This is a genomic window from Aquimarina sp. I32.4 (genome assembly GCF_002924285.1).
In the GTDB taxonomy this organism is placed as follows: Bacteria; Bacteroidota; Bacteroidia; order Flavobacteriales; family Flavobacteriaceae; genus Aquimarina.
The window spans coordinates 1-50,465 of the sequence record NZ_PGUB01000026.1 but is presented as its reverse complement, the minus strand read 5'-3'; the positions used below and the strand labels follow the sequence as shown (position 1 = coordinate 50,465).

At 34.0% G+C, this 50,465-nt stretch carries 40 protein-coding genes; 17 read left to right on the top strand and 23 right to left on the bottom strand.

Annotated elements, in window-relative coordinates:
* Positions 1 to 143 precede the first annotated feature (143 nt).
* Positions 144 to 578 carry a transposase gene (locus CVD18_RS08045; protein ID WP_103864929.1) on the top strand — a complete coding sequence of 145 codons (435 nt, stop codon included), beginning with the start codon at positions 144 to 146 and terminating at the stop codon, positions 576 to 578.
* Positions 579 to 586: 8 nt separating this feature from the next.
* Here the strand turns inward: CVD18_RS08045 and CVD18_RS08040 are convergent, their stop codons facing one another.
* From CVD18_RS08040 to CVD18_RS08020, 5 genes are all read right to left on the bottom strand, one after another.
* Entirely contained in the window at positions 587 to 1,240 is a 654-nt protein-coding gene (locus CVD18_RS08040; RefSeq protein WP_103864928.1) for an HAD family hydrolase, read from the bottom strand.
* Positions 1,241 to 1,264: 24 nt separating this feature from the next.
* On the bottom strand, positions 1,265 to 3,670 hold the full coding sequence (locus CVD18_RS08035; protein ID WP_103864927.1) for a TonB-dependent siderophore receptor: 2,406 nt from the start codon (positions 3,668 to 3,670) through the stop codon (positions 1,265 to 1,267).
* A gap of 4 nt (positions 3,671 to 3,674) precedes the next feature.
* Entirely contained in the window at positions 3,675 to 4,394 is a 720-nt protein-coding gene (gene recO, locus CVD18_RS08030; RefSeq protein WP_103864926.1) for a DNA repair protein RecO, read from the bottom strand.
* A 198-nt stretch (positions 4,395 to 4,592) separates the two neighbouring features.
* A complete protein-coding gene (gene gdhA / locus CVD18_RS08025; RefSeq protein ID WP_103864925.1) occupies positions 4,593 to 5,936 on the bottom strand; it encodes an NADP-specific glutamate dehydrogenase in 1,344 nt (447 codons plus the stop codon).
* Positions 5,937 to 6,038: 102 nt separating this feature from the next.
* Positions 6,039 to 7,178, bottom strand: coding sequence for a cystathionine gamma-synthase (locus tag CVD18_RS08020; protein ID WP_103864924.1), 1,140 nt, complete (start codon positions 7,176 to 7,178; stop codon positions 6,039 to 6,041).
* A 159-nt stretch (positions 7,179 to 7,337) separates the two neighbouring features.
* On the opposite strand from CVD18_RS08020, the gene CVD18_RS08015 reads away from it, so the two are divergent.
* Complete coding sequence (locus CVD18_RS08015) at positions 7,338 to 8,072, top strand: DUF3298 and DUF4163 domain-containing protein (protein ID WP_233194506.1); 735 nt, start codon at positions 7,338 to 7,340, stop codon at positions 8,070 to 8,072.
* Here the strand turns inward: CVD18_RS08015 and CVD18_RS08010 are convergent.
* Positions 8,067 to 8,522, bottom strand: coding sequence for a DinB family protein (locus CVD18_RS08010; protein WP_103864922.1), 456 nt, complete (start codon positions 8,520 to 8,522; stop codon positions 8,067 to 8,069). The two genes, CVD18_RS08015 and CVD18_RS08010, sit on opposite strands and share 6 nt — an antisense overlap.
* Positions 8,523 to 8,703: 181 nt before the next feature.
* Here CVD18_RS08010 and CVD18_RS08005 point away from each other — a divergent pair, with 181 nt between their 5' ends.
* Together CVD18_RS08005 and CVD18_RS08000 are read left to right on the top strand one after the other, a co-directional pair.
* On the top strand, positions 8,704 to 9,051 hold the full coding sequence (locus CVD18_RS08005; RefSeq protein WP_103864921.1) for an arsenate reductase family protein: 348 nt from the start codon (positions 8,704 to 8,706) through the stop codon (positions 9,049 to 9,051).
* Between the two features lie 3 nt (positions 9,052 to 9,054).
* On the top strand, positions 9,055 to 9,948 hold the full coding sequence (locus tag CVD18_RS08000) for a DMT family transporter (RefSeq protein ID WP_103864920.1): 894 nt from the start codon (positions 9,055 to 9,057) through the stop codon (positions 9,946 to 9,948).
* Positions 9,949 to 9,986: 38 nt separating this feature from the next.
* Here CVD18_RS08000 and CVD18_RS07995 read toward each other — a convergent pair whose 3' ends face one another.
* On the bottom strand, positions 9,987 to 10,463 hold the full coding sequence (locus tag CVD18_RS07995; RefSeq protein ID WP_103864919.1) for a thioesterase family protein: 477 nt from the start codon (positions 10,461 to 10,463) through the stop codon (positions 9,987 to 9,989).
* 228 nt (positions 10,464 to 10,691) lie between these two features.
* On the opposite strand from CVD18_RS07995, the gene CVD18_RS07990 reads away from it, so the two are divergent.
* From CVD18_RS07990 to CVD18_RS07980, 3 genes are all read left to right on the top strand, one after another.
* Positions 10,692 to 11,660: a YheT family hydrolase gene (locus CVD18_RS07990; RefSeq protein ID WP_103864918.1), complete on the top strand. Its 969-nt coding sequence runs from the start codon at positions 10,692 to 10,694 to the stop codon at positions 11,658 to 11,660.
* Between the two features lie 640 nt (positions 11,661 to 12,300).
* The gene (locus CVD18_RS07985; protein ID WP_233194505.1) at positions 12,301 to 15,594 is read left to right on the top strand and encodes a GEVED domain-containing protein; all 3,294 of its coding nucleotides are present in this window, start codon (positions 12,301 to 12,303) and stop codon (positions 15,592 to 15,594) included.
* A gap of 265 nt (positions 15,595 to 15,859) precedes the next feature.
* Complete coding sequence (locus CVD18_RS07980; protein WP_103864916.1) at positions 15,860 to 19,072, top strand: M14 family zinc carboxypeptidase; 3,213 nt, start codon at positions 15,860 to 15,862, stop codon at positions 19,070 to 19,072.
* 253 nt (positions 19,073 to 19,325) lie between these two features.
* Here the strand turns inward: CVD18_RS07980 and CVD18_RS07975 are convergent, their stop codons facing one another.
* Both CVD18_RS07975 and CVD18_RS07970 read right to left on the bottom strand, forming a co-directional pair.
* Positions 19,326 to 20,039 carry a 3'-5' exonuclease gene (locus CVD18_RS07975; RefSeq protein ID WP_103864915.1) on the bottom strand — a complete coding sequence of 238 codons (714 nt, stop codon included), beginning with the start codon at positions 20,037 to 20,039 and terminating at the stop codon, positions 19,326 to 19,328.
* Positions 20,029 to 21,195: a serine hydrolase gene (locus tag CVD18_RS07970; protein ID WP_103864914.1), complete on the bottom strand. Its 1,167-nt coding sequence runs from the start codon at positions 21,193 to 21,195 to the stop codon at positions 20,029 to 20,031. Before CVD18_RS07970 ends, CVD18_RS07975 begins: the two co-directional genes overlap by 11 nt.
* 238 nt (positions 21,196 to 21,433) lie before the next feature.
* Between CVD18_RS07970 and CVD18_RS07965 the strand changes: the two genes are divergently transcribed.
* Positions 21,434 to 21,649 carry a VF530 family DNA-binding protein gene (locus CVD18_RS07965; protein WP_103864913.1) on the top strand — a complete coding sequence of 72 codons (216 nt, stop codon included), beginning with the start codon at positions 21,434 to 21,436 and terminating at the stop codon, positions 21,647 to 21,649.
* Positions 21,650 to 21,782: 133 nt separating this feature from the next.
* Here CVD18_RS07965 and CVD18_RS07960 read toward each other — a convergent pair whose 3' ends face one another.
* The 3 genes from CVD18_RS07960 to CVD18_RS07950 all read right to left on the bottom strand — a co-directional run bounded on the left by CVD18_RS07960 (position 21,783) and on the right by CVD18_RS07950 (position 27,162).
* Positions 21,783 to 25,244 (bottom strand): DUF5689 domain-containing protein, encoded by a 3,462-nt coding sequence (locus tag CVD18_RS07960; protein ID WP_103864912.1) that lies wholly within the window; start codon positions 25,242 to 25,244, stop codon positions 21,783 to 21,785.
* Between the two features lie 307 nt (positions 25,245 to 25,551).
* Complete coding sequence (locus CVD18_RS07955) at positions 25,552 to 26,031, bottom strand: hypothetical protein (protein ID WP_103864911.1); 480 nt, start codon at positions 26,029 to 26,031, stop codon at positions 25,552 to 25,554.
* Positions 26,032 to 26,187: 156 nt separating this feature from the next.
* Positions 26,188 to 27,162, bottom strand: coding sequence for an endonuclease (locus CVD18_RS07950; protein ID WP_103864910.1), 975 nt, complete (start codon positions 27,160 to 27,162; stop codon positions 26,188 to 26,190).
* 124 nt (positions 27,163 to 27,286) lie between these two features.
* On the opposite strand from CVD18_RS07950, the gene hflX reads away from it, so the two are divergent.
* Positions 27,287 to 28,495 carry a GTPase HflX gene (gene hflX / locus CVD18_RS07945; protein ID WP_103864909.1) on the top strand — a complete coding sequence of 403 codons (1,209 nt, stop codon included), beginning with the start codon at positions 27,287 to 27,289 and terminating at the stop codon, positions 28,493 to 28,495.
* A gap of 9 nt (positions 28,496 to 28,504) precedes the next feature.
* Here the strand turns inward: hflX and CVD18_RS07940 are convergent, their stop codons facing one another.
* Complete coding sequence (locus CVD18_RS07940) at positions 28,505 to 29,533, bottom strand: DUF3078 domain-containing protein (RefSeq protein ID WP_233194504.1); 1,029 nt, start codon at positions 29,531 to 29,533, stop codon at positions 28,505 to 28,507.
* A gap of 285 nt (positions 29,534 to 29,818) precedes the next feature.
* On the opposite strand from CVD18_RS07940, the gene CVD18_RS07935 reads away from it, so the two are divergent.
* The 5 genes from CVD18_RS07935 to CVD18_RS07915 all read left to right on the top strand — a co-directional run bounded on the left by CVD18_RS07935 (position 29,819) and on the right by CVD18_RS07915 (position 38,250).
* The gene (locus tag CVD18_RS07935) at positions 29,819 to 30,403 is read left to right on the top strand and encodes a hypothetical protein (protein WP_146052732.1); all 585 of its coding nucleotides are present in this window, start codon (positions 29,819 to 29,821) and stop codon (positions 30,401 to 30,403) included.
* Between the two features lie 92 nt (positions 30,404 to 30,495).
* Entirely contained in the window at positions 30,496 to 30,825 is a 330-nt protein-coding gene (locus CVD18_RS07930) for a dienelactone hydrolase family protein (protein WP_103864907.1), read from the top strand.
* Positions 30,826 to 30,939: 114 nt separating this feature from the next.
* Positions 30,940 to 34,206 carry a S41 family peptidase gene (locus tag CVD18_RS07925; protein ID WP_103864906.1) on the top strand — a complete coding sequence of 1,089 codons (3,267 nt, stop codon included), beginning with the start codon at positions 30,940 to 30,942 and terminating at the stop codon, positions 34,204 to 34,206.
* Positions 34,207 to 34,354: 148 nt separating this feature from the next.
* Positions 34,355 to 36,946 (top strand): AAA family ATPase, encoded by a 2,592-nt coding sequence (locus CVD18_RS07920; protein ID WP_103864931.1) that lies wholly within the window; start codon positions 34,355 to 34,357, stop codon positions 36,944 to 36,946.
* 173 nt (positions 36,947 to 37,119) lie between these two features.
* Positions 37,120 to 38,250 (top strand): hypothetical protein, encoded by a 1,131-nt coding sequence (locus CVD18_RS07915; protein WP_103864905.1) that lies wholly within the window; start codon positions 37,120 to 37,122, stop codon positions 38,248 to 38,250.
* A 296-nt stretch (positions 38,251 to 38,546) separates the two neighbouring features.
* Here the strand turns inward: CVD18_RS07915 and tnpA are convergent, their stop codons facing one another.
* The 7 genes from tnpA to hemB form a co-directional block, all read right to left on the bottom strand.
* Complete coding sequence (gene tnpA, locus CVD18_RS23115; RefSeq protein ID WP_255409426.1) at positions 38,547 to 38,816, bottom strand: IS200/IS605 family transposase; 270 nt, start codon at positions 38,814 to 38,816, stop codon at positions 38,547 to 38,549.
* Positions 38,817 to 38,894: 78 nt separating this feature from the next.
* Positions 38,895 to 39,374: a methylated-DNA--[protein]-cysteine S-methyltransferase gene (locus CVD18_RS07905; RefSeq protein WP_103864904.1), complete on the bottom strand. Its 480-nt coding sequence runs from the start codon at positions 39,372 to 39,374 to the stop codon at positions 38,895 to 38,897.
* Complete coding sequence (locus CVD18_RS07900; RefSeq protein WP_103864930.1) at positions 39,371 to 40,456, bottom strand: CNNM domain-containing protein; 1,086 nt, start codon at positions 40,454 to 40,456, stop codon at positions 39,371 to 39,373. The genes CVD18_RS07905 and CVD18_RS07900 overlap by 4 nt, the downstream gene beginning before the upstream one ends.
* Positions 40,457 to 40,535: 79 nt before the next feature.
* Positions 40,536 to 41,054 carry a DinB family protein gene (locus CVD18_RS07895; protein ID WP_103864903.1) on the bottom strand — a complete coding sequence of 173 codons (519 nt, stop codon included), beginning with the start codon at positions 41,052 to 41,054 and terminating at the stop codon, positions 40,536 to 40,538.
* Entirely contained in the window at positions 41,051 to 41,461 is a 411-nt protein-coding gene (locus CVD18_RS07890) for a c-type cytochrome (protein WP_103864902.1), read from the bottom strand. The genes CVD18_RS07895 and CVD18_RS07890 overlap by 4 nt, the downstream gene beginning before the upstream one ends.
* Before the next feature lie 6 nt (positions 41,462 to 41,467).
* Positions 41,468 to 41,854, bottom strand: a complete 387-nt coding sequence (locus CVD18_RS07885) for a permease (protein ID WP_103864901.1) — start codon at positions 41,852 to 41,854, stop codon at positions 41,468 to 41,470.
* A 121-nt stretch (positions 41,855 to 41,975) separates the two neighbouring features.
* On the bottom strand, positions 41,976 to 42,950 hold the full coding sequence (gene hemB / locus CVD18_RS07880) for a porphobilinogen synthase (protein ID WP_103864900.1): 975 nt from the start codon (positions 42,948 to 42,950) through the stop codon (positions 41,976 to 41,978).
* Between the two features lie 280 nt (positions 42,951 to 43,230).
* On the opposite strand from hemB, the gene CVD18_RS07875 reads away from it, so the two are divergent.
* Genes CVD18_RS07875 through CVD18_RS07865 form a run of 3 tightly spaced genes read left to right on the top strand, consistent with a single transcriptional unit; the run spans position 43,231 to position 48,358 of the window.
* Positions 43,231 to 44,112: an ABC transporter ATP-binding protein gene (locus CVD18_RS07875; protein ID WP_103864899.1), complete on the top strand. Its 882-nt coding sequence runs from the start codon at positions 43,231 to 43,233 to the stop codon at positions 44,110 to 44,112.
* Positions 44,109 to 47,711 (top strand): M1 family aminopeptidase, encoded by a 3,603-nt coding sequence (locus tag CVD18_RS07870; protein ID WP_103864898.1) that lies wholly within the window; start codon positions 44,109 to 44,111, stop codon positions 47,709 to 47,711. Before CVD18_RS07875 ends, CVD18_RS07870 begins: the two co-directional genes overlap by 4 nt.
* A gap of 23 nt (positions 47,712 to 47,734) precedes the next feature.
* The gene (locus tag CVD18_RS07865) at positions 47,735 to 48,358 is read left to right on the top strand and encodes a hypothetical protein (protein WP_103864897.1); all 624 of its coding nucleotides are present in this window, start codon (positions 47,735 to 47,737) and stop codon (positions 48,356 to 48,358) included.
* A gap of 274 nt (positions 48,359 to 48,632) precedes the next feature.
* On the opposite strand, the gene CVD18_RS07860 is transcribed toward CVD18_RS07865, so the two are convergent.
* The 3 genes from CVD18_RS07860 to CVD18_RS07850 all read right to left on the bottom strand — a co-directional run bounded on the left by CVD18_RS07860 (position 48,633) and on the right by CVD18_RS07850 (position 50,396).
* Complete coding sequence (locus CVD18_RS07860; protein ID WP_103864896.1) at positions 48,633 to 48,845, bottom strand: hypothetical protein; 213 nt, start codon at positions 48,843 to 48,845, stop codon at positions 48,633 to 48,635.
* A gap of 143 nt (positions 48,846 to 48,988) precedes the next feature.
* Positions 48,989 to 49,711: a hypothetical protein gene (locus CVD18_RS07855; protein WP_103864895.1), complete on the bottom strand. Its 723-nt coding sequence runs from the start codon at positions 49,709 to 49,711 to the stop codon at positions 48,989 to 48,991.
* Between the two features lie 499 nt (positions 49,712 to 50,210).
* The gene (locus tag CVD18_RS07850; RefSeq protein ID WP_255409425.1) at positions 50,211 to 50,396 is read right to left on the bottom strand and encodes an IS3 family transposase; all 186 of its coding nucleotides are present in this window, start codon (positions 50,394 to 50,396) and stop codon (positions 50,211 to 50,213) included.
* Between the last annotated feature and the right edge of the window lie 69 nt (positions 50,397 to 50,465).

Below are 50,465 nucleotides of genomic sequence, written 5' to 3'. Positions count from 1 at the left end.
ATCTGCAAGCTGCGGGCAATAGTTTTGACCCCTTTTCCTTGACTGTGCATTCTTAATAGTTGTTTTACTAAACTCATTGGAAAAATAATAAAAAAGTGGCTTGAGAAAATAGTCCCAAATTTATTAGGTAGTCCATTGTGAGTTTGGAATCCAAAGAGGCTGGGGATGACTATGACCCAAAAAAACATGGCAACAAGAAAAAGGTAGGATATTTAAAAATGAAGGTTGTTGAATCTTTAAAGAAGCAATGCATAACCGATACGGTAGAGAAAAACACAAAAATAGTATCTGACAAATCTACAAGTTATGTGGATTTAGAAAAGAACTTTGAAGTTGAGTCCAGAGTTATTCCAAAGAAAGATATTGTAAAAGTGTTGCCTTGGGTACATACCGCTATAAGCAATGCAAAACGATTATTCTTGGATCTGCACCATAGAATAGATGATGATTTTCTTCAGAACTATCTTAATGAATTCTGTTATAAATTCAACAGACGTTACGTTAATGAACTCTTTGAGTGGCTGATGATAGCAGCGGTGTCATATAGATGGAATTATCTTGGGAAACCTTACGGATAAGCGTAAAACTAAACTAACGAATCTTTAAATTCTATAAGATTAGAAAAACATTTCTCTGCACCGTTCTGTATAAGTTTTTCTCTATTCTTATCACCAATACCAACAAAATCAATAGATAAATTTTGAGCTGTTTTTAAATCCCAAACACCATCACCCACTGATATGACTCGATTAAAATTCTCTTTATTATAAAAAACTTTTGCTTTTTTTATTGCCTCTACCACAAAACCCTCTCTTGATTCATGTGTTTTTGAAGTTGCTAACAATTCTTCATCATACCATATCCCACATTGATCGAGTTTAATCATAGCAGGTTTTGGCAATGCTCCTGTGGCAAAACAAAAAGGAATATTATTAATTTTCAAAAACTGAATTAATGATTTTGCCCCTTCAATTTCTTTAATAGGGTCAAACGTCTTCATTTGATTTACCAAATCCAATTCAAAATCATCTAATAAATCATCTGGGAACGTTTTCTTGAAATTACGCTCATAGTTATACCTCAATGCATAACTATCTGTGTGATGCTTATAGTTATCGTAATCTGTATCTATATCAGAAATCCCCAAAGCAAAGAGTGATTGTGTCACAGAAAACAAATACATAGGCACACTGTCTGTAAGCGTACCATCTATATCAAATATGAATAATGTATTTTTCAATATTTTATCTTTTTCAGGATTATATTACAATGTATATTTAAGTGATAGAATAAAATTTCTTCCTGGCGCAGCAATACCTGAGGAGTATGAACGATACCTTTGATCTGTAATATTTTCTAATGTTACTATCCCTTTTAAGTTTTTGGTTACCTGATATTGGGTTCTCAAATTAAGGGTGTACCAAGAAGGTGAATATGGATTTCCGTTTTGATCAGCTGCATACAAAAAATCCTTGCTTTGCTCTGATGGAGAAAGGTCATCAAAATCTAATTTTCCATTATAAATCGCAAACGCATCTATAGTTAACTTAGGCAATGTATATGTAATATGAGTATTCCCAAATTGTGGTGACACATGTCTTGCTGGAGAGGAAACCCCATCATCTGATTCTTCTTTTCCTCCTACAAAGGTATATTTTGAAATTAGCTTCAGGTTATTAGAGAAATCATACTTTACCCCTGCCTCAAAACCATATATTCTAGCATTTGCTGCATTTTGAATAGCTTGCACATTACTTAATTCACCTCCAAATTCAATTTCAGTCACTCCATTTAAATTAAAATCTCGTCGAATCAATGCATCATCAAGATAGGTGTAATATGTTGCCATATCCAAAGATAAACTCTCACATAGATTTAATTTTACTCCAATTTCTCCATTGTAGGCATATTCTGATTTTATATCTGGATTAGGTACTACTACCGATCCAGGCTCTGAATCAAAAATTTTACCTACATCATCAATATTAGGAGCTCTAAAAGCTGTAGAGAAATTTAATTTCCACTGTATTCTATCATTAGGAAACCAACTTAAACCTGCAGTACCTGTCAATGCCTCTGTATCTATATTTGCTTCTGCAAACGGAAAATCAAAGAACTGATCATCAAATTCTGAGTATAAAATGATACGATTATATCTTAGTCCTCCTTGAAATCTAAGCTTTTCACTTATCTTATGTTTTAAACTGGTATACGCAGCTATAGATTGCCAAGTAGACCCATCTGGATACCTAGAAGGAGCGTCTTGGACATCACCAGTTTCTATATCTCTCTCTGATCCATCAGAATACACTTGATTCAACACATATTCTAATCCGTAATACACTGTTGTTTTCTCTCCAAATTTCTTTTCAAAGTCCCAATTAAACGAATACGCATCAACCTGTTCTTGTGTTCTTTCTAAAACAGTACTTTGAAAATTTCGATCATTTCTACTTTCTTCAAAATATTGATATGCTCCAGTAATTTTCATCTTATCATACAGCATACTTTTAGATTTTTGAGATACTTGCAAATTCCCCATAAACCATCGCTGTGGTCCATAAAACCATTCTGCAGATCTTAAATTTCCATTTCTTCGTCTTATCAAACGATCATAACGAGGGTAATCTGATGTTTCTGTATAAATAAGACTTGCTTTTATATCCCATTTTTCATTAGGCATAAAACGAGCCTTTTGCAATAAATTAATTTGATCATACCCCGTAAAAAGTTGTTTTTCAGGATCATTATTTTGTAGTACAAAATCTTCTCCATTTATAGTCTCAACATATTCATTTCTCAAATAATCATCGGGCCCATGACTTCCCATTTTTAAATCATCAAAATCTGTATAACTTACACTTGTCAAAAAAGCCCACTTCTCTAACCCAATATTAAAATCTATATGCCCTGTTTTTTCATCACTAGCACTTGCATATCGTACTAACGCGTTACCGCTTATTTTACTCTTGCCTTTAATAGCAAACTTAGGTTGAGAAGTATAAAAGTTCATCACACCACCTACTGCATCACTACCATACACCACAGATCCAGGCCCTAATATCACTTCTGTTCTATCTATTGTAAAAGGGTCTACAGATATCACATTTTGCACATTACCTCCTCTAAATATCGCCGTATTCATGCGCACTCCATCTACAGTTAGTAATAATCTATTTGTAGAAAATCCTCTTATAATAGGACTTCCTCCTCCTAATTGACTTTTTTGAACAAATACTTGCCCACTACTTTGTAAAAGATCTGCTGATGTTTGTGGCGCAGACAACTCTATTTCATTAGCAGTAATACTTACAATTTTTTGAGTAATATCTTTTTGTTCCTGCTCCCATTTTGACACAGAAATAACGACCTCAGAAAGTTGATTTTCATCAGCCTGTAAATACACTGCATTTGTTTTTAATATTTTGGATTTGAGGACATCTTTACCAATATGAGAAACATGAGTAAAGTAAAGAATTTCTATCTCAGAAAAGGCAGAAACATCAGCAACTCCTTCAAAATTAGTAATAACACTTTTGGATTTAATTTTATTGTAAATAGCGACATTAGGTATAGGCTTATTATTTGCCTCACTATACACTGTTATACTCTGAGCTTGACCCGACAGCATATAAAACATTCCAAATAAAGTAAAAATAAATAGCCTCATTATCTTAATTAAAAATTTCTTGTAAAACAGAAAGTGACTTCGGTTTCTTAAAACCGTGCAAATGTAACTCAAAATATACTAATAGCATAGCAAGAATATTAGCCCGTACGCCTTTGGACAACCCAATACCCATACTATCCTCAAAAGTTGTACCCAAAAACAATTTAAATTGCGTTACTTGATCCCCATTAACACAATACACATTACTACTAGTTGCCTGAAAAACTCCTTCTTGCATATTAAAATATGGTAATTCTAGCTGTGATACATCTGGGTAAAATCCTAAATACTGAGTAAGCTTGGTTAAAAATGTAATATGAAAATTGCCAATAGTATCATTAGTATCCAACCATAGTAAAGCCGTTTCTAAATACTCAAACAAACTTGTATTTGCTTCTTCTTCATGAATTGAATTCTTTAGCACTTCTGAAATAAAAAACACCAATGCACTTTTTATATAATCTGTATGCAAAGTAGTGTATACATTTTTTATTCTAGCCTCTTTAATTCTTTCTAAAGACCCTTTATCTTTATGAGCAGCCTGTACCTCTAATAAAGTAAGGGGCTGAAATAATGACGCTCTGATTTTTCCTCTTTTCGATTTTAAAACCCCTTTCAACAAATAAGATCGTAATCCACTGGTTTTTGTGAACAAGGAGACAATTAAGTCTGCTTCACTATAACGTATTGAGTGTATTACTATGGCTGAAGAATTGATAATCATTATCGAGTAAAAATAACCAAAAAAGCCGTTTTAGCTTATTTTCAAGAAGCTTTTAGGTTTTAAATAAGACATTTTTAACTATTACTTTTCTTCAAACACAAAAAAAGCACCTATATACTAAGTAATACCTAGATATAGTAAACACAAAACCTGTTTATGTATCCACACAAACAGGTTTTATACTTATATGTATTTTATTTATATCACACCTTGTGCTAACATAGCATCTGCTACTTTCACAAAACCTGCGATATTTGCTCCTTTTACATAGTCAACATATCCATTACCATCATTACCATACTCAAGACAAGAAGCATGGATTTCTTCCATGATTTGCTTTAGTTTTTCATCTACCTCTTTACGGGTCCAGTTATAACGCAATGAGTTTTGCGTCATTTCTAATCCTGAAGTGGCAACTCCTCCAGCATTTGATGCTTTACCAGGAGCAAAGAATATTTTTGCTTTATGAAAAGCTTCAATTGCTTCTGGGGTACTTGGCATATTAGCTCCTTCGCTTACACACACACATCCATTAGCTATCAACTTTTGAGCATCATCACCATGTAATTCATTCTGTGTAGCACATGGTAATGCTATATCACATTTTACTTCCCAAGGAGTTTCTCCTTTATGGAACTCTGCAGATGAATACTTATTTGCATATTCACTAATACGACCTCTTTTTACATTCTTAAGCTCCATCACAAAGGCAAGTTTATCTTCATCTATTCCATCTTTGTCATAAATGTATCCTGATGAATCTGATAAGGTCACTACTTTTCCTCCTAATTGTGTTGCTTTCTCAGCTGCAAATTGTGCAACATTTCCTGAACCAGAAATAGTAACAGTTTTTCCTTCAAAGGAATCTCCTTTGGTTTCTAGCATATTTTTTGCAAAATATACTGTACCATATCCTGTAGCTTCTGGACGGATTAATGATCCTCCCCAAGTAAGTCCTTTTCCAGTAAGTACTCCAGTAAACTCATTACGCAGTTTACGATACATACCAAATAGGAATCCTATTTCGCGTCCTCCTACTCCTATATCTCCAGCAGGAACGTCTGTATCTGGACCAATATGTCTAAAAAGCTCACTCATAAAACTATGGCAAAAACGCATAATTTCATCATCAGATTTTCCTTTCGGGTCAAAATCAGATCCACCTTTACCACCTCCCATAGGGAGTGTAGTTAAACTGTTTTTGAACACTTGTTCAAAAGCCAAAAACTTTAATATACTTATATTTACAGAAGGGTGAAAACGCAGCCCTCCTTTATAAGGTCCTATTGCAGAGTTCATCTGAATTCGGTATCCTCTATTCACATGAATTTCTCCTTTATCATCTACCCATGGCACACGAAACATAATAGCTCTCTCTGGCTCAACCATTCTTAAAAGAATGTTCTTACCGTTATAAATTTCATTTGAAGCTATGTACGGGATTACGGTTTCTGCTACTTCTTGTACTGCTTGTAAGAACTCAGGCTCATGAGCGTTACGAGCCTTTACTTCTTCCATAAATGCATCTATCTTTGCTTGCATATGTTAATTGAATTAATAAATTCTTATCTATAAGTTGAAATATTAGGTCAAATATATGATATTCCCAAAAAAACAAGTTTATTTTTTGAATATAATAACATTTTACCCTATTGCTTGTTCAAGATCTGCAATTAAATCGTCTACATCTTCAATCCCTACACTCAGTCTGATCAATGAATCAACTACTCCTGTTTTTTCTCTTTCTTCTTTTGGTATTGAAGCGTGTGTCATACTAGCAGGATGCCCTGCAAGACTTTCTACTCCTCCTAAAGATTCTGCCAACGTAAAGACTTTTAATTTCTCTACAATTTTAATTGCTTTATCATAATCACTTCCTTTGGTTACAAAAGAAATCATCCCTCCAAAGTCATCCATCTGTGCTGCAGCGACCTTATGATTAGGGTGATCTTCAAATCCAGGCCAGTATACTTTTTCAATTTTAGGATGATTCTTTAAGTATTTAGCAATTGCTTCACCATTTTCACAATGACGTTGCATTCGCACATGTAATGTCTTGATTCCTCTAAGCACTAAAAAACTATCTTGTGGGCCACAAACAGCACCACTTGCATTTTGAATAAAGTATAGTTTCTCTGCCAGTTTCTCATCTTTTACAACTAGTGCTCCCATAACGACATCACTATGTCCTCCCATATACTTAGTAGCACTATGCATTACTATATCGGCTCCCAAATCCAAAGGTCTCTGTAAATATGGTGTAGCAAATGTATTATCTACTGCTAACAATAAGTTATTTTTTTTAGAAATCTCTGCTACCGCCTTAATATCAATAATATTCATCATTGGGTTAGTTGGTGTTTCAACCCAAATTAATTTGGTCTTTTCTGTTACATATTGCTCCAAATTATCAGCATTCTCCATACCTATAAAATGGAATTTAATTCCAAAATCTTCAAAAATCTTGGTAAATAAACGATATGTACCTCCATATAAATCATTGGTAGAAATCACTTCATCGCCAGGTTTCAATAATTTAATTACAGCATCAATAGCAGCTAATCCAGACCCAAAAGCTAATCCAAATTTCCCGTTCTCTATACTGGCAAAAGAATCTTCTAATGCTTTTCTGGTTGGGTTATGTGTTCTACTATATTCAAATCCTTTATGCCCTCCTGGAGTAGTTTGTGCATAAGTAGATGTTTGATATATCGGAGGCATGACTGCACCATAAGCCGGATCATGTTTCTGTCCTCCGTGAATTGTTTTTGTGTTAAATTTCATCTAAATATTAGTTTTTGGCAAGAATAAATTAACTTGCTTTTTTTAATGTAAAAAACATAAACAAATGTATGATTAAATTCGTTCTAATCATATTTCAATGAATATCTTTAGTAGATGATTAACACAAAAACTAACAGCAAATCGAGAATCATTTTTTTATTGATAATTTCAATAGGATTATATGCTTGTAACAACAGAGAACCTTTTTCTATTGAAAAACAAAGTTTTACCACTGATATGATCATAGATTGCGAATCTGTAGATTGCGCTTCTATTGAAATTAATTTGCTGAATATTATTGGAGATGGTCCTGTAGCCAAAATGATCAATAAAGAAATTCAAAGTACCATTTATACGGGTCTGGGTATTGATAAAATCCCCACTAGTCTTTCTATAAAAGATATTGTACATCAATTCAACACCTCATATCAAAATATACGTAACGAATTTCCTGATGATAATATCCCGTACGAAGCCACTATAGATTGTGAACTAAATTACCAGAGCGATAATCTTATTTCTATACTTATTGACTCTTATGTATTTACTGGTGGCGCACATGGCAACGGCACTGTTTCTTACTTAAACGTCGATACTGAAAATGGTAAAAAACTATCAAATAGTGATTTATTAAAAGACCATAATCATTTCAAGCAATATGTTGAAAAAGTTTTCAGAGAACAACATAAAATCCCTGAAAACGAATCAATCAACAGTACTGGCTTCTTTTTTAAAGACGATACTTTCAGTTTACCAGAAACTATAGGATTTACCAATAACGAAGTAGTCCTTTACTACAATCAATATGAGATCAATTCGTATGCTGAAGGACCTATTGAATTAAGGTTGGATAAAAAAGAAGTTTCTTCTTTTTTTACCTACACTATTTTATAATAGTTTTCTTAAAGCCATTGCATATCCCAAATGGAGACCTTCATGATAATTATTAAAAGTCAATGCATTTTGAGCAGATGTTAACACAAAACCTGCACTAGTAGTATATTCATTATAAGTTTTGAAAATATCATCACTCAAATCTTTTTCTGTTTTATCCAGAGTGGTAAATAAAAGCTCCTTTATCTCTGCCACTTCTTCTACCGTAACATTTCGCTCTGGCTTGGTTCCTTTTTTGTATAAATCTACCATTTGATCGCTAACCATCATAGGTAATCCACTTAATTTATATACAAGAAGTTGTTGAGTTACTATAACATGTGCTATATTCCAAATCAAGTTATTTTTAAAACCTTCAGGAATCTTATTCAACTGTTCTAGTGAATAGTGATCCAACATTTTTTCTAATGCTTTTCTATTTACTCGGGCTATTATCAATGGGTCTTGCATAGTATATATCTGTTTATTTTATTGATTTTCAAAAGTCAGATAGAATTTGCTAATAATTACATGATTTACAATCAACATACATCACTGCAATTCATTTCATAATTTTTAGCCAAAAATATAAGATTTAATTGTAAAATGGATTTCCTTTGCGGTGATTTTGATACTTAAAATATAATTAGCTGTGAAAAAGATATACCATTTATCGACTTGTGATACTTGCAAACGTATTAGAACTGAATTAGAACTTTCTTCGGATTTTATTTTTCAAGACATCAAAACAGAGGCTATTACCGTGTCACAAATTGAAGAAATGCAAGATTTAGCTGGTAGTTACGAGGCTCTATTTAGTAAAAGAGCACGATTGTACAAAGAACGGGATCTTAAAAACAAATCCTTATCAGAGGACGATTACAAAAAATTAATTCTTGAACATTACACTTTTTTAAAACGCCCTGTTATCATAATTGAAGATCAAATTTTTATTGGTAATGCAAAAAAAACGGTAGAAGCTGCCAAACTAGCTAAATAATCAATGAGTAAAAGAACATTAGCTCTTATTGCTGCAAGTTTTGTAGCTGTTTTTTATGGAGCAAATTACACCATTGCCAAAGATGTAATGCCTCATTATGTGCAGCCTTTTGGTTTTATTGTAATACGAGTATTGGGCGCAGCACTATTATTTTGGGCTATTGGATTATTAGGGCCAAAGGAAAAAATAGCTCATAAAGATTTTGCAAGAATCGCTGTAGCAGCCTTATTTGGCGTAGGGATCAATATGCTTGCTTTTTTTGAAGGCCTAAACCTTACCACTCCTATTAGTGCCTCTGTACTTATGGTGACTACCCCTATTATTGTACTCATACTAGCTGTGATATTCCTGAAAGAAAAAATACGAATATTAAAAATAATAGGAGTATTGGTTGGACTTTCTGGAACATTACTTATCATTCTTTACGGTTCGGGAAGCTCGGGGACATCAGCAAATCCAATGCTAGGGAATTTTCTGGTTTTCATTAATGCTGCTTCTTATGCCTGTTATATCATTGTTGTAAAAAAGATTACTCAAAAATATCATCCCTTTACTTTTATGAAGTGGATGTACACCATTGGATTTATATTTGTTTTACCTTTTGGCTTTTCGCAACTGCTAGAGATACAAGTTGATTCAATCCCTCTTGATGGTTATCTAAAAATTGGCTATGTTATTCTTTTTGCTACATTCGGAACTTATGTTCTAAATATTTTTGCAATAAAAGAGCTCAAACCTACTACTGTTGCCGTCTTTATTTACCTACAACCTCTTTTGGCATCAACATTTGCCATTGCACTAGGCAAAGATGAGTTAGATATCATCAAAATAGGAGCAACCTTCTTGATTTTTGTTGGAGTATACCTAGTCACCAAAAAACCGAAAGCATTGTCCTAAACCAGAGACATATAATCAACTAATTATTACACTAAAAACTAGCTTAAATCTACTGGGGTTTTAGCAAATTTTCTAGTATCATCTTTGGTTAAGACCCTAAAATCATCAGGGTGTTCTATTTTTCTTAACAACTCATTCATTTCTTCAGGAAGTGCAATTAATTTTCGACTGTCTAAGTCTATCCATGCTCCCATCATTTCGCATCTCGCAAAATTCCTTCCTTTTTGATCGTAATAATTATGTCTGAATTCAAAAAATTTTCCATCTTCACTAAGTCCAGAAATTTCTAATGAGACCTGTATAGGCTTTCCATAAAACACTTCTTTAAAATAATAGATATGTTCATAAAACACAATAGGTCCAATATTAAATTTGGCTAACGACCTTTGGTCAAACCCGTTTTCTATCAAAAATGCCATTCTGGTATGTGCTGCAAATTCTATGTATGCTTTATTAGCAAGGTGGCGGTTTGCATCTATATCATTCCATCGAATTTCAAATTCTTTTACATGCATACTATATATTTTTTATAAGATTGCAAATTACAAAATAATTTATCTCATCAATATCCGTTATTTATATTTATATCCTACCTAGAAAATAGATTTTCAAGCCAAAAAGAAATTGATATAGGATTAACAAATCCTTTTATCCTGTTTTGATAAACTCTTAGGTCTTCTTATTTTTAACACAAAAGAGGCTTTTTGATAAGGAACATAACTAAATAAAAACACTTCACACTAATGCCAATAATAGAATCTAAGTATTCCCCTCCATTTTTATTTAGAAACGGGTATATCTCTACTATATATCCTAATATGATAAGAACAGTAAAAAATGTTTTTCAAAAAAGAGAACAAATATCTCTTGATGATGGAGATTTTATCGATCTGGATTGGAGTTCTAGCACTACTCCAAACTCAAAAAATGTAGCTGTAATTATCCATGGTCTTGAAGGTAACGGGCAACGACAATATGTATTGGGCCTAACAAAACACCTTAATAACAACGGGTGGGATTCTGTAGCCATGAATCTAAGAAATTGTAGTGGTGAAGTAAACCGCCTTTATAGATCGTATCATGCAGGTGTAAGTGAAGATTTGGATTATACCATTCAACATATTCTCAAAACATATTCTTATTCAAACATATCATTATGTGGGTTTAGTTTAGGAGGTAATATTATGCTAAAATACTTAGGAGAAAATCACGAGTCGGTAAAAGAAATAAAAAATGCAGTAGCTGTATCAGTACCATGTGATCTTTATAATTCATTATTAGAAATCAACAAACCATCTAATTATATTTATCAGCGACGGTTTATCAATCTTCTCAAAGCTAAACTGTATCAACGTCAAATTTTGTTTCCTAAAAAGTTAAGTATATCAGATATCAATAACTGTAAGTCTCTCATCGATATCGATAATTTATATACCAGTAAAGCACATGGCTATCAAAACGCTATGGATTATTATTCCAAATGCAGTAGCAAACAATTTATAAAACATATACAGACGCCCACACTTATTCTCAATACCAAAAATGATTCTTTTTTAGGAGATCGTTGTTACCCAATTGAAGAATCTAATTCTAATAAAAAAGTGTTTTTAGAAATTCCAGATTATGGAGGTCATGTAGGGTTTTATCTACCGAATAATATTTATTATAATGAGCTACGCACTTTGGAGTTTTTTAAAAATATAACTCTCTAATAGTTTACAGGTTTAGAATAAGAAAAAAGTAAAAATATTATGCATACACTGTAATTTTTTGAATTTATTATAAAAAATACAACTTTTTATTAAGATTAATCTATATATTGCTCATAATAATATCTTCACACACTATATTGTTCATCATTTTTTATGTAGTACTCTGTAATTATTAGAACATCAATTATATCAAATTAAATATATAAGCACTTCAGTTTTGTGTGCCTTATCGGTAATTATATTTAGGGAAAATAATTGGATTGATTTATCAATTCGAATGTGTTGGGGGACACAATAGCCTTATAATTACTGAACTCCCTTTCTAATCGATGAAAGGGAGTTTTTTATTTTTCAAAAAGTCCTTTTTTACGCCTCAAACACTACCTGTAGCGAGATTCAAAAGATTCACAAATAACACATATTCAAAATATTACGCCTTTAAAATAAGTAAGTTACGGCAAAACATTATATCAGTTTTTTCTTACAAAACTACTCTTAATGCTTTGTTAATGTTTTATAAGGCGAATTCTTTTCCTTTTATCGAAAAAACTTTTTTTACTAACAATAATTCAAGAATTTTAACCTTTTACTTGTAATTTTTTAAGAAAAAAACTCAAATACAAACACAAAACTAACAAAAATGAAAAAACGTTACCAAAAACCCATTCTTATGGATTTTAAAAATCGACTACACTCAAAACTCAACATTTTTGCAATTGCTACAGCATTATTTTTTTCGGGAGGACTTTTTGCACAAACACCCCAGCAAAAGCAATTAATTGCACAAAAAAGTAACTTATCAAAATTGAATGAGTTACGAATAGAGTCTGCTCAAAAAGCAACGTTACAAAAACAAGAAGCACTACAAGCAGCAATACTAAATGGATGGCAAGTCAAAATTTCAAATACTAATGGAAGTTTTTCTGAGCTTCAAAAATTAGCAGAAGATGGAAGCCCTATTTATTATACGACCTTTAATGTAGCTGCGGCAAAATCAACCAGAGCTGACCACCTTCATTCTGGTGGATCTTTAGGTCTTAACCTTGATGGTCAAAATATGACTGCTTATGTTTGGGATGGTGGAGCTACAAGAACCACACATCAAGAGTTTGATGGTGCTGGCGGTAGTAATAGAGTAATCATTAATGATGGTGTAACCACTCTAAACGGAAATAGTTTTCATGCACAACACGTGACAGGAACTATTGTTGCCTCTGGAGTACAAGCCAATGCAAAAGGAATGGCTCCTCAAGCAAAAGCAAGAACAAATGACTGGACCAATGATGCTTCTGAAGCAACAACGGCTGCATCAAATGGTATGTTACTTTCAAACCATTCTTATGGTTTTAGAGGAGATCTAGTACCTGACCAGTATTTTGGTGCGTATATTGATGAATCTAGAACTTGGGACCAAATTATGCATAACGCCCCATATTATCTTATGGTTGTTGCCGCTGGTAATGATGGTAACAAAGATAATTATAACGGACAACCTCTTGATGGAAATTCTCAATACGATAAACTAACAGGGCATTCTACATCAAAAAATAATCTTGTTGTTGCCAATGCAAACGATGCCAATGTCAATGCTAATGGAGATTTAATCTCTGTAAGCATTAATAGCAGTAGTAGTGAAGGTCCTACTGATGATTATAGAATTAAGCCTGATATTACGGGTAATGGTACTCAAGTATACTCTACTTATGACAATAGTGATACTGCATATAACAGTATTACTGGTACATCAATGGCATCACCTAATGTAACAGGTAGTCTTTTATTGCTACAACAACATTACAACAACATTAAAGGGAACTTCATGAAAGCTGCTACCCTAAAAGGATTAGCTTTACATACAGCTAGTGATATTGGTCCTTCAGGTCCAGATGCTGTACATGGCTGGGGGCTTCTGAATGCAAAAAAAGCTGCAGAAGCAATTTCTAATGCTGGAAATTCTTCTAAGATTGAAGAGCTAACTTTGACTAGTGGTCAGAGCTATACTATAACTGTAGATTCGGACGGAACTAATCCTTTGGTTGCTTCTATTTCTTGGACAGATGTACCAGGAACAGCTGTAACTGCGACAAATTCTAATACTCCTGTTCTAGTAAATGATCTTGACATAAGAGTATCTAAAGGAGCTACAACACATAGCCCATATAAATTAACAAGTATTACTACAAATGCAACAGGTGACAACACTGTTGACCCTTATGAAAGAGTTGATGTAAATAATGCTTCAGGAACATATACAATAACTGTAACCAACAAAGGTACTCTAAACGGAGGAAGCCAAAACTTCTCTCTTATAGTTACTGGAGCATCAGGAACTCCTGTAGTATGCTCAGCGACCGTACCTACAGGAGTATCTTCTTCTGCTGTTGGTTCTGATACTGCTACCATTGGATGGACTACTGTACCTGCAGCTTCTTATGACCTGAGATATAGACAAACTGGAACGACAACATGGACTACCGTAGCTGCAACAACTTCTTCTCATGTAATTAACGGATTGTCTCCTACAACATCTTATGAAGCACAGGTAAGAAGTAAATGTAGTGATGGCACAACTTCTAACTATAGTGCTTCAACTAACTTTACTACAACCGATGTACAGCTAAACTACTGTAACTCGAATGGACAAAACACTTCTGACGAATACATCAGTAATGTAAAATTAGGAACTATAAATAAAACATCTGGTGCTGGAACTGGAGGGTATAGTGATTTTACCGCAGAATCTACAACACTTGCAAGTTCTAATACGATTACCATTACTCCTACTTGGAGTGGAACAACCTACAATGAAGGGTATAGTGTATGGATTGATTATAACCAAGATGGAGATTTTGCTGACCCAGGTGAGCAAGTATGGTCTAAAGCTCCCTCTAAAACAACTCCTGTAAGCGGAACTTTTACCGTGCCTGCAACTGCAAAAACAGGAAATACCAGAATGAGAGTAGCTATGAAATATAATGCAGTACCTAATCCTTGTGAAGCTTTTCAATATGGAGAAGTAGAAGATTATACCGTAATCATTGGTGGATCTGGAGGAGATACTCAAGCTCCTTCTGCTCCAACAGCATTGGCTGCTGCTAATATTACTGATTCTTCTCTTTCTCTATCATGGAATGCCGCTACCGATAATGTAGGGGTTACTGGATATGATGTATATCAAGGTAACACTATTGCTACATCAGTAACTACAACATCAGCTAACATAACAGGTTTAACAGCGAATACAACGTATCAGTTTAGTGTTAAAGCAAAAGATGCCGCAGGAAACCAATCTGCAGCTAGCAATACTATTAGCGCAACTACAACTGGGGTGCCTTCTACATATGAGGTAAAACTCAGAATTACTTTTGATAATTACCCACAAGAAACAAGCTGGGAAATTAAAAATGCTAGTAATCAAGTAGTACATTCTGGCGGAACTTATGGATCGCAGCCTGATGGATCAACTTTGAACATTACTAAAACACTCGATGCTGGATGTTATACCCTAGTATTCAAAGATTCTTTTGGTGATGGGATTTGCTGCTCTTATGGAAATGGATCTTATGAACTGACCAATGTAGCTTCTGGAACCGTATTAGCTTCTGGAGGAAACTTTACCTCTCAAGATATTTCTAACTTCTGTGTAGGTAGTACTCCTGCTAATAATGCACTTTACAATAATCTTAGCTCAACAAAAGTTATTAGCAAATCAGATTTTGCTATTTACCCTAATCCTGCAAAAGATTTTATAACTATTCTAGTTAATAATACTGATATCTCTACTTATACTATTGTCAACCATATCGGACAAACTGTAAGAAAAGGTAATACATCAGAAAGCAGAATAGAATTAAATGATCTACCTGCTGGAATGTATTTTGTATCAGTTACATCAAAAGATAAAACTGTTACCAAAAAAATCATCAAGCAATAAAATTCAATAATTAAAAGGCTACCTCTTTAGGTAGCCTTTTTCTTAATTTACTATTCGTTTGGCTTTTCTATTTTCGATAAACATCAAAAAAAAGTACTCTTCATTTATTCGTTCTTTGATATATCAATAATACATTTCTTCAGAATTATTATAACTCCATAATTCTGATATCATAACCAACCTTTCCTTAATTCGTAAGAACCAACTATATTTTTCTATCCCAGATATATAACACCCAAAAATCTAACTCTAAAACTCAACACTAATGAAAACACACATTTATCTACAAAAATCTTTTATTCAATGGACATCTATTCTTTTTTTTCTATGTAGTACATCCATTATCCAAGCACAAGAAAAATATTATCGGGTTATCTTTGACACAGATAAAGAACAACTAGAATCTCTACATACAAAAGGGATTGAAATTGACCATTTTCATTATGAAAACGGAAAAGCTACTGCAGAGATTTCTCATAGCGACCTTAAGCTACTCAGAAAAAACAACGTTAAATTTAAAATCAAGATTCGTAACCTCTCCAAGAGAATTCCTAAAATAAATAGACGAATAGATAACAAAAATGCTCGCAAAGCGAGTAAATCACATATACAACAAGTACAAGTCCCAACTCCTCAAAATTTTAATTTAGGAAGTATGGGGGGCTTTCATACCAATACTGAAGCAATTGCAGCGCTAGACAAAATGAGGCAACTACATCCTCAACTTATCACAGCTAAATCATCTATAGGGACTACCATAGAAGGCAGAGCTATTTACATGGTCAAAATAAGTGATAACGCAGATACCGATGAAAATGAAGATGAAATGCTATACACTTCTATTCATCATGCTAGAGAACCAATAGGTCTTTCTCAAAACCTATTTTATATGTGGTATTTATTAGAAAATTATGCTACTGATCCTGAAATCAAAATACTGGTCGACAATACCGAATTATATTTCATACCTATCATTAATCCTGATGGATACATCCACAATCAACAAACAAATCCTAATGGTGGAGGATATTGGAGAAAAAACAGACGAAACAACGGAGGTACCTATGGTATTGATTTAAACCGAAACTACGGCTATCAATGGGCTGCCCCTGGGGGATCTTCTTCTAATCCTGGTAGCGATACATATCACGGGCCTTCAAAATTCTCAGAGCCTGAAACACAAGCTATGAGAGATTTTACAAATCAGCATAATTTTGTTGCCGCGCTCAACTACCATTCTTTTAGCAATCTTTTGATTCATCCATGGGGGTATAAAGCAAATACTTTTACTCCCGATCAAGATACTTTTGTCAAGATGTGTGTGTATATGACAGAAGAAAACTCATATACCTACGGAACACCAAATCAAACCGTACAATATACTGCTGGAGGAAGCTCAGATGACTGGATGTATGGTGAACAAGGTACCAAACCTAAGATATTTGCGATGACTCCAGAAGTTGGATCGTCTAACGATGGATTCTGGCCTGCTTCTAGCAGAATTATCCCCCTATGTAATGAAGTATACCCTTTTAACATCAAAATAATGAGAATGGCAACTACCTACGCAAAGGTAACACCTACCTCAACCAATCAAACTATTACCAATTTATCAGGAAATATCCAGTATTCTATAAAACGTTTTAGTCTAGAGCAAGCCAACTGGAGTGTAAATTTATCTTCAAACTCATCTCATATCGCTTCTTTTGGAGCACCTAAACAGTACAACAACTTACTCCTTCTAGGAACTGACACTGGAGCTATAAATTTTGAACTAAAGCCCACTACTCCTTCTGGAACTCAAATTCCTATAACAATCACAGTAAATAACGGCTCATGGCAATATACGACTGATGTTACGATAACTTATAATGGTAGCTCTACATGCACAGCAACCATACCTACAGGAGTATCCTCTTCTGCTGTTGGTTCTGATACTGCTACCATTGGATGGACTACTGTACCTGCAGCTTCTTATGACCTGAGATATAGACAAACTGGAACGACAACATGGACTACCGTAGCTGCAACAACTTCTTCTCATGTAATTAACGGATTGTCTCCTACAACATCTTATGAAGCACAGGTAAGAAGTAAATGTAGTGATGGCACAACTTCTAACTATAGTGCTTCAACTAACTTTACTACAACCGATGTACAGCTAAACTACTGTAACTCGAATGGACAAAACACTTCTGACGAATACATCAGTAATGTAAAATTAGGAACTATAAATAAAACATCTGGTGCTGGAACTGGAGGGTATAGTGATTTTACCGCAGAATCTACAACACTTGCAAGTTCTAATACGATTACCATTACTCCTACTTGGAGTGGAACAACCTACAATGAAGGGTATAGTGTATGGATTGATTATAACCAAGATGGAGATTTTGCTGACCCAGGTGAGCAAGTATGGTCTAAAGCTCCCTCTAAAACAACTCCTGTAAGCGGAACTTTTACCGTGCCTGCAACTGCAAAAACAGGAAATACCAGAATGAGAGTAGCTATGAAATATAATGCAGTACCTAATCCTTGTGAAGCTTTTCAATATGGAGAAGTAGAAGATTATACCGTAATCATTGGTGGATCTGGAGGAGATACTCAAGCTCCTTCTGCTCCAACAGCATTGGCTGCTGCTAATATTACTGATTCTTCTCTTTCTCTATCATGGAATGCCGCTACCGATAATGTAGGGGTTACTGGATATGATGTATATCAAGGTAATATTATTGCTACATCAGTAACTACAACATCAGCTAATATCACAGGTTTAACAGCAAATACAACGTATCAGTTTAGTGTTAAAGTAAAGGATGCCGCAGGAAACCAATCTGCAGCTAGCAATACAATTAGCGCAACTACAACTGGGGTGCCTTCTACATATGAAGTAAAACTCAGAATTACTTTTGATAAGTACCCACAGGAAACAAGCTGGGAAATTAAAAATGCTAGTAATCAAGTAGTACACTCTGGAGGAACTTATGGATCGCAGCCTGATGGATCAACTTTGAATATTACTAAAACACTCGATGCTGGATGTTATACCCTAGTATTCAAAGATTCTTTTGGTGATGGGATTTGCTGTTCTTATGGGAATGGATCTTATGAACTGACCAATGTAGCTTCTGGAACCGTATTAGCTTCTGGAAGAAACTTTACCTCTCAAGATACTTCTAACTTCTGCATTGATGCAAATCCAGCATTACGTAATACAGGTTCAAATATAAAAACAAGTACAAAACACACTACTCTGTTTGATATCTATCCTAACCCTACAAAAGGCTATATAACCATTGTAATGGAGAAGTCTGAGAGAGCAAACTATACGATTACTAATAAAGCTGGTCAACTAATACATAAAGGATATGTATCTGGAAACAAAATTGAATTAAACAATCTACCTGCAGGAATGTATTTTGTATCGGTTACTTCTGGAAATAAGACGTATACAAAAAAAATAATTTTACAGAAATAAATTTTTAAAACTAAACCAATACCATTTACACTTTGAATTTACCGCAATAAAATTCTCTTTTTCGCCTATGCTTCAGAATAAAAATTAACCGTAGCTATAGCTATGCTAACTTTTTCTTCTTTGCATAAACAAAAAATAGCTGATTTTCTTTTTTTTACAGTAAATTCAAAGTATAACTGGTATAAACATATTAAAACGCCTTTCATTAAAATCTGAAAGGCGTTTTATATTTAGGCTTTATAAATTAATTAGTTTACACAGAAATCACCTCATCATCACTCAATAATTCTTCTTGTCGCATTCTTAATAAAATCTGCGCAACAGCAACGGTATCTTTTTCACAATAGATAATAATACGATCGATATCTTGATCTTTATAAAAAACTTCTCGCACTTGGCTACCATCTATATCATCTTTGGGAGAAGGAATTCCTAAAATTCCCGTAAGCAACTTTAATGAAGTATAATGTTTATAGTCACCAAATTTCCATAAATCTAGCGTATCCAAATGTGAAACTTCCCATGGTTTTTTACCAAAAAGATTGAGTTTATGAGGCAAAGCAATAGAGTGAATAATCATTCTACGAGCTATATACGGAAAATCAAACTCTTTACCATTATGAGCACAAAGCAAATGATGAGGTCTTCCAAAATGGGTTTCTAGTAAGTTTTTAAAATCTATTAATAACTGTTTTTCTTCTCCATAAAATGATTTAGTTCTAAAGGATCTCATTTCTCCTTTGAAAGCAAAATACCCTACTGAGATACATACTATTTTACCAAATTCTGCCCATATTCCTGCTCTTTCATAAAACTCTTCTGGAGAAAATTCATCTTTGCGTTGATATTTGGTCTTATCAGCCCATAGATACTTCATCTCTTCGCTTAGCTCTTCATAATCCATGTGCTCAGGAACAGTTTCTATATCTAGAAATAAAATATGTTCGAGATTGAGTTTATGAAGCATCTTCTATCATTTTATAAGCTTCTTCAATATATATATAAAAATCCTCTGTAAAACTTTTCCCTAGAGGGAACTTTCCTCTATTATGTCCTAATCTTACAATTACTAAATTATCTTCGGGAATACATATTACATATTGTCCCAAAATACCACGCATAGCAAAAATGCGTTTATTCATATGATTAGATAACCATAATCCATATCCATACATAGATCCATTCTCGAATTTTGGTCTCGTTGCTATCTCGACAAACTCTTCAGGCAATATTCGTTTTCCAGCAAATACTCCTTTATTTTTAAACAATGTTCCAAAGCGAGCAAAATCTCTTGCATTACTTGCAATGCAGCAATATGCTTTTTCCATTCCACTATCTTCACTATCCAATTGCCATAGAGCTTCATGTTCCATCCCCATAGGTTTCCAAAAACTTTCACTTAGATATGCAGATAGTGTTTTTCCTGTAGCTTTTTCTACAACCATACCTAATAATTGTGTATTCCCACTCAAGTATTCATATTCTTGTCCTGGCTCATTAACTATATTTAATCCTAACATCACGTTTCTGATATTTGGATCATAATACGCTCTTGCTGTAATAGAAAACGGATTGGTATAATGTTCTATCCAATCTAATCCCGATGACATTGAAGAAAGATCTCCAACAGTAGTTTTTGCGGCAAGTCCTTGAGAAAATTCAGGAAAAAAATCACTTAATGGCTGGTCCAGACTTTTTATGTATCCATCCATTATAGCTTTTCCTAACATGGCCGTCACAATACTTTTTGCCATAGAAAAAGAATTGGTTTTAGAGTCTTTGCTATAACCTTCTGCATACTTCTCATACCAAATACTATCATTTTTTATAATCATAAAAGCAACAGTACCTAACTGCTCATTGGTTACACTCAACCTATCTGTAGCTTTTGTTTTATTATAGTCATGATGTAATGCCCAAGGTATTGCAGTATCTCCTTTTTCTATGGTGTGATTATCAAAATAAGAGTAATCATCAATATAAGCAGTTGTATGACCAGTCATATATACAACTCTTATTCCTTTAAGAATATAGTCATAATCAAAAATATATAATAGCGCTATACAGAGCAGGATCAATGCAAGAAGCCCTTTTACAAAAAGTTTAAGTATTCGTTTAATCATTTTTAAAGATTGTTTTGTAGTACTTTGCTATAGTATGTTTCTTATAAAGTAAATCATACAAAAGAACAGTATGAAATCTAGCAAATTACTTATGTCATTACAGATATAGCTAATGTAAGAAAATTAATCCCATTTTTAAGAAGCGATTATCCTTTACCTATCCAGAGACAATAATCATAACCCTTTATGTATCTTTGTAAACAAAATATGTAGATCATAAAACATAGCAAAGAAGGATATGCAAGAACAACCTAATAACCCATTGCATGGTATAAAGCTAGCTAATATTGTAGAACATTTGGTAGTGCAATATGGGTGGAAAGAATTAGGTGTACTAATTAATATTCAATGTTTTCAAAATAACCCTTCTATCAAATCCAGCCTTAAATTTTTGCGTAGAACCCCATGGGCAAGAGAAAAAGTAGAGAAATTATATCTCAAGTCTATTAAGTAAAATAACGTATTCAAAAAGTATTGATTTTATAAATTGTCAGTCAGAGCCTGTCGAATACTACTTAAGAACCATTAGGTTAAAAATTCGACAGGCTTAATTGACATTTTTTTTATTTAGCAAAACACTTTGACACTTAATTTTTCATTACCTTTTTAGTGACATTTAAAACCCCATTAGCATTGGACATGTGAACTATATAAAATCCTTTTGGGTATAGATTCATATCAATAGATATTATAGATTTTCCAATATTGAGCTTCATTGTTTGGGCATATATTGTTTTACCTGTTATATCTGTTATAGAAATAGTTACATCACCTTGCGTAAAAGTATTAATCTCTACAGATAATTCTTCTTCAACAGGATTAGGAGAAAGCAAAATATGAGCTTCTTCTAAACCAAAATCACTACTAAGTAATTCACTCTCTAGAGCGGTAGGCTTTTTGGAAGAAATATTGGTAACACTCTTGTTATTAGCAATACGCTCACCCGATTCAATACACATAATTGCATCAAGATCATACCCATCTGCAAACCAAGGAAAAGAATCTTTATCACTAGTATCTACCACCTTGATATATTTTGCAGAACGTAAATTACCTGTAGCAAGATCAAATTCTCCGTCCTGACAAGTAGTTCCCAAAGAAACAAATTCTACACCATCCTTTGATGCAAATACTTCTGCCGATTCAGGATAGTATTCACATGAAACATCATCTAAAAAGCCTGTTGACTCAAATACGATAAATTCATTGGCCTCTGGGTTATCAAAAATTTCATTATCCAATTTTAAAGTAATCGCTCCACCAAACCCAAGGCTTACAAAATTAAAGTATCTTCTTTCCTGTGGAGTACCTATACTATTTTTGGCTTTCCCCCTAAGCCATGATATCTCACGCCCATCTCTTCTTTTTCCTTGATCAAAAGCTACTACCGATGCGACCATACATTGATTTTCTACAAATTGCGGTGTAAGTAAAAACCGCGCAGAAACCGGTAAATGATCTGAGGTGGTGAATGCATAATCATTATCATATACCTCATAATGAACCGTCACAGAGTTTGCTATATAAGCACTATCAAGCTCGTTGGTTATTGCAATATGATCGATCATATTTTCTCTAAAAACAAAAGACCTCAAACCTGCATCGCTTAATGCAGAAGATACAATACTATAATTCACAGTATCGTCTACGTATGCCTGAAAACTTGAAATAGTAGAAGGAATATCTGCAACAGTCTGATCAACATCATCATTATAATCCCCTAAAAGAATAACCTTATTATTTGCAAAATTAGTATCTAAAGAGTCTTTTAATACCTCTACATCATACCTACGCATATCATATCGATTCTGAGCACCAGAGCCTCTATTTGCCCTGGCATGCAATGCAATTAGATCCATGCGTTCTGTTACTCCATTGATAGTAATATCTGCTGTCATTAAGAAAGGTACTCTTCCGCTGGCATAAAAACGTGATGGTTCACTAGGATAATCAACAAGGGCCGATGCATCTCCTCCGTTATATAGAGGATGGATAGATGTAAACATCGCTCTTGTTTCTATTACTGAAACTGTTTTTGTATTATAAATAAATCCTAGCTTTTGTGATACTCCACCAGAACCTGGGCGAGAAACAGCATCAGAAAGAATATAATCATACCCTGGTAATAAACTCACTAATTCTGCAAACAAAGTATCATCTGCGATTTCCTCTACTGCGTATACATCTGCATTCAATTTTTTGAGTACAGTCGCTGTACTATCCCTCTGAATAGCATCAGAAAGAGGGTTTTGCCCTACTGGTGAATTGTTTTCATCGCCAAACCATTCTATATTCCAAGCAACAACATCAAAAGTATCTTCTTTGGGGTAACCCACTGTATCTCCTGGAGGAATAAACTCTACTGCACAGGGTATATCTGAGGATTGTCTAGGTAGTAATTGAAAAAAACCTCTATACCTTCCTACTACTCCAGTAATTTCTGAACAGGTAACAGGTTGTTCTTTTCCTACAACAGAAGCCACATCATTATCAATACGCAATTGTCCACTCCCACTTGTATCAGTAAGTGTAAAATTAGAATTCCCAAATAGAATATCTCCTGGATTAGGAAAAGCAGGTTGTAACACTCTAACTAATTCGCCAGGGTGATTAGCAAGTGCTGCCAAAGTAATATCTATTGGGGTTATTGGATTTTGTGGCAGACCATTATGCACAACTTCTGTTACTGTACTAATCTGTATTTGGTCATTAAAAGCGGCTCTAATTCCTGTTATGGTAACAGAGTCTCCAACTTTCAAAGCTGCATTGGCTTGAATCTGATCATCAAAAATAGCGATACCTCCTGTCTCATCTTGTATAAATGCTGGCCCTCTAAAACTATCTGTAACTGTAAGCACTCCTGTAATTGTTACAGCTGTACCTACTACTGTTGCCCTAGCTTCTCTAATACTAATAGGGTCACCAGGAATCACAATTACACCTTGATTACTGGCTCCAGGAGTTGGCATCTTTGCTTCATAAGAAGAAGTATTACGCGTTCCTCCTTCTCCATTAGGAATACGTTGTAATGATTCTTTATCCTTATTACCATTTACCCCTTCATTTACCTGTGGCTGATTAGGGTTCAGTAATACCAATAACTCCATATCGTCAGCATCATTGGTATCATATACAATTGCATCAATTATATTCCCTGTAATAACAGGAGTCCCATTAGGAAAATTAGTCGCCTCTCCAAAATACAAAACTACCGCATCTGCTCCATTTTGAAATGTATTACCTGGAACCACCAAATCAACATTGGTTACACCAACATTACCAATTACAAAATATCCTTGTGCATTTGTAGAAAACCCATCTAGATCAATGGCATTGTAACTGGCATTATTACTTCCATTATAATTTACCAATACATAACTATCTAGTGGTGTATTCCCTACACCACCATCATACAATTCTACAAATTCTAATGTATCAGAACCTTGAGTATCTGCATCAATTTCATTAATCACAAGCATAGCCAAAGAAGCTTCAAACGTTTGATTTGTATTTACAGCTCCATACGTATTTGTAGTAGTGGCTTCCCACACAAATGCTGTAGCATCGGTTCCTGTTCCTGATAATTGTAGAGAGCCACCTACAGGAGTATTACTGGATTCTGACACACCAATATCTGTACTTGTCAATCCTAAAGCTGGACCGCCTATTGGGGTGATTACTCCCTCATAACTCAAAAACTGAACAACTGTATTAGTCGCATCAACCAATGCAATCCCGTCAGGAGAGCCATTTTGCAATCCATTGGCAGGAAGTATTTTTACTATGGTTCCAAAACCATTTTGTTGATCTGTAATCACTCCCGAAATAGAAATTGTATTATATACAGAACTATTTGATCCGTTATACAAAACAAGACTCCAACCAGTAAGATCTGTTCCAGCTGTTCCCGCAATTTCAATTGCTTCTTCTACATCTGTACTTGAGTTATCGTAGTGTATCTCATTAATAAATACAGATTGTGCAAACCCATTTTGAATCCCTATAAGATAAAAGACAACCAATGGAATTAAGAGTAGTTTTAACTTCATGACTTTTTGATTTATGTGTGTAATTTTTTGAATAGTGTTAAGATAGAACGTTATCAAAACAATGTCTGTCTTCGAATGTTAAAAAAAGTTTATCATTACTTCTTTATAAAAAATATGCCCTTAGAAACTTTATTGTCCAAGAGCTGATAAATTGTTTCTTCACTCTTATTAAAGATACAATTTAAAACCTTAAAAAACCAAAGAAACTATATTTTACCACCTATATAACAATCAGTTGCACACCAACTTTGTTACATAAAAAAGGCACCTCATACGAGGTGCCTTTCTATACCAATATCTATTGATTTTAATTATTCACAGTTATCGTTTTCCATTGGCGACTATAGGTTGCTCCTGTGTTTTTATTATACATCTGAAAACCTATTCTCCACTTAGCAGTATTTCCATTTCCAAAAGTTGGAAACTTTGCTGTTACCGTACTAGGTTTATCATTATAGGTATGTTTATGTATCCATTTTCCATTTTTACGTACTTGGAAACGCACTTTGAATCGTCTTAAATGGCTTGCCACGGCATTTTGTTCTGCTTGAGGTATAATCACACTATACACCTCATTTTCGTATGCATTGATATTCGCATTACCATATACTCCCGCAGGCCATCCAATACCAATCACTGCTTTTGCAGCAGCATTATCAATAATTTCGACTTCGGTTTTTTCTGACACTAATGTTTCATCGGTTTCAGAAAGATCATTTTTACTACAGGAAAACAATAATAGCCCCGTACATAAAAAAACTAGTTTTCTTAAATTTTGTGTTTTCATATTCAAAAAAGTTATTTGTTCGTTTGACGAATATAGAAGGTGCTTAAATCAAAGAAGTCCGAAAAGATTGAAATTCAATCTTTTCGGACTATTTCTAGGGCTTTTACCTGTTTTCTGCCCCGTTAAACACCTTATAAGAATTAAGGTAGAAGCTATCTATCCATTATGTTTCACTCTTACATATACAGGAAAATGATCACTATACCCACCTGTATATTTTTTACCAGAATACGTTCTAAAAGGAGTTCCCTTATAACGGCCTTTATAAATTTTAAGAAAATCTTTATCAAAGATACCAGCATCAGAAAAACTGTGTTTCTCTTTCTCATACCTATGAAAATTATAACTGAAGATAATCTGATCAAAGAGATTCCACTGACTTCTATAACTAGTACTCCCTCGATAACGGGTATGTAGTTTTTCCATCGGATTAAAAAGATCATTTTGTACCAAATGTTTTTTGACGCTTTCACTAAAAGGATCATCATTAAAATCTCCCATAATAATAATTTTCGCCTCAGGATCCTGATCTGTGATCTGATCTATAACTTCTCTATTCTTTTGTGCTGCCACAATGCGTTTATAGCCAGTATCTTCTACTCCTGTGCGTCTGGATGGCCAGTGATTTATCAAAACATGAATCTCTTCTTTATTCAATATTCCTGTTACCCAAAGGATATCGCGGGTATAATCTCGCACTCCTTCATCATCATGTATCATTACAGAAATTGTTTCAGAATTTGTAACCTCAAAATATTGTTTCTGATACAACAGTGCTACATCAATACCTCGTTCATCAGGAGAGTTGTAATGTACAATACCGTATTCTTTTTGCTTGAGATGTTTTGAATCAACTAGGTCTTCCAGAACTTTTTTATTTTCTGCCTCTGCTACACCGATCAAAGCAGGGGCTTTCCTTGTTTTAGAAAATCCAATATTAGAAATAGCGGTACCAAGCTTCACTATTTTTTTTTCATATCTCTTACGATTCCACCTTTTTTCTGAGTCTGGCAAAAAATCATTATCCAGTGTTTTTGGGTCATCCTTGGTATCAAACAAGTTTTCCAGATTATAGAATGCTACCGTATAATGATTCGTATTCTTTTTTCTGAAATAAAATTTATTAGCCATAGTGTATAATTTTACAAGAAACCCCTTATATTGTTGATTCTTGAGTACGATAATTATCGTACTTTTGTACATTTGTTGTGAAGGCACAATATAATAAATTAAGATATAGAAGATCAGGTAGCTAATGTTAGAAAAGAAGGAAATAGCATACGAGAAAACAGTTTTGATAGGGATTGTCACCAAAAATCAGGATGCAGACAAGCTTGAAGAATTTTTGGATGAGTTAGAGTTTCTCACCTATACTGCTGGTGGTGAAGTCGTAAAGCGATTTACACAAAAAATGGATATGCCCAATTCTAAAACATTTATCGGAACTGGTAAAATGGAAGACGTGAGGGCTTATGTTGAACAACATGAAATAGGAACTGTTGTTTTTGATGATGAATTATCCCCTGCCCAACTACGTAATATTGAGCGTATTCTAAAAGCAAAAATCATTGACAGAACCAATTTGATACTTGATATTTTTGCACAACGTGCTCAAACAAGTTACGCTCGAACTCAGGTAGAATTGGCACAATATCAATATTTATTACCCAGATTGACTGGTCTGTGGACTCACTTAGAGAGGCAACGTGGAGGGATCGGTATGCGTGGACCAGGTGAAACAGAAATAGAAACTGACCGCCGTATTGTACGAGATCGCATATCATTATTAAAAAAGAAATTACTTACTATTGATAAACAAATGGCTACCCAACGAGGTAATCGCGGTAAGTTGGTTCGTGTAGCGCTGGTAGGATATACAAATGTTGGTAAATCTACATTGATGAATGTTATTGCCAAAAGTAAAGTTTTTGCAGAAAACAAACTTTTTGCAACACTGGATACCACTGTAAGAAAAGTGGTTATTGGCAATCTTCCTTTTCTGCTTAGTGATACCGTAGGTTTTATCAGAAAACTACCTACACAACTTGTAGAAAGTTTTAAAAGTACACTAGATGAAGTAAGAGAAGCTGACTTATTACTACATGTTGTTGATATTTCTCACCTTCAATTTGAAGATCATATAGAGTCTGTAAATAAAATTCTGAGAGAAATAGATTGTACAGACAAACCAACTATAATGGTTTTTAATAAAATTGATGCATATCAACATGAGACTATCGATACCGATGACCTAATTACAGAAAAAACAAAAGCACATTATACGCTAGAGGAATGGAAACAAACATGGATGAGTAAAATTGGTGACAATGCTCTTTTTATTTCGGCTATCAACAAAGAAAATATTGATGATTTCAGAAAACGAGTATACAAAGAAGTAAGAGATATCCATGTAACTCGTTTTCCTTATAATAACTTTTTGTACCCAGAAATTGTAGAGGAATAGAAATCAATATCAAAACTCATATTTAAGCCCCAAACCGATTACTTCTCGTATTTGAAATCCACTAGTAGCATTATCATCATAGATTGATTGAAAAACAAAACTACCTGTAATATATTCATTTACAAGTAAATTCACATTCAATGTATAATCAATATCTACATTGGCAGGATCTTCTATATAATTAGAATAGAGGTTCAACAACTGCTCTATGGTTACATTTTTTAACACAGTAACCTTAGCATATGCAGCTAGAGACCCCCCAAATTCAAATCTGGAGTTCTCACCCGTATCTACCCCAAAATAATCACCATCTTCATACTCTTCTCCTACAGTAAATTGATCATCTACAAATATCAAACGCGCAGTAACAGGTGCAATGTTAAAGTGTAGGTTATCACTTTTTTTCCACAATACTCCTGGTCCAATTTGTATAAATGCTGGAGAAAAGAAATGAGTTTCTTCTGTACGAATCGTTTCTTCTGTATCAGAATCTTTGGTAAATCGATATCCCTTTGCGAATTGAGATCTAAAATTCACAAACAAAGAATAGTTCCAAAAACTCTCTCCTATTCTTTGTCCCAACCTAGAATTAAACTCTATTCTATCATTTGTTTTTCGAGCAAAGCTCTCATCTTTCAAAAAAGTTAACCCGTAATCTGCAAGAACCTTATTATCCCATGTTAACGTTTTCTTTTTATAATTAAATTCAAAATTGAGCCCCGTATTCCCTGCAATATTTGATGTTCCCCCTCCTTGCCAATCATAATTAAATGCTGATTGATTGAACAGTAAAGAAAAATTAGCCTTGGTCTTCCAGCCTACCTTTTCTTTTTCTTTTGGTTTTTTTGGTGTAATTTCTTTGAGTTTCTTTTTCAGAACAATCATATTCAAGTCATTAGGTGTGCTTTTTAAAACGCTGTCTAAGGCACGTTTCAAATCTAACTGAATTGAATCAAGATATTTTACTTTTTCTTTTTCCTGCCCCGAAGTTTTAATAACTAGGAAAAGCAAGGAAATAGCTAAAAAAAATCTTTTCATTTGATCTTCTATTTCAGGGGTAGGATACAAAGATACGATATGCTCTTAGCTTTTTCAAATCAGAGATATTCATATCACAACACTTTGTGAAATTACTTTTCAATCAATCTGTATTTATTTACCTATTAACATAAACACTTCAATGCCATATTATTTGGCATATACATATGCTACTAATGTTAACCGTAGGTTAATGGATAACAATCTTTTAAAAAGAAAAGTTATTTAAGATATTTTTGAAATAACCTCTGTATAAGCTATCATTAATTAAGATTAGAAAAAACCATGAGACACCTAAAAACATTAATTTTATTTACTTGTTTTATGAGCATTTGTAAATTATCTTTTGCACAGTATGACAAAGATCTAGACATGTTTAATCATTATTCTGTTAAATTAGAGAATGACACAATAAATTATCACACTTATGCTAAAAGAAATATTGACTCTCTAACCACAATACTTCTTTACATCCAGGGTTCTAAGGCATACTCTTTATATCAGGTAAAAAGAGAAAAAGAGAAATCTTGGATAGGAACTACAGTACCTATAAAGCTTAAAAATATTCCCGATAATTACCTTTTTGTATTGATTTCTAAAAAAGGGATTCCGTTTTGCACCAAATTAGATGAGGATATTTCTGTTTCTGAATCATATTATAAAAACCAAACTCTTGACTACAGAACATTTCAAGCGGATCAGGTGATTAAAGATTTAACTAAAAGACATAAAAATCATTTAAAAAAAATCATTGCTCTTGGACATTCTGAAGGCAGTGATGTTATTGCTAAATTAGGAACCATAAATAACGATGTAACTATTTTGGGTATTGGTCTGGAGGTGGATACACTCAATTTCTTGAATTTATAACCTTTATTAGAAAAAAAGCAGACAAAAATCAAATAAGTGAGGAAGAAGCACAGATAGAAATAGACTCTCTTTTTAATACCTTTAAAGATATAATGAAACACCCTAATGCTACAGACAAATTTTGGGAAGGAAAAAACAATAGTTATAATAGATGGAGCCATTTTTCTGAACCTCCCATTGATAATTTATTACAGATTAACAAACCAATATTTGTTGCGATAGGAACAAAAGACCAAGCTGTACCAATAGAATCTACTTATTTAATACCTATTGAATTTATTAGGCACAAAAAAAATAACTTAACTTTCAAAACTTATCTCAATCTAGATCATGGATTTGGAAAAGAATTAAAAAACGGAAAGTTTGAAGAACATTGGAATGACATATTTAAAGATTTTTTAGAATGGGTAAATAAAGAATAATGTTTGCTAACTCTATATACACCTATAACAATCAATCTTCTTACTATTACATTTTGAGAAATTATAAGTCTTATTTAAAAACAACATTTATCAATCACAAAAAACAATTATAACATGAAAAATCTCGCAAAGAGTATTGCGCTATTTACCTTATTGTATCTTTTACCTAATCAAAATTATGGCCAATTGCCAGCAAAAATGATACAACACCCAGATGTTTCTAATTCTCATATATGTTTTACATATGCCGATGACCTCTGGATTGTAACAAAGCAAGGTGGTACTGCACATAGATTAACAACAAAACAAGGTCGGGAAATAACAGGAAAATTTTCTCCTGACGGAAAAACAATTGCATTCAATGCTAATTATGACGGGAATTTTGATATCTACACCATTCCTGTAACTGGGGGAATTCCTAAACGTATTACCACACATGGCATGCCTGATTATATCAAAGGATGGTCACCAGACGGTAAGTTTTTGATATATACCTCAGAAATGGAAAGTGGTAAGCAACGTTTCTCTAAGGCTTTTAAAATTTCTATTGGTGGAGGATTACCCCTTAGAATCCCTATCAGTAAAGTCGAAGAATTAGATCTGCACACCAATGGAACCCTTATTGCCATGACAGACAAATCTAGATTGTATAGAAATTGGAAACGATATAGAGGAGGAACAGCCGCAGACATTTATCTTTTTAACACAAAGACACTTACTTCTGAAAACATTACCAACAACAATGCAAATGATGAATTACCTATGTGGAATAATGATGACTTATTCTACCTCTCTGACAATGGTGCTTCTAAAAAATCTAATATCTGGCGATATAACCTGCAATCAAAACAGCATGAGCAGATAACATTCTTTACAGAGTATGATATAGAACGACCATCTATAGGAACATCAGAAATTGTTTTTGAAGCTGGTGGCACTTTATACCTACTTGATCTAGCATCAAAAAAGACCAAAGCCATATCAATTGATGTAGTTGGAGATTTTACCTCGCTAAAACCTCAGGTAAAGAAAGCAGAAAAATACATTCAAAGCGTTGGTATTTCACCAGATGGTAATAGAATTATTGTAGGTGCCAGAGGAGATATATTCTCTGTACCAAAAAAAGATGGAATTACTCATAATCTTACCCGCACCAGTGGAGTTGCAGAGCGATATCCTAGCTGGTCTCCTAGCGGAAGATATATTGCCTATTGGAGTGATAAGACAGGAGAATATGAGCTAATGATCAAAGACCTGAAGAACAATACCGAAAAACAGATTGCACAACAAGGGCAAGGGTTCAGGTATCAATTATTCTGGTCTCCAGATAGCAAAAAATTGGTCTTTATAGATCAAGAGATGCATATTAAACTAGCAAACATAACCACCAATACAATTACAGAAATAGATCAGGAGATACAATTGTTTCAAGACGGACTGTCTGATTTTTCTGTTAGTTGGTCAAATGACAGTAATTATATCACTTACGCCAACTCTCATAAAAACAACAACAAACAAATCATACTATATGATATTGTAAAGAAGAAAAAAAACATCCTAACTTCTGCTTTTTACTATGATGCAAACCCTGTTTTCTCTTCAGATAATCAGTATATCTATTGCAGTACAGATAGAGCTTTTGAGCCTGTTTATAGTGACTATGATAATAGCTGGATATATCCAAATGCAACAAAAATAGGAATCATTCCTCTTACTAAAGATGCTATCCATCCTATCGAATTAAAAAATGATGTTGTTGCTATAAATGAAGATTCTAAAAAGAAAGAAGCTACCAAGGATCAGAAAAAAGAAGACACAAAAGAAAAAGATCAGTCAATACAACCACTACGTGTAGATCTTGAGGGAATCGAATCAAGAATGATCATATTACCAGTTGAATTGGGTAACGGTGGACAATTAAGTGCTGCCAAGAATAAAATTATTTTCTTAAAACATCCCAGAACTGGTTCAAAAGATGAAAAATCAGTTTTAAAATATTATGATTTTGAAGAAGATAAAGAAGAAACCATACTCGATAATGTAGAAAACTACCAGCTTTCGTTTGATAAAAAAAGCATCTTGGTATTCAGTGAAGAAAAAATGGGGATTGTAGAAGTAGCCAAAGGTCAATCTATAAAAGACCCTATCGACACTTCTAAAATGGAAATGACTATTACTCCTAAAGAAGAATGGAAACAGATTTTTACTGATGCATGGCGTTTGGAAAGAGATTTTTTCTATGACAAAAAATTACATGGCTTGGATTGGGAGGCTATGAGGAAAAAATATGAACCTCTGGTTGAATATGCCGCAAGCAGAAATGATCTAAACAAAATCATTGGGTCACTGATAGCAGAGCTGAATGCCTCACATACCTATAGAGGGGGTGGCGATATGGTACATGCTTCTAATAAAAATATGGGGTATTTAGGTATCGATTGGGAAATGCATCAAGGGAAATACAGAATAAAAAAGATCATTACTCCTGCTTCTTGGGATACAGAAATAAAGTCTCCTTTGAGAAAACCTGGTATCTTGGTAAATGAGGGTGATTATATACTACAAGTTAACGGGATTGATTTATCAGAATATGTAGACCCTTATATTGCTCTAGAAGGAAAAGCCAATCAAACCGTAGAAATCACTGTAAGCAAAACCTCTGATGGTAAAAACAGTAAAAAATACCTTGTACAACCTATCAAAAGTGAAACAAGACTTAGAAATCTTGCATGGATAGAAAAAATGAGGAAGTATGTAGATGAAAAATCTGGAGGACGAATAGGTTACATATATGTACCGAGTACAGGAAGAGACGGGCAGGAAGAATTGGTAAGAATGTTCTATGCACAACATCATAAAGATGGATTAATCATTGATGAACGATTTAATAACGGAGGACAAATCCCTGATAGGTTTGTAGAGCTATTAAACCGTCCGTTATTGAGTTATTATAAGGTACGAGAAGGTCAGGATTGGGCATGGCCTCCTAAAGGACACTACGGACCAAAAGTGATGCTTATCAATGGATGGAGCGGTAGCGGTGGTGATGCTTTTCCTGATTATTTCAAGAAAAGAAAAATTGGACCTCTTATTGGTACACGAACTTGGGGAGGGCTTATCGGAATTTCTGGAGCTCCTGAACTAATTGATGGCGGGTATGTTACTGTCCCTACTTTTAGAATGTATAACCCCGATGGAACTTGGTTTGCAGAAGGTCATGGTGTCGAGCCTGATATTCATGTTCCTGAAAACCCAGGAGAAGATACCAAAGGAATCGATGTACAGCTAGATAGAGCTATTAGCGAGGTTATGAATCGACTCAAAGAAAAAGACAAAGAACCTAAGCAGGTTATTCCTTCTCCCGAGGATCGATCAAAATAGATGTATTTATTTAGTAAATCAATTCAATAAAACTGACACTTCACCCCCAGTATTTGGGGTAAAGTACCAGTAGATCTGTTTTAAAAAAAACCATCATTATGAACTCATCTTCTCATTTTCGAAAAAAGAAAAAGTCAAGATGAGTTCTATGTTACAAACTAAAGAGATTTTATTAGCCTATCAAAAAAGTTATATTGTAATTGTGGAGAAATTTATTGGAATCATACAGCGTGTAACTTATCATAACCCTGAAAATGGGTGGACAGTTTTGCGTGTAAACCCTGTCACAAGCCCGCACGAAGTAAAAACAGTTACCATTCATCAAGCGAATGTTTTTGCTGGAGCTACAATGGAATTTGAGGGAGAATGGACACAACATATCAAATATGGAGATCAATTTAAAGCTCAAAATGTCGTTGAGAAAAAACCAGCTTCCGCTTCTGCTTTAGAAAAATATATTGGATCTGGTATGATCAGTGGTGTTGGTCCTAAAATTGCGAAACGCATAGTTAAATATTTTGGGAATGATACTCTTGACGTTTTTGAGGATGATATTGAACGGCTTACCGAGGTTCCTGGAATTGCTAAAACCAAACTGGAACAAATTACATCTTCATGGACAGAGCATAGAGAGATTAGAAACGTCATGTTGTTTTTGCAAGAATACGGCGTTAGTACTTTGTTTGCGGTTAAGATTTTTAAAAAATATGGCAATGATGCTATTAAAATTGTTCAGGATAACCCTTATCAATTATCTAAGGATATTTATGGAATTGGTTTCTTTTCTGCGGACAAAATAGCCTTGAGTATGGGAATTAAAAAAAATAGCCCAAAAAGAATACGAGCAGCTATTGCTCATGTGCTTGCAGCAAGTAGGGATCAGGGACACTGCTATTTAGAATTGGAGCTTATCCTTACTGAGGTAGAAAAGCTTTTAAAAGAGGATTTTAAGGAATTGGCGATTGTAGAGGTTGGTGGAATGGAAAAAGATAATGAATTAAAAACTCGATTAAAAAATGAAGAAAAACAAACCATAAAATGCTACTATTCTAAATCACTTTATTACGATGAATTATCTACCGGAAATCGAGTGAAAAAATTCATTTCTCAAAAAATTGAGATTGATGCTAAACGTATAGAAAAATGGTTAAAAAAATACAGTCAACAACAAGAATTTTCCTTAAGTAAAGAACAATACAATGCTGTTTTGGATGCGGCCAGATATAGTTTTTCTATTTTAACAGGTGGCCCTGGCTGCGGTAAAACAACAATGACAAAAGCATTAGTAAAATTACTAAAAGCAATGAAAAAGAAGGTCACTTTGGCTGCTCCTACTGGCCGAGCTGCACAAAGAATGGCTGAAGTGATTGGTGAGGAAACACAAACTATTCACCGTTTATTGATTTGGCAACCCATGTCTGGGCAATTCAAAAAGAACGAAGAAGATCAGCTAGAAACAGATTTTGTAATCATCGATGAAAGCTCAATGTTGGATATTTCTTTGGCTTCATCTCTATTAAGAGCAATCCCCTTAGGAGCACAAGTATTACTTATTGGTGATGCTAATCAATTACCATCTGTAGGAGCAGGAAATGTATTGAAAGATTTAATTGATAGTAAAAAAGTGCCATTATTAGAACTGACTAAGGTTTTTCGTCAAGCCCAGCAAAGTCAGATTATTAAATATGCTCATCAGATTAATAACGGAATTATTCCTAAAATAGAATCACCAATTCATCAACCTAAAATATGGAATAAAGAAAAGGATTGTTTGTTTTTTGATTCGGAAGAGGCTACCAAAAAACAAATGGATTTTATCAAGAAAATTCGTGTCTCTATGAATTATGTAATTGAGAATCAGGGAATGGCATTTGTAAGAGAAAGTACAGCTGAAGATGTGGACGAAAATTACAAGGTTATCACTCTAGAAGACGATTATTATATTGAATCAACCTCGCCCGAAGAAATTGTAAAAATCAAAAAGCAAGGAGTGAAATCTTACATCTTTTCTGTTCCTGAAGAATATATGCAAACCAATATTAAAACATTATTAAAATCAGATACGCAGGCTTACGCTTTAAAAGAAATACTTAGTAATATTCACCCTTGGTCATCCTTGAACTATGGTTTTATTGCTTCTGAAATGATTATCAGGTTATACACTAAAACGATCAAAGAGCGAGTTGGGAAAAAATTTGAAGTTCAAATTTTGTCTCCCATGTCTGTCGGTAGTATGGGGACTAGAAGTTTGAATCAATTGATACAGGCAACTTTCAATCCTGAAAGTGAGGATAAAGCTGTTCTACTTATGGGAGATCGTGTATTTCGTATGGGAGATCGTGTAATCCAGCGAAGGAATAATTATGATTTGGAAGTCTTTAATGGGGATATTGGGAATATAACCGCAATAGACACCCAAGAAACGACTTTGGTTGTTACCTATAAATCAGGAACAGAAAACAGAGAAGTTTATTACAAAAAACAAGATATTATAGATCTTGATTTGGCATATGCAATAACTATCCACAAATCACAAGGGAGTGAGTTTGATGTAGTAATCATTCCTATAGTTATGCAACATTTTACGATGCTATATCGTAACTTAATATACACCGCTTTAACACGTGCTAAAAAAATGGCGATTTTTGTTGGCTCCAGGAAATCTTTGGGTATAGCCGTTAAAAATGTTGACAATAGAAAACGAAAGACTATGCTGAAAACTATAATACAGGAATTGTGATACAAAAAAGATTATAACCAATTTACAATTTGAAACAAAACTACGTATGAACTCAAAAAGATTGTTGAAAAAATGATAACAAAAATCCACTAAATATTGAAACTAATTTTTGTGTTTTTTATATTTTTATTGAAATTTATTCCAACTAACACTCTTCATATAAAAAAATCATTTTGAAAAATATCAAACACTCTTCTAATCATCTCGTTATATCAGTTAATGAGTCTACTACAACAGATAACAAACAAGCAAAAAGTATAGATAAAAAAATAAAAAAAATAGAGCAGCTGAATAAACAAATAAAAAAAATTACTGATAACATAAATGTTGCAAGAAAACTATATAATGAGCATTGCAAAAAAGAAGAAGAAAAATTATTGCGATCAAAAGAACAATTGATCATAAAACTTTATCAACGATATCAACAAAAAGGATTTGCTATTTGGCAAAAAGAACTGATAGAAACTAAATTGATAAATGAGATTGATTCTTTACTTTCTTCAGGGTATGAATCGGAAACAGTTGTAAATATTCAATCAGAAATCAGTAAATTTAAAATAGAAAACATGGGAGATAATGAAAAAGAAATGATGAACGATTTGACCAAAGAGTTTTTAAAAGATATGGGGGTAGATATAGATGTAGAGGACTTTAGTTTTGAAGATCTTAATGACCCCGATTTCATAAAACAATTTCAAGAAAAACAGTCTGAAGAGTATAGGAAAGAATATCAGGAGTTTCACCAAACCGATACAGAAGAAAAACACAAAGCTCAACATGAAAAAGTAAAAACAACAAATAATGATTTTCATAAACTATATAGAGATTTAGTTAAGAAAGCACATCCTGATTTAGTTATAGACCCTTTAGAAAAGGAAGCTCGAGAAGAATGGATGAAAAAACTCTCTAAGGCCTGGGAAGAACGAAATTATTATGAATTACTCCTGTTGCAAAAGGAAATAAACAGGGACGATTCTATCGATATAATACTTAATAGCTTACAAATAGCCTCCTTAGTCAAAGAATTAAACAAAACGATTAATAAATTAGAAGCTGATAAATATAAGTTGAAACATTATGATCCAGAGACCTCTTTTTATTATGAAAATTTCAATGCGAAATCAGAAAAAGGAGTTTTAAAGAAGATTGTAGAACATAAAGATTATGTGCAATTTCAAATAGAAGAAATAGAAGATGAAAAATCAAGTTTAAAAACCCAAAAATCAACTAAAGAATTACTGGTAGAAATCAGGGAATCTCAAGGAGGGTATTATGATGATTCTTTTGAGTATTTTGATGTTTGAAACTTAGAGTATTTTAGATCAAAAAATTCTAAATACAATTGGAAATTCTTAACCCCAAGAAGTGTGTGTGTATTGAATAACTTGTATGGCTATACGTAATCAAAATAACCTATAGCAAACATACATCTTAGATATGCGAAAAGTAAACAACCTCCGTTAAAAACGGAGGCTTTGGATTTTAGATTAGACCCTAAGGGTCATAACACTCATTTCGAATCATGATGTTCTTGATATTTTACATATCGTCTTATCATAGCCTCGTCTAATCCTTCCATACTTACAAAACATCCTCTCGATCAAAAATGATTGCCCCAATACGGTTTCTCTTTTAGATTTGGAAAGGTTTTAAAAAGCTTGATTACCATCTTCTCTTTCAATATCCCTATATATTCCGATATGGAAACCTTTGGAGGAGTAGAAAAGACCAAATGAATGTGGTCTTTTTGAATATTCAATTCGATTACCTGAACATCTTTCCATGAACTGATCAATTGCAAATCGTACTCAACTAGTGATTTGACCATTCCCTCAAGTATCTGAAAACGATACTTCGCAGTGAAAACAATTATTTACAGTGTAGTTTACTGGACACTTACTAATAAAATAGCTTCTATCTGTTTACAAATAACAAAACTGGATAGAAACTAGAACAATGATTGTTGTTTTACAGGATTTTCATGATCCAACAACCATTTTTTTCTCCATAATCCACCAGCATATCCAGTAAGAGACCCATCACTACCGATGACTCTATGACAAGGCACAATAATCCACAGCGGATTTTTACCATTGGCACTCGCAGCCGCTCGAATCGATTTTGGATCCCCCAATCTCTTGGCAATATCTAGATAAGATACTGTTTTTCCAAAAGGAATTTTGAGTAATTCATCCCATACTTTTTTTTGAAAATCTGTTCCTGCAGGATTTAGGCTAAGATCAAAATCTGCTCGCTGTCCTTCAAAGTATTCTTGTAGTTGCATTACGGCTCCTTCTAAATGAGATGGAATATTTGTAGAAGGGGAATGGGTAGATTCTTTGGTAACAGAAACACGGATGATACCATCTTTATCACCAAAGATAGTAGCCATTCCCAGAGGGGTCTCTATGTGCACCTCATCGATCATTCTTCTTTTTTATCCTCTAGAAGACCTAATCTTCTAGCTCTATTTTCCCAGTTTTTACGGGCTAAATCTTGCATATTAGCATCTGTATCGCTTTCGTCAACAATTTCTAATCCTAATAAAGTTTCGATCACATCCTCCATCGTTACCAAACCACTTACCGATCCATACTCATCTACGACCAATGCCATATGCTCACGTTGCTCTACCAGTTTCTCAAACAAATCAGGTACTGCAACATTACGATCAACAACAAATAATTGTCTTCTTAGGTCTCCCAGCACTTTATCATGATGATCCTCTGCCATTTCTTTGTACACCTCATCTTTGAGCACATATCCTGTAATATGATCTGGATTATCTTTATAAACAGGTACTCTAGAAAATCTCAATTTTTTATTATCCTCAAAAAAATCGGCTATATTCTGATCTTCGGGAGCGATTTTTAGAACACTTCTCGGAGTCATTATATTTTTGGCCAAAATTGCTTTAAAGTTCAGCAAGTTTTTAATTACCTTGGATTCTGATTCTTTAAAAACACCTTCTTCATGTGCGATATCTGTCATTGCAGTAAAATCCTCTCTACTCAATACTGATCCATGATGTCCTTTGCCACCTATAAGTTTGGTCGTAAGACGTAATATCCATAGAATACCTGTATATTTTAGAGGCGCAATCAAAATCAACAATGCCTTCGAAGTAAAATTTGCCAGTTGTTTCCAGAATGTTGCTCCAATAGTTTTAGGAATAATCTCTGATAATACCAGAATCAACAATGTCATAATAGTAGAGACAATCCCTACCATATTAACTCCTAATATTTCTACCTTATATGGTAATTGTTCTGCCTGTACTCCTACCAAGATCGCACCTACTGTATGAGCAATGGTATTTAGGGTAAGAATAGCAATCAATGGTTGATCTACGTCTTTTTTTAAATCCTCTAATGTTGTTGCATAGGATTTCCCTTCTTTCTTTTTAAGATTGATAAAAGTTGGTGTCACACTCAGCAATACTGCCTCTAGTATAGAACACAAGAAAGAAAAGAAAATAGACAGTACGGCGTAAATAATTAATAGGGTCATATTATTTTTAAATATGGTACTAAAGTACGGTTTTTGAAATGTATTATTAGAACTCACCTTGAGTTCTTAGTATAAATTATTACCACCCTACAAAACCTGGTGGCTTCACATCATTTAGATTGAGATATACAATAAGTTGTCCTCTATGATGGGTAACATGATCTTGTAAGAGATTTAGGATTTGCAGTTTTGATTTAGGTCCTGCAAAAAAATCAACTTCAAGTGATAGGTCGTTATCCTTGGTATTTTGTATCTGTGCATATACTGTATCAAATGCAGTACCTACAAGTTCTATAATTTCTGTTTTAGTTTCAGGGAGGTTACTGTTTGATTCTTCTCTATCAAATTTTTCCTTAGAAAAATAGGTAGTACCCAACCAAAGCATATTACCTCTTATATGAAATAGCTGTTCTTTAAAGCTCATTTCGCGCTCCGTAGGCTTATAGTTATACCGATCCTCAGGCATCTGTTCAGCAATTTTCAAGAGATAATCCTTAGAATTTTTCCACTTTTCTAAAAAAGCATCTTTGGGAGTAGATTGCTGTGACATAGCAACACCAGAAACCAGAAGAAAGCACAGTATTAATTTATGTATCATTTTGTTTCGTTTGTGTTTACTTCTGTCATATATACTTTGACCGCCTCAAGTTCTTCTTCGCTAAATGTTTGAATGATAGCAAAGTTAGTTTTCATTACAGCATATGTTTCGGGATCTACGATGGGATCAGCTTTTTGTTTCAAAAATGCTGTTAAGTCCCCTTTTTCCTTTGCATACACCTTCATGATCTGATCAACAGAAGGGCCTATAGATTTTTTATCAACCTTATGACAGGTATAACATTTTCCTTTACCATTAAACACGCTTTTCCCTAAATCATAAGGAGAAACTTGTTCTTTTTTTGTGCCTATTGTAATGGTTGATTCTTCTTTTTTATCAGATTTACAGCTTGCAGAAAACAAAGCTATCACACCAGATAATACGCTTAATTTGTGGATTTTTTTCATCAATGGCTATCTATATTTTTCTTTTATTCTCTCTATATCTTTTTTAAATCGTTCTAATAATTCTTTTGAAAACCCAGTCACCATTTCTTCTTCCTTATCACTCATCCCCTCACTAGCTTCTGCAATTTTTGCCAATGCATACAGTACAAAGTCGTATTCTTTATCAGGGCCATTATCAGAGAATACTTCTATTACTTTTTTATATAAAGTTTCGATATCATTCTGGTTTTTGCTTTCATAATCAAAAGACCATTTAATTTCTGCACCGCTAGGATGTCCTTTTAGAATTTGCTCTAGTATTTCTACCTCTTCTTTTTGAATAACCCCATCCCGCATCGCCAGTACATAGAATAATTCTCCAAATGTTTGATATAATCTGTCTTTACTTACCATTGTGTGTATGATTTATGTTGGTTTTCCTTTTTGATTTTAACCTAGACAGAGCAAACGTATTATACTAGATTACAAGCAATCGTTATAGCTATTTTTACCGATTCTTTAATCAAAAAAGAAATCAACCTAAAAGTCTCACTACATCTTTGGCAAAATAACTTGCTATAATCTGTGCCCCTGCTCTTTTGAATGCCATGATCTGTTCTAGCATAACTGCATCATGATTCAGCCATCCTTTTTCTGCTGCTGCTTTGAGCATTGCATACTCACCACTTACTTGGTATACTGCTACTGGTACATCTACTACATCTTTTACATCTCGTACCAGATCAAGATAGCACAATCCTGGTTTTACCATCACGATATCTGCTCCTTCTTCTATATCCATCAAGGTTTCTTTGATCGCTTCATCGCGATTTGCAAAATCCATTTGGTATGTTTTTTTGTCACCAAACCCTGGTGCAGAATCCAGTGCATCTCTAAAAGGGCCATAAAATGATGATGCATATTTGGCACTATAACTCATAATGCCCGTATTCTTAAAGTTTTCTTTTTCTAGAAGCTCACGAATACTCAAAATTCGCCCATCCATCATATCACTAGGTGCTACAAAATCTGCTCCTGCCTGTGCATGAGATAACGCCATTTCTGCAAGTACCTTGCAGGTTTCATCATTTATAATATATCCTTCTTCTACAATACCGTCATGTCCATATGCAGAATACGGGTCTAGGGCAACATCTGTCATTACCACCATTTCTGGCACTGCTTCTTTTACTGTCTTGATAGCTCGTTGCATTAATCCATCATGATTTACGGCTTCTGTACCTTTATTGTCTTTGAGATCATCAGGAACTTTTACAAAAAGTAATACCGATTTTAATCCCATCACCCATAATTCTTTGATTTCTTTACCTAGCAAGTCCAAGCTATATCTAAAGTAATCTGGCATCGAGGCTATTTCCTCTTTAATTCCTTTGCCTTCTACGATAAATAAAGGCACTAAAAAATCATGAGGAGTTATTGTATGTTCTCTAACCAAAGAACGAATTGCATCATTGGTTCTTAATCTTCTGTTTCTACGAAGTTGTTGCATGGTAACAATAAATTTGATCTTGCAAAGATACTGATATATCTATTATCACAGACGTGTTATCCCTGCACATCTAAAGGTAATTTTATTTAAAAAAAACTCAAATTATGTAACATAATCTTAACAAATCTTACTAACATTGAAGTATCTAATATCTGTTATGATTTAGAATTACATAGAAAATAAAATGATGCTTTTTTGTTTTGAAATCGCAAAGAAAAAAGGGATTTATCACAGTAATTTTAATTTGTAGTATGGTATAAACCCGTAAATTTTAAAAAATATGCTTACCATACAAAATCTTAACAAAACATACCCCAATGGAACACAAGCGCTAAATAATGTTTCCTTGACTTTAGAAAAAGGAATGTTTGGGCTTTTGGGGCCAAATGGTGCTGGTAAATCTACATTGATGAGAACCATTGCTACCTTACAATTGGCAGATTCAGGAACGATTGATTTTGATGGTATTGATGTTTTTAAACAACCTCAAGAGTTACGCAAAGTACTAGGGTATTTGCCACAGGATTTTGGTGTATACCCAAAGGTTTCTGCAGAAATGATGCTTACCCATATTGCCAAGGTAAAAGGGATTACCAATAGCAAGGAGCGCAAAAATTATGTTGCAGATTTATTGAATAAGGTAAATCTATATAAGTTTAGAAACCGTAACCTTGGGGATTTCTCTGGGGGTATGCGACAGCGTTTTGGGATTGCACAGGCATTATTAGGGAATCCAAAACTGATTATTGTAGATGAACCCACGGCAGGTCTAGACCCTCTAGAACGCAATAGGTTTCATAACCTACTCAGTGAGTTGGGAGAAAATGCAGTTGTAATCCTCAGTACTCATATTGTAGATGATGTGACCAATTTATGCAAAAACATGGCTGTATTTAATGAAGGTAAAATTCTGGTACAAGGCAACCCACAAACCTTATCAGACACTCTAAATGGTAAGGTATATAGAAAACAAATTGATATCGCGGCACTAGATCCTCTAGAAAATGAACATACTGTACTATCAAATTACCTAAGAGGCGGGCAGTTTTATGTAAGTGTATATAGTGACGCTCATCCAGGAGAAGGGTTTGAACTTATTCATAATGACCTAGAAGACTTCTACTTTTACTGTATCAACAAAAAAGAGGAGGTAGCGATATGATAGAGATATTTTTATTTGAACTACGCTATCGGCTAAAAAGGCCTGCCACCTGGATTTATGTAACTCTAGGCTTTGCGATTGCTGTAATAATGGCTGTTTTTGAAAAATCAGTTACGGCACAATTCATCAATAGCCCCAATAATATAATAGGAGTCATTGGCCCAATATCTATCATTTGTATTTTCTTTTATGCCGCCATTATGGGGGTTCCTATTTTTAGAGATAAAGATCATAAAACGGCCCAGACCTATTTTACATTTCCGATTACTCAAAAGTCGTATGTTTTGGGTCGTTTTTTGGGGAGTTATACTATTGTTACCCTACTCAATATATTTATTGTCATCGGGGCAATCACTGGTTTTGGAATTGGTATCTTTCTAGATCGAGCAGATTATGGAACCTATACTAGTTTTAATCTATCCTCTTACCTACTCCCTTTTATATTTTTATTACAAATCAATGCCCTTACTATAGGAGCTTTGTTCTTTTGTCTCATGGCTTTTTTCAAGAAAATGCCTATTATCTATCTAGGAGGAATTTGCCTGTTTTTATTATATAGCATCTCTGGTGATCTTATGAGTAGTCTGGATAACCAATGGCTAACCCCATATCTTGACCCTTTTGGAAACAGAGCTTTTTCTTTTGTCAAAAAATACTGGTCTATCAATGAGCTTAATAGCAACCAACTTCCTGTCTCAGGTAGTTTTTTATTAAACAGGATACTTTGGTTATTTATAGGGTTGATTTTCTTTCTAATCACTTTTTTTAGATTCGATTATAAAAAGTTTCTACTATCTGGCAAAAAAAGAACATCAATACCAACCGAACAATACACCCCTTCAAAAATCACTACTGTTCTACAAGAGTTTTCTAAAAAAACAGAATGGAACAATCTATTATCACTTAGCAAAATTGAATTCCTGTCTATTTTCAAAAGTCCTGTATTTATCATTATGTTGATTATAGGAGTGCTCTTTTCTATATTCAGTATTTATAATCTCAATGAAACATACGGTACTCCCAACCTGCCACTTACTCGCTATGTGGTTATGTATATCAATGGGGTAATTTCTTTTTTCTCTACTATCATATTGGTGATATACTCGGGAGAAGCCGTGCATAGTACCCGCAAGAACAAAACCTTTGTCTTTTATGATGCCCTACCAATAAGTAACGCTAGCTTATATTTCTCAAAAATAATAGCCCTTCTTGGTATCTCTCTGGTATTGGTTGTGTCAAATATTGTGATAGGCATTCTATTTCAGAGTATCAATGGATATTTTGAGTATGATTTGGGTATGTATTTTACCTATAATTTTGCATTGGTATTTCCTGGATTTATTATGACTATTTTATTGTCTTTCTTTGTTCATGTACTTGTCAACAATAAGTTTCTGGGGCATTTTGTAGTTATTTTAATCTATTTTGGGGTACCGCTTCTGGTTACTTTTGCTTTCAAAAGCAGTAATCCTATGTATATGTTTACTGGCACTACTCCTATTTTCTTGAGTGATCTCAATGGTTTTGGGCATTATCTTACTGGGATTACTTGGCTCAACTTATATTGGATACTGTGTACTGCTATTTTGATGTTTATTGGTAAACTATTCTGGATCAGAGGTTTTTTTGCTACTGCCAAAGAACGATTTACTATTGCAAAACAACGAGTAACCATAAAAACAATCCTACCACTGGTATTGACCAGTATCGCTTTTATAGCGGTTGCGGGGTATAGTTATTACAACCTTAAAGTAATAAACACTATTGTAGGCGGAGGGCATTCTGAAAAAATAGCCGCTGCGGCAGAAAAAAAGTATGCAAAATACATGGGGCAACCACACCCGCAGGTCACCGATCTCAAAACATATATTGATATTTTCCCAAAAGAGCGTACCATCAAGGCCAAAGGAGATTTTAAGATTATCAATAATTACGATACTGCTATTGATACCTTACTGCTAGAGGTACAATATCCAGGTGAGCATATCAGTTTGCAAGCCATACGCTATAATGGGACTGTGCTTACTCCCGTAGTTACCGATTCTGTATATAGAATGTATTTCTACAAACTACCAGATGCTATGCAACCCAATGAGCAGGCTGATCTTACGATAGAAGTACTGGCAGAAACCAAAGGTTTTGCCAATAGTATGGAGACTCAGGTATTGCATAATGGTTCTTTTTTCAACAATAATATTTTTCCTCGGTTTTATTATGAGCGTAGTCTGGTGGATAATGGAGTACGTGTAAAACATGGATTAGAAAAACTGAATTACCTGTTTCCTCCCAGAACAGATTCTACCGCACTCAGAAAAAATCTGTTTAATGAAGATGCTAATTATATAAATTTTGAAGCTGTACTTAGTACTGCCAATGATCAGACCGCTATTGCTCCTGGTAAATTGGTCAAAAAATGGCAAGAAAATGACAGAGCCTACTATCATTATAAACTAGAGTCACAATCAGACTTATTCTTTAATGTAGTATCTGCCAGATATGATGTAAAAAAATCAAGTTGGACCGCCCCTAGCGGCAAAAAGGTGGCTATAGAGATTTACCACTCTGCAAAACACAAACGCAACCTTGAGCATTTTATCAAAGGTGCCCAAGTTGCTCTGGACTACTGCTCAAAGAATTTCTATGAGTACCCCAATTCTGTACTGCGTATTGTAGAGTTTCCTGCGCATGCTACTTTTGCTCAATCATTTGTAACTACTATTCCCTACTCAGAGAATTTTGGGTTTGCTGCCAATTTTGATAAGGCCGCAGATTTTAATTATGCATTTAGGGTAACCGCTCATGAGGTTGCGCACCAATGGTGGGCACATATTGTTACTCCTAGTAAAACTACAGGGGCAAATATTATTTCTGAGACATTGGCAGAATATTCCTCGCTGATGACCATGAAGCATGAGTATGGCGAAAATGGCATCAAGAGTTTTCTAAAATACTCTCTAGATGATTACCTGCGTAGCAGAGCCTTTAGTTTTAAACCCGAGCGTTCTTTGATCAATGTAGAGGTTGGCCCTCATATATGGTATCGCAAAGGATCTATGGTTATGTATGAATTACAGGATATCATTGGCGAAGATAAAATCAATAAAGCACTCAGAGGTTTTCTAAACGAATACAAAAACTATGAGAAGGGGGTCTATCCTACCTCAGAAAATCTATACGATGCGATTTACAAAGTTGCTCCCGATTCTTTAAAATATGCAGTAGAAGATGGTTTTAAAAAAATCGTTCTTTATGAGAATCGCGTTACCGCCGCTACTACCAAAGAATTAGACAATGGCAGCTATGAAACTACTTTTACCGTAGACTCCAAAAAAATATATTATGATGATACAGGCAAAGAAGAACGCACTGATGACACCACTAATTATATAGAAATAGGCTTATTTGGTGAGGATATTACAGATGCACAAGAGGTACCTCTAAAAAATCCGTATTATCTAGAACGAAAATGGTTACAACCAGGCGAAAACACCTTTACCATTATTACAGACAAAAAACCAATAAAAGCAGGTATTGACCCTTATAACAAATTGATTGACAGAAACTCTGGCGATAACCTAAAACCTATTGAAGAAGAGTAACCATAGCTAATACCCAGAAGAAAATGCATTACAAAAGATTCATATCAATTATAACCCTTCTTATTATAGCCAGTATTATACATGGGTGTGGGTTTTGTAATATTATTACCAAACAATACATCTTTACAAAAGATGGAAATCTAAGGCCTGCCAAAAATAGATTCAAATTAGGCAAGACCCCTTATATGCTCAAAGATGATGACCTCATCAAGACCAACTGTGTATATCAATCCTGCACTGTATCCACCGATGAGGAGTACACAAAATCTTCAACCTGTGATAGTATCCCTGCAAATGATCTAGTTACTTTTTTTCGGTTTTTCAAGAACGGACGGTTTTTAATAAGTCATATACTATCAAACGATATCAATGCCCAATCATACAATACCCTAAAAGGAGATGTTGGGTATTATACTATAGAGAACGGAGATTTAATTCTAGAATATTTTTCTGTAAATTTTGGAGGCATGGCCTCTGATTGTGGTAGGTATTATACATCCATATACACCTTGCGTGATGATGCCATCATACCATCTTCTCAAAGGGTATCCAACAATGGTATTTGGTACGCTTGGGAAAAGATTCCTTATACACAATCCTTCAAAAAAATAGAAATCAAAAATCTAACTACAACACCAGACTGGTAAAATAGTTGGTTTCTGGTTGATAACTTCGATATTCAACATTCAGTATTTATTTGTTATTCAAGTGTAGACTGAAATCCAGTACAACGCAACGAGTACTCCTTGGTTCCCAGCCTGCGCTGGGAGGACAGAAAGCTTGTCATTCCCGACTTGATCGGGAATCTATCATGGCGCAATGAGAAACTTCAACATTCAGTGTTCGATATTCAACATTCAGCATTGGATATTCGATATTCCTTTTCGGTTTTACATTTTAATAAACTAGTAACGGTATTAACTACCTATAACCAATATATATACCTATCGCCAACAAAACGACCCAACCAGGATGTTTTGCTTTGGTACCTATAAGTACCAAAAAAGAGGAAAAGAACATTGCATATAGTATCGATTGAATTATAAAATGGGTAGTATCTGTGTACAGCTCTTCTTTGCCTTGCGAGATTTTTAGTAAAATCGCACCTATTCCTCCTCCAAAAATTGAAGCCAAGTGTCATGTTGCCCATAGGATTCGCAGATGCCTTTCTTTTAGCCCCTCACTAGATATCGTTGGTACCAAACTCCCTTTGTTTTGCTTATTTTTAAAAATCAATTTAGTAGGATTCAAAAACCTGTTGTTTTATATACTCACAATCAATCATCAAGGATTGATATTTTATCAATCATTTCTAAAGCAAACATTTTTGCTTCTGCAAGTTCACAACAAAACCCTTCTTCATAAGACCCTCCATAGTTTTTTAATAATTTCAATGCTTTTTCTTCTCCATACACAGATAATATTTCCAACTTCTTTACTGTTTGATAATTTATTCTCATACGATCATATACAGTAATGTTTTCATCAAAAGTAGGGTTTTCTAAAAAGTCATAAAATTCATCAATTCTCTTTTGGCTTATTGTAAATTTTGGAATAGTAATTTTTTCATCTCTATAAAGAGAATCATTGACATAATAAAAAAACTCTGTTTTATACCCTATTGGTTTTAACTCCCAGTTTTCACCAACAGCTAATCGCCTAAGCTCTGCTATTTGCAAGGTGTCATTTGTAAAACTGATTCTACATGTTTTTATAGCATTGTAACCAGAAATCGGAAGATCATCACCCAAACAATCATAAACAGCAAATTCTGATTCTATAAAAGTATCTTCTCCATCATGATTATTAGACCCACAACATATAATTAATTTTTCACCATTTTTAAACTTAGCCGTAAAACCTGGTTTTTCTCCTTCTTCTGCAGAGAGTGCCCCTTTGCCACAAAGGCATTCTTGTGCATGAAATTGAACTGTATTAAAAATCAATATTAACAATACTATTTTTAGTGGATTCACTTTCTTATTAAGAATAACATTCATTATGAGTTAATATTTAGTAACCAGTTATGCGTTTTGATATTATTTGAATCCCAAATTCGTCAATTTAAGTAGTTTTTCATAATAAAACAGAAAAAAACTACTCAAACCGACATTTTTTATAGAACTGATAACGGGTTGAGGAGTGAGAAACTTCGATATTCATTATTAATTTGATGTAGACTGAAATCCAGTACAACGCAATGAGAAACTTCAACATTCGGTGTTCCTTTGTCATTCCCGACTTGATCGGGAATCCATCACGACCCAATAAGTACTCCTTGGTTCCCAGCCTGCGCTGGGAGGACAGCTCATTCCCGACTTGATCGGGAATCTATCATGACGCAATGAGAAACTTCAATATTCAATGTTCGATATTCAAAACTCGTTTTCACTTTATAATTTTACATTTAGAACTTTGCGGTTTTACATTTAGTATATTTGGTAGTGAGTGTTTTGACCCCTATAAAACAAGAGTAATCTTTTAAATTTGGATTATTAATTATGCTACTCTATTTTTCATTAAAATTAAGTGTTTGTCTTTGTTCCATTTTTCCATAGGAGTTATTCTTCCCAATAGTCCATGATGCCTTACGTTGTTATAGAAAACCACATATCTTTTTAGTATTTGTTGAATCTCTCCAAATGTTCTATACTCAAATCGTTGAAAGACTTCTTTTTTATTAATCGTTAGGGTAATTAGTTCTTATAAATCTTTCAGGCGGCGTATTTGGCGTGCTTATGATGGAAATATTTT

Coding starts and splice junctions, on each gene's coding strand:
- CVD18_RS07960 (WP_103864912.1), bottom strand. CDS start 25,244: ATGAAGTTAAAACTACTCTTAATTCCATTGGTTGTCTTTTATCTTATA.
- CVD18_RS07930 (WP_103864907.1), top strand. CDS start 30,496: ATGAAACACCCTAATGCTACAGACAAATTTTGGGAAGGAAAAAACAAT.
- CVD18_RS08035 (WP_103864927.1), bottom strand. CDS start 3,670: ATGAGGCTATTTATTTTTACTTTATTTGGAATGTTTTATATGCTGTCG.
- CVD18_RS07965 (WP_103864913.1), top strand. CDS start 21,434: ATGCAAGAACAACCTAATAACCCATTGCATGGTATAAAGCTAGCTAAT.
- CVD18_RS07975 (WP_103864915.1), bottom strand. CDS start 20,039: ATGCTTCATAAACTCAATCTCGAACATATTTTATTTCTAGATATAGAA.
- CVD18_RS07890 (WP_103864902.1), bottom strand. CDS start 41,461: ATGAAAAAAATCCACAAATTAAGCGTATTATCTGGTGTGATAGCTTTG.
- CVD18_RS07875 (WP_103864899.1), top strand. CDS start 43,231: ATGCTTACCATACAAAATCTTAACAAAACATACCCCAATGGAACACAA.
- CVD18_RS07855 (WP_103864895.1), bottom strand. CDS start 49,711: ATGAATGTTATTCTTAATAAGAAAGTGAATCCACTAAAAATAGTATTG.
- CVD18_RS07925 (WP_103864906.1), top strand. CDS start 30,940: ATGAAAAATCTCGCAAAGAGTATTGCGCTATTTACCTTATTGTATCTT.
- CVD18_RS07895 (WP_103864903.1), bottom strand. CDS start 41,054: ATGATACATAAATTAATACTGTGCTTTCTTCTGGTTTCTGGTGTTGCT.
- CVD18_RS07970 (WP_103864914.1), bottom strand. CDS start 21,195: ATGATTAAACGAATACTTAAACTTTTTGTAAAAGGGCTTCTTGCATTG.
- CVD18_RS07980 (WP_103864916.1), top strand. CDS start 15,860: ATGAAAACACACATTTATCTACAAAAATCTTTTATTCAATGGACATCT.
- CVD18_RS07935 (WP_146052732.1), top strand. CDS start 29,819: ATGAGACACCTAAAAACATTAATTTTATTTACTTGTTTTATGAGCATT.
- CVD18_RS07950 (WP_103864910.1), bottom strand. CDS start 27,162: ATGGCTAATAAATTTTATTTCAGAAAAAAGAATACGAATCATTATACG.
- CVD18_RS07905 (WP_103864904.1), bottom strand. CDS start 39,374: ATGATCGATGAGGTGCACATAGAGACCCCTCTGGGAATGGCTACTATC.
- hemB (WP_103864900.1), bottom strand. CDS start 42,950: ATGCAACAACTTCGTAGAAACAGAAGATTAAGAACCAATGATGCAATT.
- CVD18_RS08020 (WP_103864924.1), bottom strand. CDS start 7,178: ATGAAATTTAACACAAAAACAATTCACGGAGGACAGAAACATGATCCG.
- CVD18_RS07885 (WP_103864901.1), bottom strand. CDS start 41,854: ATGGTAAGTAAAGACAGATTATATCAAACATTTGGAGAATTATTCTAT.
- gdhA (WP_103864925.1), bottom strand. CDS start 5,936: ATGCAAGCAAAGATAGATGCATTTATGGAAGAAGTAAAGGCTCGTAAC.
- CVD18_RS08010 (WP_103864922.1), bottom strand. CDS start 8,522: ATGCAAGACCCATTGATAATAGCCCGAGTAAATAGAAAAGCATTAGAA.
- CVD18_RS07865 (WP_103864897.1), top strand. CDS start 47,735: ATGCATTACAAAAGATTCATATCAATTATAACCCTTCTTATTATAGCC.
- CVD18_RS07985 (WP_233194505.1), top strand. CDS start 12,301: ATGAAAAAACGTTACCAAAAACCCATTCTTATGGATTTTAAAAATCGA.
- CVD18_RS07920 (WP_103864931.1), top strand. CDS start 34,355: ATGTTACAAACTAAAGAGATTTTATTAGCCTATCAAAAAAGTTATATT.
- CVD18_RS07870 (WP_103864898.1), top strand. CDS start 44,109: ATGATAGAGATATTTTTATTTGAACTACGCTATCGGCTAAAAAGGCCT.
- hflX (WP_103864909.1), top strand. CDS start 27,287: ATGTTAGAAAAGAAGGAAATAGCATACGAGAAAACAGTTTTGATAGGG.
- CVD18_RS07940 (WP_233194504.1), bottom strand. CDS start 29,533: ATGAAAAGATTTTTTTTAGCTATTTCCTTGCTTTTCCTAGTTATTAAA.
- recO (WP_103864926.1), bottom strand. CDS start 4,394: ATGATTATCAATTCTTCAGCCATAGTAATACACTCAATACGTTATAGT.
- CVD18_RS07990 (WP_103864918.1), top strand. CDS start 10,692: ATGCCAATAATAGAATCTAAGTATTCCCCTCCATTTTTATTTAGAAAC.
- CVD18_RS07900 (WP_103864930.1), bottom strand. CDS start 40,456: ATGACCCTATTAATTATTTACGCCGTACTGTCTATTTTCTTTTCTTTC.
- CVD18_RS07955 (WP_103864911.1), bottom strand. CDS start 26,031: ATGAAAACACAAAATTTAAGAAAACTAGTTTTTTTATGTACGGGGCTA.
- CVD18_RS07995 (WP_103864919.1), bottom strand. CDS start 10,463: ATGCATGTAAAAGAATTTGAAATTCGATGGAATGATATAGATGCAAAC.
- CVD18_RS08000 (WP_103864920.1), top strand. CDS start 9,055: ATGAGTAAAAGAACATTAGCTCTTATTGCTGCAAGTTTTGTAGCTGTT.